The sequence below is a fragment of the Nocardia aurantia genome, from assembly GCF_009604425.1.
Lineage (GTDB): Bacteria > Actinomycetota > Actinomycetes > Mycobacteriales > Mycobacteriaceae > Nocardia > Nocardia aurantia.
Map to the genome: position 1 here is coordinate 343,117 of NZ_WEGI01000012.1, position 56,476 is coordinate 399,592.

General features: G+C 69.8%; 52 protein-coding genes and 2 tRNA genes (2 of these 54 running past the window's edge). 31 read left to right on the forward strand and 23 right to left on the reverse strand.

The window, feature by feature from the left end; translation table 11 throughout:
- Positions 1–103, reverse strand: partial view of an MFS transporter gene (locus tag NRB56_RS27855; protein WP_319943628.1) — the 5' portion only. The gene continues 1,367 nt to the left of window position 1, outside the view; 103 of the gene's 1,470 nt are visible here — the first part of the coding sequence; its start codon is at positions 101–103; its stop codon lies beyond the left edge, outside the window.
- Between the two features lie 229 nt (positions 104–332).
- Between NRB56_RS27855 and NRB56_RS27860 the strand changes: the two genes are divergently transcribed.
- On the forward strand, positions 333–986 hold the full coding sequence (locus NRB56_RS27860; protein ID WP_227838394.1) for a TetR family transcriptional regulator: 654 nt from the start codon (positions 333–335) through the stop codon (positions 984–986).
- Positions 987–1,004: 18 nt separating this feature from the next.
- On the opposite strand, the gene NRB56_RS27865 is transcribed toward NRB56_RS27860, so the two are convergent.
- Genes NRB56_RS27865 through NRB56_RS27875 form a run of 3 tightly spaced genes read right to left on the reverse strand, consistent with a single transcriptional unit; the run spans position 1,005 to position 2,922 of the window.
- A complete protein-coding gene (locus tag NRB56_RS27865) occupies positions 1,005–1,658 on the reverse strand; it encodes a Type 1 glutamine amidotransferase-like domain-containing protein (protein ID WP_153347246.1) in 654 nt (217 codons plus the stop codon).
- Positions 1,658–2,488: a maleylpyruvate isomerase family mycothiol-dependent enzyme gene (locus NRB56_RS27870; RefSeq protein ID WP_319943629.1), complete on the reverse strand. Its 831-nt coding sequence runs from the start codon at positions 2,486–2,488 to the stop codon at positions 1,658–1,660. Before NRB56_RS27870 ends, NRB56_RS27865 begins: the two co-directional genes overlap by 1 nt.
- Entirely contained in the window at positions 2,485–2,922 is a 438-nt protein-coding gene (locus NRB56_RS27875; RefSeq protein WP_319943630.1) for an HIT family protein, read from the reverse strand. The genes NRB56_RS27870 and NRB56_RS27875 overlap by 4 nt, the downstream gene beginning before the upstream one ends.
- A 244-nt stretch (positions 2,923–3,166) precedes the next feature.
- Here NRB56_RS27875 and NRB56_RS27880 point away from each other — a divergent pair, with 244 nt between their 5' ends.
- The 4 genes from NRB56_RS27880 to NRB56_RS27895 all read left to right on the forward strand — a co-directional run bounded on the left by NRB56_RS27880 (position 3,167) and on the right by NRB56_RS27895 (position 6,647).
- A complete protein-coding gene (locus NRB56_RS27880) occupies positions 3,167–4,420 on the forward strand; it encodes a Re/Si-specific NAD(P)(+) transhydrogenase subunit alpha (RefSeq protein WP_319943631.1) in 1,254 nt (417 codons plus the stop codon).
- A complete protein-coding gene (locus NRB56_RS27885; protein WP_153347248.1) occupies positions 4,420–4,752 on the forward strand; it encodes an NAD(P) transhydrogenase subunit alpha in 333 nt (110 codons plus the stop codon). The genes NRB56_RS27880 and NRB56_RS27885 overlap by 1 nt, the downstream gene beginning before the upstream one ends.
- A gap of 3 nt (positions 4,753–4,755) precedes the next feature.
- Entirely contained in the window at positions 4,756–6,168 is a 1,413-nt protein-coding gene (locus NRB56_RS27890; protein ID WP_153347250.1) for an NAD(P)(+) transhydrogenase (Re/Si-specific) subunit beta, read from the forward strand.
- Positions 6,169–6,320: 152 nt separating this feature from the next.
- Positions 6,321–6,647, forward strand: a complete 327-nt coding sequence (locus NRB56_RS27895) for a hypothetical protein (RefSeq protein ID WP_153347252.1) — start codon at positions 6,321–6,323, stop codon at positions 6,645–6,647.
- Positions 6,648–6,704: 57 nt separating this feature from the next.
- Here the strand turns inward: NRB56_RS27895 and NRB56_RS27900 are convergent, their stop codons facing one another.
- Positions 6,705–7,247, reverse strand: coding sequence for a MarR family winged helix-turn-helix transcriptional regulator (locus NRB56_RS27900; protein WP_153347254.1), 543 nt, complete (start codon positions 7,245–7,247; stop codon positions 6,705–6,707).
- A gap of 126 nt (positions 7,248–7,373) precedes the next feature.
- On the opposite strand from NRB56_RS27900, the gene NRB56_RS27905 reads away from it, so the two are divergent.
- Positions 7,374–8,834, forward strand: coding sequence for an MFS transporter (locus NRB56_RS27905; protein ID WP_153347256.1), 1,461 nt, complete (start codon positions 7,374–7,376; stop codon positions 8,832–8,834).
- Positions 8,835–8,839: 5 nt separating this feature from the next.
- On the opposite strand, the gene NRB56_RS27910 is transcribed toward NRB56_RS27905, so the two are convergent.
- Both NRB56_RS27910 and NRB56_RS27915 read right to left on the reverse strand, forming a co-directional pair.
- Entirely contained in the window at positions 8,840–9,130 is a 291-nt protein-coding gene (locus NRB56_RS27910) for a hypothetical protein (RefSeq protein ID WP_153347258.1), read from the reverse strand.
- 26 nt (positions 9,131–9,156) lie between these two features.
- Positions 9,157–10,431 carry an MFS transporter gene (locus NRB56_RS27915; RefSeq protein WP_319943632.1) on the reverse strand — a complete coding sequence of 425 codons (1,275 nt, stop codon included), beginning with the start codon at positions 10,429–10,431 and terminating at the stop codon, positions 9,157–9,159.
- Between the two features lie 145 nt (positions 10,432–10,576).
- Between NRB56_RS27915 and NRB56_RS27920 the strand changes: the two genes are divergently transcribed.
- Positions 10,577–11,404, forward strand: a complete 828-nt coding sequence (locus NRB56_RS27920) for an alpha/beta fold hydrolase (protein WP_153347262.1) — start codon at positions 10,577–10,579, stop codon at positions 11,402–11,404.
- Positions 11,405–11,446: 42 nt separating this feature from the next.
- Here NRB56_RS27920 and NRB56_RS27925 read toward each other — a convergent pair whose 3' ends face one another.
- Complete coding sequence (locus NRB56_RS27925; RefSeq protein WP_227838395.1) at positions 11,447–12,748, reverse strand: benzoate/H(+) symporter BenE family transporter; 1,302 nt, start codon at positions 12,746–12,748, stop codon at positions 11,447–11,449.
- 351 nt (positions 12,749–13,099) lie between these two features.
- Positions 13,100–13,603: an Lrp/AsnC family transcriptional regulator gene (locus tag NRB56_RS27930; protein WP_153347264.1), complete on the reverse strand. Its 504-nt coding sequence runs from the start codon at positions 13,601–13,603 to the stop codon at positions 13,100–13,102.
- A gap of 214 nt (positions 13,604–13,817) precedes the next feature.
- Between NRB56_RS27930 and pdhA the strand changes: the two genes are divergently transcribed.
- Genes pdhA through NRB56_RS27945 form a run of 3 tightly spaced genes read left to right on the forward strand, consistent with a single transcriptional unit; the run spans position 13,818 to position 17,409 of the window.
- Positions 13,818–14,897 (forward strand): pyruvate dehydrogenase (acetyl-transferring) E1 component subunit alpha, encoded by a 1,080-nt coding sequence (gene pdhA, locus NRB56_RS27935; protein WP_153347265.1) that lies wholly within the window; start codon positions 13,818–13,820, stop codon positions 14,895–14,897.
- Positions 14,894–15,868, forward strand: a complete 975-nt coding sequence (locus NRB56_RS27940) for an alpha-ketoacid dehydrogenase subunit beta (protein ID WP_153347267.1) — start codon at positions 14,894–14,896, stop codon at positions 15,866–15,868. Before pdhA ends, NRB56_RS27940 begins: the two co-directional genes overlap by 4 nt.
- Before the next feature lie 59 nt (positions 15,869–15,927).
- Entirely contained in the window at positions 15,928–17,409 is a 1,482-nt protein-coding gene (locus tag NRB56_RS27945; protein ID WP_319943633.1) for a dihydrolipoamide acetyltransferase family protein, read from the forward strand.
- Between the two features lie 305 nt (positions 17,410–17,714).
- Here NRB56_RS27945 and NRB56_RS27950 read toward each other — a convergent pair whose 3' ends face one another.
- Positions 17,715–18,137, reverse strand: a complete 423-nt coding sequence (locus NRB56_RS27950; RefSeq protein WP_319943634.1) for an acyl-CoA thioesterase — start codon at positions 18,135–18,137, stop codon at positions 17,715–17,717.
- Positions 18,138–18,263: 126 nt separating this feature from the next.
- Between NRB56_RS27950 and NRB56_RS39340 the strand changes: the two genes are divergently transcribed.
- The 3 genes from NRB56_RS39340 (at position 18,264) to NRB56_RS27970 (ending at position 23,378) form a co-directional block, all read left to right on the forward strand.
- Positions 18,264–21,749, forward strand: coding sequence for a methylmalonyl-CoA mutase family protein (locus tag NRB56_RS39340; protein WP_227838396.1), 3,486 nt, complete (start codon positions 18,264–18,266; stop codon positions 21,747–21,749).
- Between the two features lie 132 nt (positions 21,750–21,881).
- Positions 21,882–22,967 carry an amidohydrolase family protein gene (locus NRB56_RS27965; protein WP_153347271.1) on the forward strand — a complete coding sequence of 362 codons (1,086 nt, stop codon included), beginning with the start codon at positions 21,882–21,884 and terminating at the stop codon, positions 22,965–22,967.
- A gap of 72 nt (positions 22,968–23,039) precedes the next feature.
- A complete protein-coding gene (locus NRB56_RS27970) occupies positions 23,040–23,378 on the forward strand; it encodes a hypothetical protein (protein WP_153347273.1) in 339 nt (112 codons plus the stop codon).
- Between the two features lie 114 nt (positions 23,379–23,492).
- Here NRB56_RS27970 and NRB56_RS27975 read toward each other — a convergent pair whose 3' ends face one another.
- From NRB56_RS27975 to NRB56_RS27985, 3 genes are read right to left on the reverse strand one after another with little or no spacing between them, the layout of a single operon-like run.
- Positions 23,493–24,263: a helical backbone metal receptor gene (locus tag NRB56_RS27975; protein ID WP_319943635.1), complete on the reverse strand. Its 771-nt coding sequence runs from the start codon at positions 24,261–24,263 to the stop codon at positions 23,493–23,495.
- A 25-nt stretch (positions 24,264–24,288) separates the two neighbouring features.
- Positions 24,289–25,065 carry an SWIM zinc finger family protein gene (locus NRB56_RS27980; protein WP_153347275.1) on the reverse strand — a complete coding sequence of 259 codons (777 nt, stop codon included), beginning with the start codon at positions 25,063–25,065 and terminating at the stop codon, positions 24,289–24,291.
- Between the two features lie 58 nt (positions 25,066–25,123).
- Positions 25,124–27,940, reverse strand: coding sequence for a DEAD/DEAH box helicase (locus NRB56_RS27985; protein ID WP_153347277.1), 2,817 nt, complete (start codon positions 27,938–27,940; stop codon positions 25,124–25,126).
- A 324-nt stretch (positions 27,941–28,264) separates the two neighbouring features.
- On the opposite strand from NRB56_RS27985, the gene NRB56_RS27990 reads away from it, so the two are divergent.
- The 4 genes from NRB56_RS27990 (at position 28,265) to NRB56_RS28005 (ending at position 31,568) form a co-directional block, all read left to right on the forward strand.
- Entirely contained in the window at positions 28,265–28,627 is a 363-nt protein-coding gene (locus NRB56_RS27990) for a hypothetical protein (protein ID WP_153347278.1), read from the forward strand.
- A gap of 112 nt (positions 28,628–28,739) precedes the next feature.
- Complete coding sequence (locus tag NRB56_RS27995; RefSeq protein ID WP_153347388.1) at positions 28,740–29,417, forward strand: HNH endonuclease family protein; 678 nt, start codon at positions 28,740–28,742, stop codon at positions 29,415–29,417.
- 274 nt (positions 29,418–29,691) lie between these two features.
- Positions 29,692–30,795 (forward strand): enoyl-CoA hydratase/isomerase family protein, encoded by a 1,104-nt coding sequence (locus NRB56_RS28000; protein WP_153347280.1) that lies wholly within the window; start codon positions 29,692–29,694, stop codon positions 30,793–30,795.
- Positions 30,792–31,568, forward strand: coding sequence for an enoyl-CoA hydratase (locus NRB56_RS28005; protein WP_319943636.1), 777 nt, complete (start codon positions 30,792–30,794; stop codon positions 31,566–31,568). The genes NRB56_RS28000 and NRB56_RS28005 overlap by 4 nt, the downstream gene beginning before the upstream one ends.
- A gap of 61 nt (positions 31,569–31,629) precedes the next feature.
- On the opposite strand, the gene NRB56_RS28010 is transcribed toward NRB56_RS28005, so the two are convergent.
- A tRNA-Cys gene (locus NRB56_RS28010) sits at positions 31,630–31,700 on the reverse strand.
- Between the two features lie 81 nt (positions 31,701–31,781).
- Between NRB56_RS28010 and NRB56_RS28015 the strand changes: the two genes are divergently transcribed.
- Together NRB56_RS28015 and NRB56_RS28020 are read left to right on the forward strand one after the other, a co-directional pair.
- Positions 31,782–32,318 carry a MarR family winged helix-turn-helix transcriptional regulator gene (locus NRB56_RS28015; protein WP_153347282.1) on the forward strand — a complete coding sequence of 179 codons (537 nt, stop codon included), beginning with the start codon at positions 31,782–31,784 and terminating at the stop codon, positions 32,316–32,318.
- A 201-nt stretch (positions 32,319–32,519) separates the two neighbouring features.
- Positions 32,520–33,491 (forward strand): Hsp70 family protein, encoded by a 972-nt coding sequence (locus tag NRB56_RS28020; RefSeq protein WP_319943637.1) that lies wholly within the window; start codon positions 32,520–32,522, stop codon positions 33,489–33,491.
- A gap of 8 nt (positions 33,492–33,499) precedes the next feature.
- Here the strand turns inward: NRB56_RS28020 and NRB56_RS28025 are convergent, their stop codons facing one another.
- From NRB56_RS28025 to NRB56_RS28035, 3 genes are all read right to left on the reverse strand, one after another.
- Entirely contained in the window at positions 33,500–34,009 is a 510-nt protein-coding gene (locus NRB56_RS28025; protein WP_153347286.1) for a DUF3558 family protein, read from the reverse strand.
- 4 nt (positions 34,010–34,013) lie between these two features.
- Positions 34,014–34,511 (reverse strand): DUF3558 family protein, encoded by a 498-nt coding sequence (locus NRB56_RS28030; protein WP_194291009.1) that lies wholly within the window; start codon positions 34,509–34,511, stop codon positions 34,014–34,016.
- A gap of 385 nt (positions 34,512–34,896) precedes the next feature.
- Positions 34,897–36,309 carry a metallophosphoesterase family protein gene (locus tag NRB56_RS28035; RefSeq protein WP_194291010.1) on the reverse strand — a complete coding sequence of 471 codons (1,413 nt, stop codon included), beginning with the start codon at positions 36,307–36,309 and terminating at the stop codon, positions 34,897–34,899.
- A gap of 121 nt (positions 36,310–36,430) precedes the next feature.
- On the opposite strand from NRB56_RS28035, the gene NRB56_RS28040 reads away from it, so the two are divergent.
- A complete protein-coding gene (locus NRB56_RS28040; RefSeq protein WP_227838397.1) occupies positions 36,431–37,474 on the forward strand; it encodes an extracellular solute-binding protein in 1,044 nt (347 codons plus the stop codon).
- A 406-nt stretch (positions 37,475–37,880) separates the two neighbouring features.
- The gene (locus NRB56_RS28045) at positions 37,881–38,300 is read left to right on the forward strand and encodes a hypothetical protein (RefSeq protein ID WP_153347288.1); all 420 of its coding nucleotides are present in this window, start codon (positions 37,881–37,883) and stop codon (positions 38,298–38,300) included.
- 13 nt (positions 38,301–38,313) lie between these two features.
- On the opposite strand, the gene NRB56_RS28050 is transcribed toward NRB56_RS28045, so the two are convergent.
- Positions 38,314–39,312, reverse strand: a complete 999-nt coding sequence (locus NRB56_RS28050; RefSeq protein ID WP_194291011.1) for an AraC family transcriptional regulator ligand-binding domain-containing protein — start codon at positions 39,310–39,312, stop codon at positions 38,314–38,316.
- Between the two features lie 107 nt (positions 39,313–39,419).
- Between NRB56_RS28050 and NRB56_RS28055 the strand changes: the two genes are divergently transcribed.
- On the forward strand, positions 39,420–40,001 hold the full coding sequence (locus NRB56_RS28055) for a UbiX family flavin prenyltransferase (protein WP_194291012.1): 582 nt from the start codon (positions 39,420–39,422) through the stop codon (positions 39,999–40,001).
- 8 nt (positions 40,002–40,009) lie between these two features.
- A complete protein-coding gene (locus tag NRB56_RS28060; RefSeq protein ID WP_153347290.1) occupies positions 40,010–41,497 on the forward strand; it encodes a UbiD family decarboxylase in 1,488 nt (495 codons plus the stop codon).
- A 30-nt stretch (positions 41,498–41,527) separates the two neighbouring features.
- On the opposite strand, the gene NRB56_RS28065 is transcribed toward NRB56_RS28060, so the two are convergent.
- A complete protein-coding gene (locus NRB56_RS28065; protein WP_153347291.1) occupies positions 41,528–42,739 on the reverse strand; it encodes an FAD-dependent oxidoreductase in 1,212 nt (403 codons plus the stop codon).
- A gap of 69 nt (positions 42,740–42,808) precedes the next feature.
- Here NRB56_RS28065 and NRB56_RS28070 point away from each other — a divergent pair, with 69 nt between their 5' ends.
- On the forward strand, positions 42,809–43,408 hold the full coding sequence (locus NRB56_RS28070) for a TetR/AcrR family transcriptional regulator (RefSeq protein WP_153347292.1): 600 nt from the start codon (positions 42,809–42,811) through the stop codon (positions 43,406–43,408).
- A 118-nt stretch (positions 43,409–43,526) separates the two neighbouring features.
- Here the strand turns inward: NRB56_RS28070 and NRB56_RS28075 are convergent, their stop codons facing one another.
- The 4 genes from NRB56_RS28075 to NRB56_RS28090 form a co-directional block, all read right to left on the reverse strand.
- Positions 43,527–44,318 (reverse strand): thioesterase family protein, encoded by a 792-nt coding sequence (locus tag NRB56_RS28075; protein WP_153347293.1) that lies wholly within the window; start codon positions 44,316–44,318, stop codon positions 43,527–43,529.
- Positions 44,319–44,422: 104 nt separating this feature from the next.
- Positions 44,423–44,495, reverse strand: a tRNA-Arg gene (locus NRB56_RS28080).
- A gap of 102 nt (positions 44,496–44,597) precedes the next feature.
- Entirely contained in the window at positions 44,598–45,296 is a 699-nt protein-coding gene (locus NRB56_RS28085) for a DUF305 domain-containing protein (RefSeq protein ID WP_153347294.1), read from the reverse strand.
- Positions 45,297–46,253: a DUF3105 domain-containing protein gene (locus NRB56_RS28090; protein ID WP_153347295.1), complete on the reverse strand. Its 957-nt coding sequence runs from the start codon at positions 46,251–46,253 to the stop codon at positions 45,297–45,299.
- A 148-nt stretch (positions 46,254–46,401) separates the two neighbouring features.
- On the opposite strand from NRB56_RS28090, the gene argS reads away from it, so the two are divergent.
- From argS to rpmE, 7 genes are all read left to right on the forward strand, one after another.
- Positions 46,402–48,060, forward strand: a complete 1,659-nt coding sequence (argS, locus tag NRB56_RS28095; protein ID WP_319943638.1) for an arginine--tRNA ligase — start codon at positions 46,402–46,404, stop codon at positions 48,058–48,060.
- A 22-nt stretch (positions 48,061–48,082) separates the two neighbouring features.
- The gene (lysA, locus tag NRB56_RS28100; protein WP_319943639.1) at positions 48,083–49,504 is read left to right on the forward strand and encodes a diaminopimelate decarboxylase; all 1,422 of its coding nucleotides are present in this window, start codon (positions 48,083–48,085) and stop codon (positions 49,502–49,504) included.
- Entirely contained in the window at positions 49,501–50,904 is a 1,404-nt protein-coding gene (locus tag NRB56_RS28105; RefSeq protein ID WP_227838398.1) for a homoserine dehydrogenase, read from the forward strand. Before lysA ends, NRB56_RS28105 begins: the two co-directional genes overlap by 4 nt.
- Positions 50,901–52,013 (forward strand): threonine synthase, encoded by a 1,113-nt coding sequence (gene thrC, locus NRB56_RS28110; protein WP_153347296.1) that lies wholly within the window; start codon positions 50,901–50,903, stop codon positions 52,011–52,013. The genes NRB56_RS28105 and thrC overlap by 4 nt, the downstream gene beginning before the upstream one ends.
- Before the next feature lie 25 nt (positions 52,014–52,038).
- A complete protein-coding gene (thrB, locus tag NRB56_RS28115; protein ID WP_153347395.1) occupies positions 52,039–52,992 on the forward strand; it encodes a homoserine kinase in 954 nt (317 codons plus the stop codon).
- 435 nt (positions 52,993–53,427) lie between these two features.
- The gene (rho, locus tag NRB56_RS28120; RefSeq protein ID WP_194291013.1) at positions 53,428–55,419 is read left to right on the forward strand and encodes a transcription termination factor Rho; all 1,992 of its coding nucleotides are present in this window, start codon (positions 53,428–53,430) and stop codon (positions 55,417–55,419) included.
- Positions 55,420–56,273: 854 nt separating this feature from the next.
- Positions 56,274–56,476, forward strand: the 5' portion of a protein-coding gene (gene rpmE, locus NRB56_RS28130) for a 50S ribosomal protein L31 (RefSeq protein WP_153347298.1). 22 nt of this gene lie beyond the right edge of the window; 203 of the gene's 225 nt are visible here — the first part of the coding sequence; its start codon is at positions 56,274–56,276; the stop codon falls past the right edge of the window.

The window sequence follows — 56,476 nt, forward strand, 5'->3', positions numbered from 1 at the left end:
CGCTGAGTACCACGGGCAGCACCTGGTGGCGGGCGGGAAAGCCGTCGTCGGCCGGGGCTCTGACGGGAATGATTGGTACGGAACGGGTTTCGATGACTGACACGTCTTGCTCCCGAACGTGGATGCTGGGCGGGACGGCGCCACACTGCGCCGGGTGGAGACGGGTACGCGTCGACCGGGTCGACAACCATCCTGCCGCCGCGGGTCGTTGCGCTCCGGCGGGTTCCGGTCGTCGCGTTGGCCGCTCCGAGGTCTGTAACTAACCGGTTGGTTGCAACTATTCCCCAGTCGCGGAATTCGTGTCAACTGATTGGTTGTTTACGATCGATGCCATGCCGCCGAGAGACCCCGAGGCGACCAAGGCCCGCATCTTCGACGCGGCGACCCAGGAGTTCGCCGCCTACGGGATCGCCGGCGCCCGCGTCGACCGCATCGCGCGCAACGCGCAGGCCAACAAACAGCTGATCTACGCCTATTTCGGCGACAAGGAACAGCTGTTCCACCAGGTCCTGGAAAAGGCGATGGTGCACGTGGCCGACTCGGTCAGCACCGATATCGACGACCTGGACAAGTGGGTCGACCAGCACATCGACTATCACCGCGCGCATCCGGAGTTCCTGCGGCTGCTGATGTGGGAGGCGCTCGAACTCGGCCAGGAGGGCGCCTCCGCCGGCGAGACCCGGACCGCTCGCTACCAGGACAAGAAGGTCAAGGTCGACTCGGCCCAGCAGCGCGGCCTGATTCGCGCGGATCTGCCGCCCGGGCACGTGCTCATGCTGCTGATGAGCCTGATCAACTATCCCGCCGCGGTCCCGCAGGTGCGCGGCTTCCTGCTCGGTCCGGACGGCGATCCGGGGCGCGCGCGGTCCGTGATCAAGGAGGCGGTGCGCCGCCTGGCCGCCCCGGCCGAGTCCGCTGCCGAAGGCGACCTCACCACCTCGGCCGAGACGGCCGCGAAAGGCGACCCCGCCGCCGGAATCCACTGAAGGCCCGCACGTGGGCCTTCAGGACCGGTCGCCGGTGAGAACCTCCAGGCGGTCGCCGTCGACCACCACCGCGTCGTCGTCGGTGAGGGCCCAGTGCGGAATGCCCGCGGCGCGATGACGATCGGCGATGCGGTCGCAGACCCCGTCCGGATCGGTGCCGGGCGAGTCGACGTGCGGGACGATCCGGTGATCCACCAATCCCAGTCCGTCCCACCGTGCTTCGATACCACAGGCCGGCCGCACCTCGGCCGGATCGTCGGCGGCCTCGATACCGTGCAGGTCCGGGGTGAGCAGGCACGCGCCGGCGCTGTAGCCGGCGTAGGCGAGCGCATCCGCCGCGAGCAGCCGCGGCAGCACGAGATCCGCACCGCTGAGCGCGAATCGGGCTCGCAGCACGAAGGTGTTGCCGCCGCGCACCCAGATCAGCGGGAACCGGGCGAGGGTGCGCTCCAGTTCGGCTTCGCGACCGGTGAATTCGCGCAGATCCAGTACTTCCGGCCGGAAACCGCGATCCCGCAACGGCTTCAGATCACTGGTCACCGCTCCCTGCCAGGCGGCGGGCCACGCGTCGCACGCGTTCGGGATCACGGCGACCGGCCCGGGAGTCCCGACGAGCGAGGCGAATCGGTCCTCGTGTCGCCCGAACCGGTAGCTGGACAGGAACAGTCGCATCAGATGGTGAAGGCCAGGTTGCGGACGATCCGCAGCGCGAGGTCGTGATTGCCGGATACGTCGATGCGGTCGAGTTCCGGCTCGGCGTCGACCCGGCCGCCGCACAGGCGCGCGAACAGCCGGGTGTCGAGGCGGATCACCGCGTCGGCCGGGCGGTCCAGGGATTCCGCCACCACCGCTCGTCCGTCCACCCGGATGTGCACGGTCCGCGCGTCCGCGCCGGTGAGTTCGAAGGTCAGCCGGCTGCCGTCGGGGGCGCCGCCGCGCTTGACCACCGTGCGGCCCAGCCCGGCCGTGAGTTCGTCGAGGCCCAGGTCGGCGCGTAGCGCGGCTTCCGCACCGGCGGGTTCGGTGCCGAGCGCGTCGGTGATGTCGAGTTCGTGCATCCAGCAGTCGAAGACGCGCGTGCGCATGAAGCGCGCGTAGGGGACCACACCCACCGGGGACGGCAGGGTCTGCTGCCATTCGGCCTCGCCGAGGGCCGCCAGCGCGGCTCCACGGCAGGCGGTCACCGACTCGAACCGGTCGAGCAGTTGCGCGCCGGTCAGTGGCCGCAGCGTGTCCAGCCAGGCCTCGTTGAGCGCGCCGATGTCGTTGCGCACGTGCGGCAGTGACCGCACGGCGGCGCCGATCTCGGGATTCGGCTCGCCCAGCAGCATCGACTCGATGGCGGTCACATGAGCCAGAACGTCGAACACGGTCCAGCCGGGCAGCGGCGACGCGGTGCGCCACTGCCGCTCGTCCAGCCCGGTTGCCGCCCGGCTCAATGCGGCCCACTGCGCGATGAGGGCCGTCGTCATCGTCGCGGGTTCGATCGGGACGGTCGTCACGGGCGTTCGCCTTCCAGTCGCGCCAGTCCCGCGCGGATCGTCGCGGCGGTGGATTCCGGTTCGTGCGGCCGGCGCAGCAGGAAACCTTTTGCGAAGGCCAGCGTGTCGCCGCTACGGCGGGGCACCACGTGCAGGTGCACGTGCGGTACGGTCTGGAATGCCGAACGGCCGTCGTTGAGCAGCAGATTGGCGCCGTCGGCGCCGAGCTCGCTGCGGCGCAGGGCCTTTGCGAGGCGATGTCCGAGGGTGAAGATCACGGCGCCGGTCTCGTGGTCGAGTTCGTCGAGATCGGTCGCGTGCCGCTTGGGAATCACCAGCGTGTGACCGCGTGCGATGGGGCGGATGTCGAGAAACGCGTACAGCGCGTCGGTCTCGTGGACCGCGGTGGCGGGGGCGTCGCCCGACACGATCCGGCAGAAAATACAGCCCGTCACCGATCGAACCCTACGGCATCGTAGGTGTGTCCTACGTCATGCTGAATAGGGGGCAATTGGGAGAATCCTCACTTGGCTATGTGATGTTGATCTCGGCTAGGCTCACCGCCAGCCGGGTACAGTTGCGACAATCGTCACGAACTTACTGAAGAGTAAGTTCCGAAGCGCCCGATCGGCCACCGGCGGCGGCCCACCACGGAAGGTGGGGGCCAGCTTCGGCCGTTACGAGTAAGGAAGATGAGCAGTGGAGACAACGCAGAGCGTTCCCCACGGCACGCGTGTCGGTGTGGTTCGGGAGTCCAATCCCGACGAGCGCCGGGTCGCGTTGGTACCGAAGATCGTTCCGGCCCTGGTGAAGCAGGGTGTGGAGGTCGTCGTGGAGCCGGGTGCGGGCCTGGGTGCGCTGATTCCGGACGAGGCGTACACGGCCGCGGGCGCGGTGCTCGGTGATCCGTGGTCGGCGGAGGTGGTCGTGAAGGTCGCTCCGCCGAACGACTCGGAGATCGCGAAACTGTCGGCGGGGCAGACACTCATCGGATTCCTCGCGCCGCGCAACGCGGACACCAAGATCGGCGCGCTGAAGGCCGCCGGTGTGCAGGCGTTCGCGGTGGAGGCGATCCCGCGGATCTCGCGCGCGCAGGTGATGGATGCCTTGTCGTCGCAGGCGAATGTCTCCGGTTACAAGGCTGTTCTGGTCGCCGCGTCGGAGTCGACGCGGTTCTTCCCGATGTTGACCACCGCGGCCGGGACGGTGAAGCCGGCGACGGTGCTGATTCTCGGCGTGGGTGTCGCGGGGTTGCAGGCGCTGGCGACGGCGAAGCGCCTCGGCGGCCGGACCACCGGGTACGACGTGCGGCCGGAGGTCGCCGATCAGGTGCGGTCGGTGGGCGCGCAGTGGCTGGATCTGGGTATCGAAGCCGCCGGTGAGGGCGGGTACGCCCGCGAGCTCACCGAGGACGAGAAGGCGCAGCAGCAGCTGGCGTTGGAGAACGCGATCAAGGGTTTCGATGTCGTGATCACCACCGCGCTGGTGCCGGGTCGTCCCGCGCCGCGGCTGGTGACCGCGGCGGCGGTGGAGGGTATGAAGCCCGGCAGCGTGATCGTGGATCTGGCCGGGGAGACCGGGGGCAACTGCGAGCTGACCGAACCGGGTAAGACGGTGGTCAAGCACGGTGTCACGATCGCCTCGCCGCTGAACCTGCCGGCGACGATGCCCGAGCACGCGTCGGAGCTGTACTCCAAGAACATCCAGGCGCTGCTGGAGTTGATGCTGAAAGACGGTGCGCTGGCACCGGATTTCGGCGATCAGGTGCTGGCCGACTCGTGCGTCACCCGCGACCGCGAAGCTCCCGCTGCCCCGGCTGCGGCTGATCCGGCGCCCGCGCAGGTGGACGCTCCGGTCACCGATTCCGCTCCGGCGGCGGCCGATTCCGCCGCAGTGGATGCTCCGGCTGCGGACCCTTCCACGGCTTCTCCCGATTCGAAGGCGGGTAACTGATGTACACCGAGTTGCTGGCGAATATCGCGATTCTGGTGCTGTCCGGGTTCGTCGGCTTCGCCGTGATCTCGAAGGTGCCCAACACCCTGCACACGCCGTTGATGTCGGGCACCAACGCGATTCACGGGATCGTGGTGCTGGGCGCGCTGGTGGTGCTGGGCAAGATCGAGCATCCGTCGATCGCGGAGCAGATCATCCTGTTCGTGGCCGTCGTGTTCGGAACCCTGAACGTGATCGGTGGCTTCGTGGTCACCGACCGGATGCTGGGCATGTTCAAAGCGAAGAAGCCTGCGGCGCAGGACAACTCCGCCGGTGAGAAGGCGGGGAAGTAAGCCATGGACAATCTCGTCAACATTCTCTACATCATCGCGTTCGCGCTGTTCATCTACGGTCTGATGGGCCTGACCGGCCCGAAGACGGCGGTGCGCGGCAACCAGATCGCCGCGGTCGGTATGGCGCTGGCGGTGGTCGCGACGTTCATCTCGATCCGGCACACGAACAACTGGATCCTCATCGTCGCCGGCCTGGTTGTCGGTGTGGCGCTGGGTGTCCCGCCGGCCCGGTTCACCAAGATGACGGCGATGCCGCAGCTGGTGGCCGCGTTCAACGGCGTCGGCGGCGGTACGGTCGCGCTGATCGCGTGGTCGGAATTCCTGGACACCCAAGGCTTCTCGCGGATCCCGGAACAGCCGACCGTGCACATCGTGATCGCGTCGCTGTTCGCCGCGGTGATCGGGTCGATCTCGTTCTGGGGCTCGGTGATCGCGTTCGGCAAGCTGCAGGAGATCCTGCCCGGTAAGCCGATCGGGATCGGGAAACTGCAGCAGCCGTTGAACATTCTGCTGTTCGCCGGCGCGGTCGCCTCGGCGATCGTGATCGGCGTCGGCGCCACCGGCGACGGTGTGTCCGGCTGGTGGATGGTGCTGCTGCTGGTGCTGGCCGCGATCCTCGGCCTGATGGTGGTGCTGCCGATCGGCGGCGCCGACATGCCGGTGGTCATCTCCCTGCTCAACGCGCTGACCGGATTGTCCGCCGCAGCAGCCGGTCTGGCGTTGAACAACACCGCGATGATCGTGGCGGGCATGATCGTCGGCGCGTCCGGCACCATCCTCACCAACCTGATGGCCAAGGCGATGAACCGGTCCATCCCGGCCATCGTCGCCGGCGGGTTCGGTGGCGGCGGCGCGGTCGCGTCGGCCGGTGACGGCGAGCAGAAGCAGGCCAAGGCCACCTCCGCCGCCGATGCCGCGATCCAGATGGCCTACGCCAACCAGGTGATCGTGGTCCCGGGCTACGGTATGGCCGTCGCGCAGGCCCAGCACGCGGTCAAGGAGATGGCGTCGCTGCTGGAGGCCAAGGGTGTGGAGGTCAAGTACGCGATCCACCCGGTCGCCGGTCGCATGCCCGGTCACATGAACGTGCTGCTGGCCGAGGCCGAGGTCTCCTACGACGCGATGAAGGAAATGGACGACATCAACGGCGAATTCGGCCGCACCGATGTCGCCCTGGTCATCGGCGCCAACGACGTCACCAACCCGGCCGCCCGCGAGGACGCCGCCAGCCCCATCTACGGCATGCCGGTACTCAACGTCGACCAGGCCAAGAGCGTGATCGTGCTGAAGCGTTCGATGAACTCCGGCTTCGCCGGCATCGACAACCCGCTGTTCTACAGCGACCACACCTCGATGCTGTTCGGCGACGCCAAGAAGTCCGTCGGCGCCGTCACCGAGGAACTCAAAGCACTGTGAACACCTGCGCGAGGGCCCCGTTCGTCATGGAACGGGGCCCTCGCCTTGTGCCGCAACCGATCTGCGTCGGGGCCTGCCTGTCACCCCGACTGCCCAATCTGTCCTAGGATCGGCTCCGGCCGCCGTCGTGCGGCCCGAAGGAGGGGATCAGCATGACAATTCGTGACTTCTTCCGCCCGTTGAGCGTGGCACAGGATGCGCCGGTCTACGGGACGCCGGTGGAGACCGCCGACGGATCCACGATCATCACGGTCGCGTCGCCGGGCGGCTGGTTACGTCCGGGGATGCGCCCGATCGGGGTCTTCGTCGTCCACGGCGGCCAGGTGACCTGGTCCGCGGCCGAGGACAACACCCGCATCGCGCTCCTCGGCGAGACGATCGGACTGCTGAGCGCGGTGATAGCCACCCTCGCCGTCCTGCGCCGGCCGCCGTGGCCGGATCTGGCGCTGCGCCGCGACGGCAGCGTCGGCCCCCGCTGAGCAACGCGATGTCCGTCGGACGGTACGTCCGCGCACCGATGAGATGAGCGCAGCGGTTCAGCGCGCGGCCGGGGGCGGATCGTCGGCGTGCCGGAGGAAGTCGTCGACCATCCGGTGGTTGAGGCGGGCCAGCGCGGCCAGATCGTCGGAGTTCCAGTCGTCCAGGCAGTCCCGGATGACCCGGCGGCCGACCGCGCGCATCGCGTCGACCGCATCCGCGCCGGCGGTGGTCAGGCGCACCCGCTGCGCGCGGCGGTCGCAGGGGTCGGGTACCCGGGTGACGAATCCGCTGCGCTCCAGCCGCTGGACCTGCCGGGTGATGTGCGGCGCCTCGACGTCCAGGCGGGCCGCGATCTCACCGAGCCGCAACGGTTCGCCGGCCTCGGCGAGCACCCGTAGCAGCGGCACGTTCGCGCGGTCGACGTCGACGCCGGCCTCGGCGGCGGTCCGGTCGTGGCGGCGGGCCCGGGTGAGCATGTGTGCGATCCGGGTCAGCGCGCGTTCGAGTTCCGCGATGTGATCGGCGTCGGCGCTCGTCCGGGCGGGCGGCTCCTCGTCCGCATCGAGATCGTTTTCGGGGGTAGCTGGAGCCCGGCGCATGGGGTTATTCTACGAGGCGAGTTACTTAAGTTAGGTAAGTATGCCGTGATCCGCCGCACGACGCGGTGCCGCGCCGATCCGGCCATGTGGGGACCCCGTTTTCGGGACGAGGATGAGGACATACAGATGACGTCGACCGTCGAGGGCCGGCCCGGAGCCGGCGCGAACGCGACCGGCCCGGGCGCAGACGACGCCGGTACCAAGGCCCGTCTCGGCCTGACCCTGTTCGCACTCTGCGCCGCCGGCCTGGTCGTCTCGCTGCAGCAGACCGTGGTGATTCCGCTGCTGCCGCGGCTGATCGTGCAGTTGCACACCAACGTCTCCGGCGTGACATGGCTGTTCACCGCCTCGCTGCTCACCGGCGCGGTCGCGACGCCGCTGCTGTCGCGGTTCGGCGACATGTACGGCAAGAAACTCATGGTGATGGTGTGCATGGGTCTGCTGCTGGTCGGCTCGGTGATCTGCGCCCTCGCCTCCACCCTCCCGATCTACGTCGTCGGCCGGGCGTTGCAGGGTGTGTCGTCGGCGCTGATCCCGTTGGCGATCGGCATCATTCGCGACACCTTCCCGCCGCAGCGGCTGACCACCGCCATCGGCGTGATGAGCGGCACCATGGGCGTCGGCGGCACCATCGGCATGCTGGTCACCGGTGTCATCGCCAATCACACCACCAGTGCGCATCCGGTCTTCTGGATCACCGCGGCGATGGCGCTGCTGTCCACGGTGCTGGTCGGTGTGTCGGCCCACGACACCGGTATCCGGCACGGCGGCCGGCCCGATTTCATCGGTGCCGGTCTGCTCGCGGGACTGCTGACCTGCCTGCTGCTGGCGATCAGCGAGGGGCCGGACTGGGGCTGGGGTTCCGGCGCCGTGATCGGGCTGTTCGTCGCGGCGGTCGCGCTCACCGCGGTGTGGGTGTTCGCCGAGACCAAGGTGTCCCAGCCGCTGGTGCGGCTGCCACTGCTGGTCGGGCCGCGCTCGCTGTCGGCCAATCTCGCGTCGGCGCTGCTCGGTTTCGCGATGTTCGGATCGTTCTCGCTGATCTCGAATTTCGTCGAGACGCCGGCGGACAAGGTCGGGTACGGCCTGTCCGGCACGGTGCTGGACGTCGGCCTGTACGGCATCCCCAGCACGATCATGATGACCTTCTTCTCGTTCCGGACCGGCCGCATCGCGGCCCGGATCGGCGCGGCGCACACGCTGGCGCTGGGCTCGGCCATCGCCGCGCTGGCGCCGCTGTCGCTGGCCTTCTTCCACACCCACGGGTACCAGCTGATCATCTCGAATGTGTTGCAGGGCATCGGGTTCGGCATCGGTTACGCGGCGCTGGGCACGCTGGCGGTACAGCACGTGGCGATGAGCGAGAGCAGCATCGCCAGCGGGATCAACTCACTGGTCCGGACCGCGGGCGGCAGTATCGCCGGCGCCATCACCGGTTCGATCCTGTCGGCGTACACCATCGGTCACTCCACCGTGCCGCAATTGCACGCGTACGTCCTGAGTTTCGTGCTGCTCGGCATCGGCGCGCTGGGGGCGGCGGCGGTGGCCTTCGGAAACGGCGTGCGGCACAAGCACATCGCGCGCTGAATTGATCAGCGGATTCGCGGCTCCCGGGCCTCCACGGCGTCCTTGGCCTCGCGCAGCGAGGCCCGGGGGTGCAATTCGCGATACCGCTTGATCGCGTGAATCTTCTTGCCCTGGGCCAGCAGTTCGTCCACTTCGGCCATGCCGCCGGCGAATTCGACCGGTAGCGGCCGCGGCGGCCGATACTCCGCATCCACGTGTTCCGTGTCGATCTCGGCGATGCCGAGGTGCGCGAGGATCGCGTCCAGCTTGCGTTCGATGCGATCGAGTCTGCGGTCCTGCCGCTCGTTGGCGAACATGCCCCGACTGTAACCGCGCGATCGTGTCAGGGTTCCGGGGTCGCGACGATGCGCGCGAACCACGCGCACAACAGGATCGCGACCAGCGGAAAGATCAGCGCGGTGGTCAGCGAGGTGAACTTCGCCAGCCAGCCGATCACCGACGGCCCGGCGAGGAACCCGAGATAGCCGAGCGTGAACACGTGCGACATATCGGTGGTCGCCGTCTCGGTCCCGAGATTGCCCGCGGCGCTGAAGATCTGGGGTACCCCGCCGGCCAGCCCGACCCCCAGCAGCGCCCAGCCCGCCAGAGTGACCGGGACCCATGCCGATCCGACGATCAGTCCCAGTCCCGCCGCGGCGAGCAGTGCGCCCCAGCGCACCAGCGCCACCCGCCCGAACCGGCCGTTGATCCGGTCGGCGGCGAATCGCCCGATGGTCATCGTCGTCGAGAACGCGCCGAAGGCCAGGGCCGCGACGGCGTCGGAGACGTGCAATCGCTCGTGCACCTGCAGGGTGCTCCAGTCGTTCGCCACCCCCTCGGTCATCAGGAACGCGATCGCGATAGCCCCGAGCGCCAGCACCTTTCGCACATCCCGGCGAGCGCGCACGGGTGCGGCGCCGGAACCGGCATACGCCTCGGCGCCGTCGGAGCCCGAACCGGCGCCGGTCGCCGTGGATCGGACGTCCGCAGTCTCGAGTCCGGCACCCGACTCCAGCAGGGCGGCATCCTCGGCCGGATGCGGCCGGTCGCGGGGGAGAAGCCTCGGGACACAGGCGATGACGAGCACCAGGGCGACCGCCGCGACGACCGCGACGGTGACCCGGGCGTCTACGCCGGCGTGCAGCGCGGCCGCACCGACGAGCGACCCGGCCAGTCCGCCGCAGGAGAACAGCGCGTGGAACGCGGACATGATCGGCCGCCCGTACTGCCGTTCCACGTGCACCGCTTGACTGTTCATCGACACGTCCAGCGCGCCGTTGCCGATACCCAGGGCCGCGAGCCCGAGCGCCAGCGTCACCGGGCCGGTCGCGTTGATCGGGATCAGGATCACCAGGGCGACGAACACTCCGGCGGCGGCGACCATCGCCCGGCTGCCGACTCGATCGGCGACCGGCCCGGCGGCCTGCATGCCGAGAATGCCGCCGCCGGCCATCAGCAGGATCAGCATGCCCAGCGTGGCGTGCGAGACCCCGGTGCGCGTGGTGATCACCGGAATGTGCACGACCCACATCGACAGGGTGAATCCGTTCAGCCCGAACACCGTGAAAACGGCCGCGCGCGCGAACCGGGTGGTGGGGGCGAGCGTCGACGTGTCCACCGATTCGACGGTACCGGCTCGGGCCGGGTCACCGATGGGACAAGATCCGGTTGTCGGCAGAGCAAACATACAGCTACCTTTGATCGGACAGTCCGGATCGATGATCCGGGATTCGCTCGGCAACCGCGCAGAAGGAGGCTCTCCGATGCCTGTGTGTACGACGCGTGACGGAGTGGAGATCTACTACAAGGACTGGGGTTCGGGCCGCCCGGTGGTGTTCATCCACGGATGGCCGCTGTCCGCCGATGCCTGGGACGACCAGATGAAGGCGGTCGCCGACAGCGGCTTCCGTGGCATCGCCCACGATCGGCGCGGCCATGGCCGGTCGAGTCAGCCCTGGGAGGGTTACGACTTCGACACCTTCGCCGACGATCTGAACGATCTGATGACGCAGCTCGACCTGCGGGACGTCACCCTGGTCGCGCATTCGATGGGCGGCGGCGAACTGGCCCGCTACATCGGCCGGCACGGCACCGCGCGGGTCCGTTCGGCGGTCCTGCTGTCGGCGATCACGCCGCACATGCTGAAGACCGCCGACAATCCGTCGGGTGTGCCCGAGGACGCGCTCGAGCAGATCAAGAACGGAATCCTCACCGAGCGGTCGCAGTTCTGGAAGGACACGTCCGAGACCTTCTTCGGCGCGAACCGGCGCGGTTCCAAGGCCACCCAGGGCAACCGGGACGCGTTCTGGTTCATGGCCATGCACGAGTCGATCCAGGCCGGCGTGAAGTGCGTGGACGCCTTCGGCTGGGACGATTTCACCGCCGACCTGAAGACGTTCGACATTCCCACGCTGATCGTGCACGGCGACGACGATCAGATCGTGCCGATCGATGGCACCGCGCGGCAGGCGGTCGAGATCATCCGGGACGCCAGCCTCATCGTGTACGAGGGTGCCTCGCACGGCCTGGCCATGGTGCCGGGCGACAAGGAGCGTTTCATCAAGGATCTGACCACCTTCCTGGGGGTCTGATCCGTGCGGATCCGGTCCCGGCGACCGGATCTGCGGCGCCGGCTACCGCGAATTCGCGGCGGCCGGCGTTCCGGTCGCCCGCGCCGCCAGCACCCACCGCACGAGCAATCCGGCGGCCAGCGCCCAGAACGCGGCCCCGATGCCCGCGATGGTGATCGCCGACGCCGAGACCAGGAAGGTCACCGCGGCGGCGGTGCGGTGCTCGGCCGGCCCCAGCGCGGCGGTCAGCGCACCGGCCAGGGTGGCCAGGAGGGCAAGGCCCGCAACACTTTCCAGCGCACCCCTGGGTGCCGCGGCGACCAGCGTCACCAGTGCGGCGGCGGCCGGCGCGATCAGCAGATAGGTGCACCCGGTGCCGAACGCGGCGATCCACCGCCGGCGCGGATCCGGATGCGCGGCAGGCGCAGCGGTGAGCGCGGCGCTGATCGCGGCCAGGTTCACCACGTGCCCGCCGGCGGTCGCACCGACGAGGGTGCCCAGCCCGGTTGTGGTCATCGCGGCCCGCCACGGCACCCGGTAGCCGAACGACGACAGCACCGCGGTGCCGGGAATGTTCTGCGCGGCCATGGTCACGATGTACAGCGGCACCGCGACGCCGATCACCGCCTGCCAGGTCCAGTGCGGGGCGGACAGTTCCACGTGCGGCGTCATCGCGGCGAGATCGAGGCGCCGATGCGTGACCGCGATATCGATGCCCACGCCGACCGCCGCCGTCGCGAAGGCCGCCGGCACCGCCCAGCACGCCGCGAACCGTTGCAACGCCAGCCACACGACCAGCACCGGCACCACGACCGCCGGACTGACGGTCACCGAACGCACCGGCGCCAGGCACAGCGGCACCAGTACCCCGGCCAGCATCGCCTGCGCGATCTCGACCGGGATCGCGGCGATCAACCGGCCCAGCCGATCCCAGAATCCGGTGAGCACGATCAGCACCCCGGTCACGAGGAACGCGCCCACCGCCGCGGCCCAGCCCCCGGCCACCGCTCCGGTACTCGCCAGCAGCGCCGCACCGGGCGTCGACCAGGCCAGCGTGACCGGAATTCGGAAACGCCAGGCCAGCAACAACATTCCGACCGCCTGCGTGATGCAGACGACTGTCAGCCCCGAAGCCGCCTGGGCCGGTGTCGCCCCCATCTTCGTCAGCCCGGCCAGCACGACCGCGAACGAACTGGTGAACCCGACCAGCGCCGCCACCGCCCCGGCCCCGATCGCGTGCGCGGTATGTCCTCGCGCGCCGTCGCCGACCCTGGGCCACACCGGTTCGCCCGCCGTCTCCCCGTCGCGTTCGCCGGGCACCAGATCACCGGATCGTCCTGTAGGCCAACTGTTTTCGTCGGTCATTGCCGCGAATCCGTCGACGCCGGTGGCAGGTTCGCCGAATTTGCTGGTGGGCCGGTCGGTTCGGGTGATGTCGGCTGCGGATGGGTCGGACTCGTCGGATTCGACTGTCGACCAGAGTGTTTCGGTAGTTGTCGCCGCAGATGTGTCCTCGGGCTCGGCCGTGGGCTCACGGGACCGCCGCGTTGCGGCAGGCCGATCCGATATGCCACTCGCCGGACCATCCGGTTCGAGGGGCGAGGTTCCGGGGGTTTCGGCGTCGGCGGTGGTGCTCACCGTGTCATGGTCGACGACCCTGGTCGCCGCGGTCAGCGGCCAATCGCGCGAAAGTGGTCCGTTTTCGGCGGGACGGGTTCAGCGCGAACCGCCGTCGGCGGCCACCCGGGCCAGCAGGGGGGCCGTGCGGGGGCCGACGAACTGCTGCATCACCAGGGCCATATTGGTGCGCTCGACGCCGCGGATCTCCAGGATCCGGCCCGCGACCCGATACAGGTCGTCGGCGTCGCGGGCGACCACCCGGACGGTGAGGTCGGTCTGCCCGGTGAGCCCGCACACCTCGGTGACCTCCGGGATCCGGGACAATTCGGCGACGACGGCGTCGAGCGTGTGCTGATCCACCACGACCGACACGAACGCGGCGAGCGGATATCCCAGCGCGCGTGGGTCGACCCGGCGTTCGAAACTCGCCAGCACCCCGGCCGATTCCCAGCGCGCCAGCCGGGCCTGCACGGTGTTGCGGGACAAACCCAGCCGGGCGGCCAGTTCCACGCCGGTGGCGCGGGGATTGGCGACCAGCTCCAGCAACAGCCGCGCATCCGTCGCGTCGACCGCGGTACCGACCTGTTCTGCACTGGACATGTTACGCAGTATGACAGGCGCATTACCGGTCGTGGCGCGCATTCTGCCCAGTTACAAGGTTGGTACTTGCGCGTTTCGCTCAATCGTGGATGCTGTGTGGTGTAGGACACCATTGCACCGCGACGGCCGGCGACCCCGGCCGGACCCGGAGGCGGCCGCTGCGCCACCCGCGCAGGGCCCCGTGATCGCCCGGACGGGCGAGGAGGCGATGACCATGACCGACCCGAGCGCCTATCCGGTGCAGTTGGTCCAGCCCGACGGTCGCCGCGTGCTCGATCGCGAGCATGCCGCGCTGGTCGCCGACGTCGGCCCCGAGCGGCTGCGGCAGATGTACGAGGACATGGTCCTCGCCCGCCGCATCGACACCGAGGCCACCGCCCTGCAACGGCAGGGACAACTCGGACTGTGGCCGCCGCTGCTGGGCCAGGAGGCCGCGCAGGTCGGTTCCGCACACGCCCTGAACCCCGACGATTACGTGTTCTGCAGCTACCGCGAGGCCGCGGTGGCCTACTGCCGCGGCGTGGATCCGGCCGCGATCACCCGGATGTGGCGCGGGGTCGCGCACTTCTGCTGGGAACCGGACACGATCAACATGACCAATCCGGCGATCGTCGTCGGCGCGCAGGGACTGCACGCCACCGGTTACGCCTACGCCGCGCACCTCGACGGCGCCGAGATCGCGGTCGTCGCCTACTTCGGCGACGGCGCCACCAGCCAGGGCGATATCGCGGAGGCACTGGGTTTCGCGGCCTCGTGGAGTGCGCCGGTGGTGTTCTTCTGCCAGAACAACCACTGGGCGATCAGCGAACCGGTGCAGGTGCAGAGCGCGACGCCGATCGCGCGGCGCGCCTACGGGTACGGCATGCCGGGGGTGCGGGTCGACGGCAACGACGCGCTGGGCGTGCTCGCGGTGACCCGGCAGGCGGTGGCCCGGGCGCGGGCCGGCGGCGGGCCGTCGTTCATCGAGGCGATCACCTATCGGATGGGCCCGCACACCACCGCCGACGATCCGACCCGATATCGCACCGCGGCGGAACTGGAACTGTGGCGCCGCCGCGATCCGATCGACCGGATGCGCCGGTTGCTGGAGCGCGAGGGGTACTGGGACGGCGAATTCGAACAGCGGGTCGGCGACCACGCGGACGCCGTGGGCGAACTGGTCCGCGCCGCCACCATCGGCATGTCCGATCCGGAACCCGCGGCGCTGTTCGACCACGTCTACGCGACACCGCATCCGCTCGTCGACGAACAGCGCCGGCAGTACACCGCCTATCTGGAGGGAGTCCGGTCATGATCACGTTCGCCGCCGCTCTGAACACGGGCCTGCGCCGGGCCCTGGAGGACGACCCGAAGGTGGTGCTGCTCGGCGAGGACATCGGCCGGCTCGGCGGTGTCTTCCGGGTGACCGATTCGCTGCAGAAGGACTTCGGCGACAACCGGGTGATCGACACGCCGCTGGCCGAATCCGGCATCATCGGAACGGCTTTCGGCATGGCGCTGCGGGGTTACCGGCCGGTGTGCGAGATCCAGTTCGACGGTTTCGTGTATCCGGCCTTCGACCAGATCGTCGCCCAGGTCGCGAAGATCCACTACCGCACCGGCGGTGCGGTGTCGGCGCCGCTGACCGTCCGGATCCCGTTCGGCGGCGGGATCGGCGCGGTGGAGCACCACTCCGAGTCGCCGGAGGCGTACTTCGCGCACACCGCGGGCCTGCGGGTGGTGTCGCCCAGCACCCCCGCCGACGCGTATCTCATGGTGCGCCAATCGATTTCGCTGCCGGATCCGGTGATCTTCCTGGAACCCAAGCGGCGCTACTGGGACAAGGCCGAGGTCGACCTCGACGCGCTCGACGCCGATCCGTACCCGCTGGACCGCGCCCGAATACGCCGGCCGGGCACCGACGCCACGGTGGTGGCCTACGGCGGCATGGTCCGGACCGCGCTGACCGCGGCGGAGATCGCCGCGGGGGAGGGCCGTGAACTCGAGGTGATCGATCTGCGCAGCCTGTCGCCGATCGACTTCGACACGGTCGAGGAATCGGTGCGGCGCACCGGCCGGTTGATCGTCACGCACGAGGCGCCGGTGTTCGCGGGGCTGGGCGCGGAGATCGCCGCCCGGATCAGCGAGCGCTGTTTCTACTACTTGGAGGCGCCGGTCCTGCGCGTCGGTGGCTTCGACATCCCCTATCCCCCCGCTAAGCTCGAACGGCACCACCTGCCCGACCCCGATCGCATCCTCGATGCGGTCGATCGAACGTTTGCGTGACACCGTCCGACCGCCCGTTCAGACAGAGGTGCCCCTTGCCGAACGACTCGGAAAACCGTGTGGTGGAAGCCCGTCGCCAGATCCTGGAGTTCCGGCTCCCGGATCTCGGTGAGGGCTTGGCCGACGCGGAGTTGATCTCCTGGGCCGTGGCGGTGGGTGACGCCGTGCTGCTCAATCAGACCATCGCCGAGGTCGAGACGGCGAAGGCGCAGGTGGCGCTGCCGAGCCCGTTCGCCGGGGAGGTCGTGGAACTGCTCGCGGAACCCGGCGACACGGTCGCGGTGGGCGCCCCGCTGATCCGGGTGGCCGCCGACGATGCGGCACCCGGCCCGTCGTCACCGGACGCGGTCGCGTCGCGGGCCGCTCGCGCCGAGCCGACCGAGGAAACGAGCAGTGCCACAACGGATTCCGGCCAACGACGCGCTGTCCTGGTCGGGTACGGCCCGGAGGAGGAGACAACCTCCCGTCGTGGTCGCACACCCGGGGCCGGATCCGACGGGACGGGCCGGTCGGATTCGACACCGGCGGGCCGGTCGGACGCTGCACCGGCGGGCCGGTCGGACTCTGCCGAATTGCCCGCCTACCCGGAATTCGCGACCCGGCAGGCCGCCACCCCGGCGGCCCGCAAACTCGGCCGGGAACTCGGCATCGACCTCGCCGTCGTGGCGGGCTCCGGCCCGGGCGGCGCGGTCACCGTGGAGGACGTGCGGCAGGCCGTTCCGGTGTCCCAGCCGATGAATCGCGCCCGCACCGCTGACGAACCGGACGCCCGCGCGGCGGCTCCGGCGCCGCCGCCCATGCGCCCCGAGGACGGCGGTCCGTCCCGTCCGGCCCCGATCGAACGCGAGACCCGGATCCCGGTCAGCGGTGTCCGCAAACGCACCGCCGCGGCGATGGTGATCAGCTCGCACACCATCCCGCAGGCCAGCGCGTTCGTGACCACCGATTTCACCGCGTCGATGGAACTGCTCGACCATCTGCGCAACACGGCCTCGTTCAGCGGCCTCACCCTGACGCCGCTGGCCCTGATCGCCAAGGCCGCACTCGCGGCGATGGCGGAATTCCCGGACATCAACTCGTTCTGGGACGAGGAGAACCGGGAGATCGTCACCAAGCACTACGTGAACCTGGGCATCGCCGTGGCCACCGACCGCGGGCTGCTGGTACCGAACGTCAAAGAGGCACAGACGCTGAGCCTGCGCGATCTGTGCCGCGACATCGGCTGGGTGGCCGAGATGTCCCGATCCGGCTCCGCCACCCCCGCGGACCTGATGGGCGGCACCTTCACCATCAGCAACGTCGGCGTATTCGGTGTGGATGTCGGTGTGCCGCTGGTGAATCCGGGGGAGGCCGCGATCCTGTGCCTGGGTTCCATCCGCAAGCGCCCATGGGTGTACCGAGACGAACCGGCGGTCCGCTGGGTCACGACGCTGGGCCTGAGCTTCGACCACCGGATGATCGACGGCGAACTGGGGTCCCGATTCCTGTCGACGGTCGCGTCGCTGCTGGAGGACCCCCTGACCCTCCTCGGCCGCGTCTGAGCAGACCCCACCCGTACCCACCGACCTACTCCCCGTGTCACGGTCACCATCCCGCAGCCGTAACCCGCTCCCCGGGTCCGGTCACCGATACGCAGGGGTAACCCGCCTGTTCGCGGCCCGTCTCGATCCTGGACCGACGGAGGGAGGGAGCGCAGCGACTGACCGGAGGAGGGAAGGATCGAGACTTGGGGGCCGCGAACCCGCCGGAGCGAAGCGGAGGCCAAAAACACAGCCTGTCACCAATGAGCAGGCCCAACAATCCTGTTCGATACGCCGGCCCCGAGACCCGCCGAACCAAACCGAAACTACAACAACGTTTCGGCAGCCCCCCGGATAACGGATGGAATCTCGATCGGCGTACGCGTCTGCTCATCGACATACACATGCACGAACGACCCGGTAGCCGCCAATTCCAGCCGGTCGCCGTCCTCCCGGAAGATGGCCAGGTCATAGGTGATGCTGGAGCGGCCGAGGCGGGCGATGCGCAATCCGACGCGCAGCCGGTCCGGGAAGCTCAGCGAGCCGAGGAACTTGCAGGAGGTCTCGGCGACCACTCCGATCGCGGGCAGGTCGCGGATGTCGGTGCCGGTCGCGTGCATCAGCCAGGCGTTGACCGCGGTGTCGAAGTACGAGTAGTACGTCACGTTGTTCACGTGGCCGTAGTGGTCGTTGTCGGCCCACCGGGTCGGGACCGGCCAGAGCACCGGGTAGTCGTCCTGCGTCGTCACCCGGCCGACAATAGCGGCCCGCCACGCTCGCACTCGTGGCGCATTGCGTGCCGACCGGGACTGCACTAGATTTACTTTGACGTCCTACTATTGGGATGGCAATTGATGCGCGGTGTGGAGGTAACCATGACCGACCTGCATGTGCCGGTGCATCCGGTGCGTTTCGTGACCTCGGCGGCACTCTTCGACGGGCACGACGCGGCGATCAACATCATGCGGCGGATCCTGCAGGCCCAGGGCGCCGAGGTGATCCACCTCGGCCACAACCGGGCCGTGCACGAGGTGGTCGACGCGGTGCTCACCGAGGACGTGCAGGGCGTGGCAGTCAGCTCCTACCAGGGCGGGCACGTCGAATACTTCGAATACCTGGCGGCGGCGCTGCGCGAGGCCGGCGCCGGGCACGTGCGGATCTTCGGCGGGGGCGGCGGCGTCATCGTCCCGGCGGAGATCGCCCGGCTCGCCGACGCGGGAGTGCGGATCTTCTCTCCCGAGGACGGCCAGCGGCTCGGCCTCCCCGGCATGATCAACGAGCTCGTCCGCGACTGCGATGTGGATCTCGCGCAGCGACCGGCCGCGGTGGACGCGACGCTCGCGGGGGAGCGCACGGCGCTCGCCCGCACCCTCACCTGCCTGCAACAGGACACGCTGCCCGCCGGCGACCTCGCCGCGCTGACCGCCGCGGCGGCCGGCCGGACCGTGCCGGTACTCGGCATCACCGGCACCGGCGGTTCGGGCAAGTCCTCGCTCACCGACGAACTGGTGCGCCGGCTGCGCACCGATCAGCAGGACAAACTGCGGGTGGCCGTGCTGGCCGTCGATCCCACCCGCCGCCGCGGGGGCGGCGCGCTGCTCGGCGACCGTATCCGGATGAACGCGCTGGACGCCGAGCACATCTATTTCCGCTCGCTGGCCACTCGCGGCGCGCACGAACTGCCGACCAATATCGACGCGATGATCCTGGCCTGCAAGGCCGCCGGATACGACCTGGTGATCCTGGAGACGCCGGGCATCGGCCAGGGCGACGCGGCGATCGTCGACCACGTCGACGTGGGGCTGTACGTCATGACCCCGGAATTCGGCGCCGCCTCCCAGCTCGAGAAGATCGACATGCTGGACTACGCGGACGTCGTCGCGATCAACAAGTTCGAACGGCGCGGGGCCGCGGACGCGTTGCGTGACGTGTCGCGGCAGCTGATCCGCAACCGCGAGGCCTTCGGCGCCGCGCCGGAGGACATGCCGGTATTCGGCACCAGCGCGGCCACCTTCAACGACGACGGCGTCACGGCCCTGTACCAGCATCTGATCGGGCTGCTAGGCGAGCGCGGACTGCCACTGGAACAAGGTGCGCTGCCCCGAGTGGACGTGCGGGCCTCGACCCGGTTCGCCCAGCTCATCCCGCCCGCGCGGGTGCGCTACCTCGCCGAGATCGCCGACACGGTGCGCGGGTACCACGCCGAGACCGCCCGGCAGGTGGTCGTAGCGCAGCGGGTGCAGCGGTTCGACGCGGTGCTCGCGGAACTCGGCGCCACGCATGGGAGCGGGCCGACGACGGCTCGGCCGGCCGGCGGCGGGCCGGCGGCAACGCCCGGCGGGCCGGCGGCGGGCGACGGCGCGCGAGTGGCGGTCGATCCTGCGGGGCAGTCGGCGGCGGATGGTTTCGCGGTGGCGGTCGATCCGGCGGGGCAGTCGGCGGCCGATGGCTCTGCGGCGGCGGTCGAATCCGCAGCCGGACAGGGGGTGACCGGCGACGGCTCGCTCGGGGTGGCCGGGTCCGCATCGGGTGTGGATGAGGCCGCGGTCGCGGCGTCGGTGGTGGGAAAGCTACTGGCGCAGGCACGTTCGGAGCTGACCCCCGGTAACGCCGCGCTGCTCGACGGCTGGCCCGCGCTGGCCGAGTCGTACCGCGGCGAGGAGCAGGTGGTGCGGGTACGCGATCGCGAGTTGCGGACCGCGTTGCGGCGAACCACGTTGTCCGGCAGTTCGATTCCGCGGGTGTCGTTGCCGCGCTTCACCGATCACGGTGAGCTGCTGCGGTTCCTGCGCGCGGAGCATCTGCCGGGCCGATTCCCGTTCACCGCCGGGGTTTTCCCGTTCAAGCGGGACAACGAGGATCCGGCACGGATGTTCGCGGGCGAGGGCGATCCGTTCCGCACCAACCGGCGGTTCCGGGTGCTGTCCGAGCATTCCGACGCGAAACGTCTGTCCACGGCGTTCGATTCGGTGACCCTGTACGGTCACGATCCGGCCGAGCGGCCCGACATCTACGGCAAGGTCGGCACCTCCGGCGTCTCGGTGGCCTCGCTGGACGATATGAAGGCGCTCTACGACGGATTCGATCTGTCCGCGCCGACCACCTCGGTGTCGATGACCATCAACGGTCCTGCGCCGACCATGCTCGCCTTCTTCCTGAACACGGCCATCGACCAAGCGCTGCAACAGTTCTCGGAATCCGAGGGTCGCGCGCCGACCGCTGAGGAGGCGGTCGCGCTGCGCGCGCGGACCCTGGCGACCGTACGCGGCACCGTGCAGGCCGACATCCTCAAGGAGGATCAGGGCCAGAACACCTGTATCTTCTCCACCGAGTTCAGCCTGCGCATGATGGCCGACATCCAGGAATGGTTCGTGCGCAACGGCGTTCGCAACTTCTACTCGGTGTCCATCTCCGGGTACCACATCGCCGAGGCCGGCGCGAATCCGATCAGTCAGCTCGCGTTCACGCTCGCCAACGGATTCACCTATGTGGAGGCGTATCTCGCGCGCGGGATGCACATCGACGAATTCGCGCCCAACCTGTCGTTCTTCTTCTCCAACGGCATGGATCCGGAGTACTCGGTGATCGGCCGGGTGGCGCGGCGCATCTGGGCGATCGCCATGCGCGACAAGTACGGCGCCGACGAACGCTCGCAGAAGCTGAAGTACCACATCCAGACCTCCGGCCGCTCGCTGCACGCACAGGAGATGAGCTTCAACGACATTCGCACCACGTTGCAGGCGCTGATCGCGATCTACGACAACTGCAACAGCCTGCACACCAACGCCTACGACGAGGCGGTCACGACGCCGACCGAGGAGTCGGTGCGGCGCGCGCTGGCGATCCAGCTCATCATCAACAAGGAGTGGGGTCTCGCGGTCAACGAGAATCCGCTGCAGGGCAGTTTCGTCATCGAGGAGCTGACCGATCTGGTCGAGGAGGCGGTCCTTACCGAATTCGAGCGGATCTCCGAACGCGGCGGTGTGCTGGGCGCGATGGAGACCGGTTACCAGCGCGGCCGCATCCAGGACGAGTCCATGCTGTACGAGCATCGCAAGCACGACGGCACGCTGCCCATCATCGGCGTCAACACCTTCCGCAATCCGCACGGGGAGCAGCACCGCGAACTCGAACTGGCCCGCGGCACCGAGGCCGAGAAGCAGTCCCAGCTGCGGCGCACCCAGGACTTCCGGCAGCAGCATCGCGACGAGGCGCACGCGGCCCTGGCCCGGCTGGAGGCCGCGGCCCGCAGTGACGACAACGTGTTCGAGGTGCTGATGGACGCCGCCCGCGTCTGCACCCTGCAGCAGGTCACCGACGCCTTCTTCACGGTCGGAGGCCAGTACCGCCGCAACGTCTGACCGGTCCGCGCACCGCCCGGCGCTCGTACGCTGGACAGTACGGAAGCGATCGATCGGCCCGACCTGCGGCGATCGGCCCCAGGGCCGTGTGACAATCGCCGATCGGACGGGTAGCCGGACGAAAGGGGCGGTATGGACCTCGCGGGAATCAGCGTCGTGGACGCCCACATCCATCAGTGGGATCCGCTCGGGACGCCCAGGGAGTTCAGCGCCGCCGCCAAGCTGCTGCGGTATCTGCCGTTGCCGGCCGATTTCGCGGCCCGCCTGACGCCGCGGCGGGATCGGGAGTTCATCGCCGACCCCACCGCGTATCTGCACCCGTACCTGCCCGCCGACTACCGTTCGGACGCCGGCGAGGTGCCCGTGGAGGCGCTGGTGCACATCGAGGTGGAATGGGCCGGGCGGGCGCCGGCCGCCAAGGCCGACGAGACGCGCTGGGTGGCGAGCCTGCCGTTCGGGGTCGACACGCCCGCTCTCGGGGCGATGATCGGCGGCGGCGACCCGAGCCGCCTCGGCTTCGCCGATCTGGTCGACGCGCACCGATCGGCATCACCGCTGGTCCGCGGCATCCGCACCATGGTGGCCCATCATCCGGATCCCGGCGTCCGCTCCTTCGCGGAGGATCCCGGCGTACTCACCTCCTCCGCATTCCTGAACGGATTCGGGGTGCTCGCCGACCGCGAGCTGCTGTTCGAGGCCTGGGTGTACTCGCATCAGCTGCCGGAGGTGACCGCGCTGGCGCAGCGATTCCCCGAGGTGACGATCGTGCTGAACCACCTCGGGACACCGGCGGGCATCTTCGGTCCGGTCGGCCGCACCACCGGCGCCGATCCCGCCGCGCGCCACGAATTGTTCGGCCGCTGGCGTGAGGACCTCGCGGCGCTGGCGGCCCAGCCGAACGTGCTGGCCAAGGTCAGCGGCCTGGCCATGCCGATCCTCGGCCACCTGGTCCCGGTACGCGGTAACCCGACCCCGGTCGCGGCCCTGCTGGAGCGGGTCGCGCCACTGCTGCACCATGCCTTCGACGTCTTCGGCGCCCAGCGACTGATCTGGGGTTCGAACTTCCCGATCGACAAGCCGATCACCAGCATCGCCAACAGCGCGCAGGTGGTCGTCGACGTCCTGGCCGACCGCGGCGGCAGCGCCCTGGAACTCGACCAGGTGTTCCGCACCAACGCGCAACGGGCCTACGCGATCGACGCCGAACTACTGGCCTGACGGCGCTATCCTCGGGTCGGTACTGTGCGCTACCGCCGTCCGGGCGTAGTGGTTTCGTAGAACGGGTTCGACATGGGGTACGACCTGCACATCACTCGGTCCGACGTCTGGTACGAAAGTCTCCGGACCCCGATCACCGCCGCCGAGTGGGACGCCGTTGCCACTGCTTCCGGTATCGCCGTCCACACTCCCGGCGACGCCGATATCGCGCCGCTGTACGACCTCGAGGTCCCGGACGGCTCGACCGTTCCGTTGCAGTGGTACGAGGGCGGGATCATCTCCTACGGTAGTGGGCACAGCGACGCCGCGATACTCGCTCTCGCGCAGTTGGCCGCCCGCATGAACGCTCGGCTCGTCGGCGATGACGGAGAACAGTACGATCCGTCGACCGGCAAACCGGTCGCCGACTGACTCGTCCCGGGAAGCGCGGGGCTCGAGGAACCGTGGTCGCTTCGGGCATGCACAAGCCAACGCCGAGAGCATCTTTCGGAATCGACGCCGGGCCGTGCGTGTCATGAATGATTTCTAGTCGGCCGGCGTCCGGCCGAGCGCGGCACTCAGTTCGGTGCGGGCGACGACCAGCGACGGGCCGTACCAGGTGAGCAGGCGGCCGGCGACGAGTGCCACGGGTATCCCCGGAAAGGCTTCCGGGCCATCAGTTTTCGTGAACACGTACGGCTCGTCCGGAAGGACGGCCAGGTCGACGTCCACGGTCAGTTCGGCCTCGGGCACGGTCGGGTAGCGGTCGGGGCGATCGGCGTGCACCAGGTGCAGGCCGAGGCGGCGGGCCAGGTCGCCGGTGAAGGTGTCGCGGCCGACGACCATCCACGGGTTGCGCCAGATCGGAATCACCGCGCGCACAGCGGGTTCCGGTGGCGGCGCGGACCAGATGCGCTGCGCCTCGGTCAGCCAGGCCGGAAGCTCGACCGCGAGTGCGGTGCCGAACAGGTTCGTCATAGCTGTGAATGCTTCGTCCAGCGTGGTGATCCTGGTGACCCACACCGGAATTCCCGCCGCACGCAGCCGTTCCACGTCCAATCGGCGATTCTCCTCCTGATTGCAGACCACCAGATCCGGTGCGAGGGCGACGATCCGGCGCACGTTCGGATTCTTGGTGCCGCGTACCCGTTCCACCTCCAGGCCGGGCGGGTGGGTGCACCAGTCGGTGGCGGCGATCAGAACTTCCGGGCAGGTCGCCGCGATGGCGTCGGTCAGCGACGGGACCAGCGACACCACCCGTCGCACCGGGCGGCGGACGGGCACTGGGGCGCCGAGGTCGTCGTGCGGATCGGTCACGGCTGTGCCGCCGGCGCGCGGCAGGTCACGGCCGGTCCTCCAGCGCACGGTAGATCGCGCGCAGATCGCGCAGGCCCGCCTCCGCGGTCCGCTCGTCCTCGGCGGTCGCGCGCAGCGCCTGGCGCAGCGGGATCGGGTCGAGATCGTCTATGGCGGTGCGGAATTCGGGGGTGGGCAGGGCGGGCAGGGTGATGTTCTCGCCGTAGAGGTCGTCGGAGACGGTGGGGCCGCTGTCGCGTTCGACGCCGCCGATGAGGGTGTCCAGGTCGAGGCCGCGCAGCGTCAGCATCACCGCGGGCTCCTCGTCGAGGCGTTCGCCGATGATGTAGCAGACCGCGGCGACATGTTTGCAGGGCCAGCCGGAATCCGGGCAGGTGCAGGAGAAGTCGAGTTCGGCGGCCGTGCCGGGCAGCAGCATCGGGCCCAGTTCGGGCGGCAGGGTGCCGGAGGCGAGCTGGGCGAGCATGCCCGGCGTGGCGCGGACCAGGTCGATCACCTCGTCGAGGCGCTCGTCGCGCAGTTGCCGCAGCGTCAGCACCGCGGTGAACGGCCGGGGCTGGCTGCCCTGCACCTCCGCGGCCACGGTGCCCGGCTCGAGGTGATAGCTCACCACCTGGCCGGCGCGGGCGTAGGCGCGGCCACGGGTCAGCCGGCCCGCATCGGCGACCTGCTCGATCGCGTCCAGAAACGCGCGCCCCCACCAACTGCGCGCGAAGGACGCGCCGCGGCGGCTGCGGGACCGCACGCCACCGCGGACCGGAATGCGCTTGCCGTACTTGCTGTAATCCTCGACCGGGCTCATGCGGCGATGCCTCCATGCCGCCCGGGAGCCCACGCCTTCGCCACCTGCTGCCGATCGCTCATTCCCCCACCGCCTCCGAGCCCAGTGCGAACAGGGTGCGGATCTCGTCGTTGTTCAACTCGCCGATCCAGTTCTCGCCGGTGCCCACCGTCAAGTTCGCCAATTCCTGTTTCCCGCCGAGCATGTCGTGGATCCGTTCCTCGACGGTGTCGACGCACACCAGTTTGCGCACCTGGACGTCCCGGCGCTGGCCGATGCGGAAGGCGCGGTCGGTGGCCTGGTTCTCGACCGCCGGATTCCACCACCGGTCCAGATGGACGACGTGGTTGGCGGCGGTCAGGTTCAGTCCGGTGCCGCCGGCCTTGAGCGACAACAACATCAACGGCGGACCGTCCTCCTCCTGGAACCGCTCGACCATGGTGTCGCGGCCCTTCTTCGACACCCCGCCGTGCAGGAACGGGATGCGGGTGCCGAAGCGCTCGGTGAGATACGGCGTGATCAGCTCGCCGAACTCCCGGAACTGGGTGAACAGCAATGCCTTCTCGCCGTCGGCCAGCACCGACTCCAGCACGTCCTCCACCAGGGCGAGCTTGCCGGAGCGATGTTGCCCGCGGCGCAGCACCGACGAGCCGTCGCCGAGGTAATGGGCCGGGTGGTTGCACACCTGCTTCAGCCGGGTCAGCGCGCCGAGCACCGTGCCCTTGCGCGAAATACTCTCGCTCTTGGTGCTTTTCAGCTTCGCCACCATGTCGTCGACCACCGCCTGATAGAGCGCGGCCTGTTCGACGGTGAGGTTGGCGCGGACCGCGATCTCGATCTTGTCGGGCAGATCCGCGATGACCGCCGGATCCGTCTTCACCCGGCGCAGCACGAACGGGCCGGTCACCGTGCGCAACCGGGTGATGGCGTTCTCGTCGCGTTCGCGTTCGATCGGAATCGCGAAGCGGGCGTGGAACTGTGAGGGCTTGCCCAGCAGCGACGGGGCCGCGAAGTCCATGATGGACCGCAGCTCCTCCAACCGGTTCTCCACCGGAGTTCCGGTGAGCGCCAGGCGATGTCGTGCCGGGATGTCCCGTGCGGCCCGGGCCTGCCGGGTGGCGGCGTTCTTGATGTGCTGTGCCTCGTCGAGTACGACCCGGCCCCAGTCCTGCCGCTTCAGCTCCTCGACATCGCGGGCCAGCAGCGCGTAGGTGGTGATCACCAGATCGGAATCGGCAACGGCGGCATCGAATTCCGCGCCGGAGCGGCGGGCGGCGCCGTGATGCACCGCGACCCGCAGTTCGGGGGCGAACCGCTGCGCCTCACGCTGCCAGTTGCCGACCACCGACATCGGGCACACCAGCAGCGTCGGACCGGGTGCGGCCTCGGGCTTCTCGCGCTCGTGCACCAGCAGTGCCAGTACCTGCACCGTCTTGCCGAGGCCCATGTCGTCGGCCAGGATGCCGCCGCAACCCATCCGGCTCATCGTGGCCAGCCAGGTCAGACCGCGTAACTGATACGGGCGCAACTGGGTCCGCAGGCCGGCCGGGGCCGGAATCGGTTCCACGGCGCGGTCGGCGTCGAGCAGCGCCGACACCCAGCCGGTGGCGGTGACCTCCTCCAGCGGTACCCGTTTCACCTCGGATCCGGCCACCTCGGCCAGCAGCTGCGCCATGGTGCCGGTCCGGTCGTCGGTGCGGCCGCCGAGGTAGGCGGCCGCGGCGGCGAGCACCTCGTGGTCGGCCTGCACCCATTCACCGCGCAACTGCACCAGATCCGATTTCGCCTGTACCAGCCGCGCCATCTCGGCGGGGGTCAGCACGGTGTCGCCGAGCGCCAATTCCCAACGGTAGGAGACCAATCCACCCAGACCTACGAGGCTGTCGGTGGCGGCGGGGCTCTGCACCCGCAACCGCATGCTCGGCGCCACGATCCGCCACGCCCGCGGCAGCATGAGTTGTACTCCGGCGCCGCGTAATTCATGTGCGCCGTGCGCGACCAGATCCTGCACGCCGGTGGTGGTGAGCAGGAAGTCGATACCGCCGGGCGCGCGCGGCAGATCACGCAGCCGGGGGTACGCCGCGACGGCCGCCGTCACCTTGTCACCGGCCAGTCGCAGCATCGCCGGTTCGCCGGTCAGCGGAACAGGTTGCGGTGCTTCACCTTCCGCGCGCAGACAGACCTCCAGCCGCCACAGCGTGTCGGCGTCGACGATGCCGTCGGGATCCTCCTCCGGTTCCAGCAGCCGCAGTACGAGTTCCGGCTCGCCGAGGGTGAGACTGGTCCGCCACTGGTCGAGCGCGGTCGCGACCCGGTGCGATCCGGATTCGACCGGTGCGTCGGCGAGCAGCGCCGCGATCAGCTCGTGCGCGGACCGCCGGGGCGGCGCGGACTCCGCCAGCGCGCGCCGCACGATCGGGTCGGTCAGCTCCGCGACCAGATCCTCCAGTACCGCGGCGGGCCGACCGGCCACCCGCAGCGCGGGCGGGGTCGCCGCGACCAGTTCGGCCAGCCAGGCCCGCTGCCGCTGCCCGCCGATCAGCCGCCAGCGCGCCCACCACTGCCCATCGGCCCTGGTCAGTTCGGGTACCACCCGGCCGCCGCGCGCCCAGCGCTGCACCCCCTGCGCGGCGTGTGCGAGAAAGCGCAGGTCGGCGGCCACCGCGGCGGGCGGCAACCGCTGCAACAGCACCTCGGTGGCCCGCTCGGGCGCCAGCGCGTGCGCCGGCACCTCCGTCTCGATCGGCCCCTCGGCCGCCGGGCGCAGCACCCGTGCGCGATGCCGGAACCGCGCCGAGGACAGCAGCTCACCGAGCGGGCCCGATATCGCGGCGCCGGAATCGCCCTCGCGCCACAGGAGCAGGCCCGACCCCGGCGTCCACAACCCGTGCAGCATCCGCCCATCAAATCAGCCGGTACCGACATCCCTGGCACCGGCCGCCGCCCGCGCAACGGCCGGGCCGCCGTCGTCAGGCCGAATTACCTTGCCGTAATTCGATGCCGGCCATGAGCCACGAATTCGTCGCCCCCCTTTATTTCCGGCTGCGCGCGGAACATACTGAAATATCCGCTGGTCAAGCGCGAGCGGCACATTCGCTTGCGTAATGCGACTGTACTGAAGATTGTTCCGGGCATTGAACGGTCCTGCGACCGGGTGTTCCCGGCGAGCCCGAATTCGCGGCGCAGCCGGCGTCGCGCCGAGCAGGGAGGGCAGTGAATCATGACAATTCTGCTCCAGGTACTCGAGCAGGGTTTCACGCCGACGACTCCGTGGGAGCGTCGCAAATTCACCTTCGTCGACGCAGCGAAGATCGTCGGTATGCGGCTGGACGGCCAGTCCGGGGTGTGGCTGGACCTGTCCCGGCCGGGGGAATCGCAACGGCTGGCGCGGACCGGCGATCCGCGGCAGGCGATCACCTTTCTGCTGACCACGTTCGCGAAGATCGCCGAATGCGAGGAACGGGGTGGTTCCTGGCTGATCGGCCACGACGGCGTCCACGCCGAATCCGTGGAGGCCATGCGGTACCCGCCGCAGGATGCGGAACTTCCCGCCGACGACCTGCTGGCTCGCGCCTGGTTGTAACGACCCGCCGTACGGACACACCGGGGCGGCCGGAGTTGTCGGCCGTCCCGGGTAGAAGTGGTCCGTGCGATCGAGCAGGGGTGGATCGAGGACCGCGCGGGCATGCCGCCCGCTGCCGCCGGCATGCCGCTGGGTGCTCGCGGTCCTGGTCGCCGCGCTCCTGGCCGGCTGCGCCCAGCTCACCCCGGTGGCCCCCGCCCCCGGCAGCCCCACCCGCGCCGACCTGGAGGGCCTGCTCGCCCAGGTGCGAGTGGTGCCGCGCCGCCCGCGCCCCGGCGGTTACGACCGTGGCTGCCAGGCCGCGCAACTCTGTGTCTTCGGCCCCGCCTGGGCCGACGGCGTCCACGACTGCGACGCGCGCAATCGCGTCCTCGGCGCCCAGCTCACGGCCGTCCGCTTCCGGCCCGGCAGCCACGACTGCGTCGTGCTCACCGGCACCCTGGCCGACCCCTACACCGGCCACCGCATCGGCTTCGACCGCGCCCGCCCCCGCGCCGTGCAGATCGACCACATCTACCCGCTGGCCGCCGCCTGGGATCTGGGTGCCGCGAATTGGCCACTGCCGCAACGTATCCGGTTCGCGAACGACGTCGAGGTGAATCTGCTCGCCGTCGACGGCGGCAGCAACGAGGACAAGGGCGACCGCACCCCCGCCGACTGGCTGCCACCCGCCCGCGCCTACCACTGCTTCTACGCGGGCCGCTACCTCACGACCGCCACCCGCTACGACCTCCCCGTCACCACCGCCGACCACGCCACCCTGCACACCATCGCCACCCACTGCCCCTGAGCTGCCGGGAAGGGGTGCGAACCCGAGAATCCGCTACCGGCCACACCAGCGTGATTGCTAGGCTCGGCGAAGTTTCATCGCGTACCGGGGACCACGTCCATGGATGGAGTTGCCGGACTCACTACCGAGGTGTTCTCTGCGCTGCTCTGACCATGCTGGGTGGCTATGGACTATCTCACAGGGCTCTGTGATGCGTGGACATCCGACTATAGATTTGTTCATTCAGTGAGAATGTGGCCGGTTCACGCCTGCCCGCGGTAGGAAGAGGGTGGCGATGACCGGCGATGTGCTCATCGAGAAACGGGACGGGCTGGGGATTGTCACCCTCGACCGGCCGCGGGCGATCAACGCGCTGAACCATGCGATGGTGCGGGCGATGCTCGCGACGTTGCGGGAGTGGGCCGGTGACGACGAGGTGCGGGCGGTCGTGCTGACCGGGGCGGGGGAGCGCGGGCTGTGTGCCGGCGGCGACCTCGTCGGCATGTACGCGGACGCGAAAGACCGTGTGGGCGGGGCGGATTCGCCGAGTGGGCAGTTCTGGCGGGACGAGTACACGCTGAACGCGCTGATCGCCGCCTATCCGAAGCCGTACGTCGCGATCATGGACGGGGTGGTGCTCGGTGGCGGGGTCGGTGTGTCGGCGCACGGTAGCCATCGCGTGGTCACCGAGCGGTCCTCGGTCGGGATGCCGGAGACCGGGATCGGGTTCGTGCCGGATGTGGGCGGGACATATCTGCTGTCGCGGGCGCCGGGCGAGGTCGGCACGCATCTGGGGCTGACGGCGGGGCGGATGAGCGCGGGAGACGCGATCGCGGCGGGGTTCGCCGATCACTACGTGCCGTCGGATCGGTTGCCGGCACTGCTGGCCGCGCTCGGTAGTGCGGAGGTGGAGGTCGCGATCGCCAAGTTCGCCGAGGCCGCGCCGCCGTCCGAACTGCTCGCGCAGCGGGATTGGATCGATGCCTGCTACACCGCCGGGGGAGCCGAGGAGATCGTGGAGCGGTTGCGAGCGCATCCGGCGCCCGAGGCCCGGCAGGCCGCCGCCGACATTCTGGCCAAGTCGCCGGCCGCGGTGAAGGTGACGCTGCGGGCGCTGCGTGCGGCCCGCGGTGACGCGACGCTGGCCGACACGCTCAATCGCGAGTTCCGGGTCTCGGTGGCGGCGCTGCGCAGCCACGATCTCGGTGAGGGGATCCGCGCCCAGGTCATCGACAAGGATCGCAGCCCGCAGTGGTTGCCGCCCGCGCTCGGCGACGTCAGCGCGGAATTGGTCGACTCGTATTTCCTCGCGCTCGGCGACGGTGAACTGGGTCTGGTGGATTCGGACACCTCGGCTATCGTCACGACTGTCCGCACCCGATCGGAGGAGCAGCCGTGACCGATTTCGAGACCATCCTGCTGGAGCGCAAGGGCCGCGTCGCGCTCATCACGCTGAACCGGCCGAAGGCCCTGAACGCGCTGAACTCGCAGGTGCTCACCGATATCAGTGCCGCGCTGGACGAATTGGAGCCCGACGACGGGATCGGCGCGGTCGTCCTGACCGGGTCGGAGAAGGCGTTCGCCGCCGGCGCCGACATCAAGGAGATGTCGTCCAAGTCCTATATGGACATGTTCCTGGTCGATCAGTTCGCGGGCTGGGAGCGGTTCACCGCGTTCCGGAAGCCGATCATCGCGGCGGTGGCCGGATTCGCGCTCGGCGGCGGTTGTGAGCTGGCGATGATGTGCGACATCCTGCTGGCCGCGGACACCGCGAAATTCGGTCAGCCGGAGATCAAGCTCGGCATCATCCCCGGCATGGGCGGTTCGCAGCGGCTGACCCGGGCCGTCGGCAAGGCGAAGGCGATGGATCTGGTGCTGACCGGTCGCACCATGGACGCCGAGGAGGCCGAGCGCGCCGGGCTGGTGGCGCGGATCGTGCCGGCGGCCGAACTGCTGCCGACCGCGCTCGAGGTGGCGGAGACCATCGCGTCCATGTCGCTGCCGTCGGTGCTGATCGCCAAGGAGTCGGTCAACCGCTCCTACGAGACCACCCTGTCCGAGGGGCTGCGGTTCGAGCGCCGCGTGTTCCACTCGCTGTTCGCGACCGAGGATCAGAAGGAAGGCATGGCGGCCTTCGTGGAGAAGCGCGCCGCGAAGTTCACCAACCGCTGAACCGGCGAAACCGGTGCCGGGCGGCATGATTCATCCGCTCGGCACCGGTGCGCCGATCGAGAGCGAGCGGCGGGATTCGAACCCACGTGAACGGATTTGCAATCCGGTACCTCACCACTCGGCCACGCCCGCATCGTCTCCATGATCATGCCCGCCGAGGTCCTCGATACCGAGGATTGCGGTCACGGTGATCGCAATCAATAGACTCACGGTATGGCGACACCACGTCCACTCCCGCTCGATCCGATCGAGGAGGCCCACCGGCAGTGGGCCGCACACGGCTGGGGCGACGTGGCCGACGGGATGGCGGCGGTCACCTCGCTGGTGCGCGCCCAGCAGATCATGATGGCCCGGGTGGACGAGGCGCTGCGCCCGTCGGGACTGACCTTCTCCCGATACGAGTTGCTCATGCTGCTGAGTTTCAGCCGCACCGGCGCGCTGCCGATGGCGGTCGCCAGCGCGCGCTTGCAGGTGCATCCGACAAGTGTGACGAACACCGTGGATCGCCTCGAGGCCGCGAATCTGGTGAAGCGCGTGCCACATCCGAGCGATCGGCGGGCAACGTTGATCGAGATCACCAGGGCGGGAAGAGATCTGGTCGAGCAGGCGACCGCCGAGCTGAACGGGAAGGTTTTCGCACGTCCCGGCCTACCGCCGGACCGGCTGCGGCTGCTGCTCACCCTCCTCGCGGAATTCCGCCGTGCCGCTGGGGACTTCGACAACGGCGACACACCGACGCGTTGGGCATGACACGCCGACTCGTATACCCGTCCGATAACTATTGAGCTTCCACCCAGCGACTTTCCCGCGCACGTGCTTGGCATTGGGGCACAAAAGGTTCACCATTGAGCCATGGTGCTGGTCCTCGGGGTATCAGCAGGTGCCGGGGGTGCGCGTGCAATGCTCACGCACTCCGATCAGCCACACCTCCCCCCCATCGATCACTGCACGGTGCCGCGCCCGTCCGGCGCCGGTGTCGACGAAGCGGTCTTCGAAGCCGTCGAGCTGATGCGCGAGGCCGCGACCAGCCGCGACGAGTTCGTGACGGGTATCGCGGTGACCACTCGCTGTGCCACGCACGAGGAGGCCGTTCGCGCCGCCGCCGGCCGCAGCAGGCTCACGATCGTCGACGAGCCGTTGGCGCAGTTGCGCTATCTGAGGTTCACCGAACAACTTCCGGCCGAGGGCACGGTACTGATCTACGACCTCGGCGCCTCCGGGCTCACCGTCACCCAGGCCGACTGCCGCACCGACGCCATCCTGGCCGGGCGGCACAGCACGGTGGTGGGCGGCGACGGCCACGACGCACTGCTGCGCTGGCGCCTGGCGCACGACGGGGTCGTCATCGACCGGCCGACCAGTTGCGGGTACAAGGAGGCGCTCACCGCCTCGCCGGTGGTCACCGCCACCGATCCGCGCACGCATACGCGAGTCGTGCTGACGCGCAGCGATTTCCACGAGCTGGTCACCGCCGGGATCCATCATTCGGTCTCCTATGTGCGGCAGTTGATCGAGGAGACCGGGGTGACGCCCCAGGCCGTGGCGCTGCTGGGCGGCTGTACCCGTAACCCGGGCATCCGCGCCGAAGTGGAGGCCCTGCTGGACCTTCCGGCGATCTACGACCCGGAGCCCGAATTCGTCTCCGCGCGTGGCGCGGTGCTGATGGCGACCCAGCTGCCCTCGGCCCGGCGCGTGCGGGGTGTGCGCTTCGCCGGGAAGCCGGTGACGGTCCGCTCCGGCGGGACCGGGGTCTCCAAACGCAAACTCGTTGCGGCCGCGGCGGTTACCGCCACCCTCGGCGCCACGGTGGCCGGGCTGCTGGTCCTGGACCACACCTCGGCGCCCGGCAACACCCACGGCGGGACCGGTCCGAGCCCGATGGAGGTCGCGGGTACGCCGCCGAAGCCGGTGGACGCCAAGTAGTTCCGGCGTCAGATCCCGTCGACGGAGAGGGTGGCGCGCATCAGGCTCATCGCGGCGGCACACGGATCCGGTTCTGCCGCACGGCTTCTGTTCTGTACCCACCAGGTGATCGTGCCGGAGTCGGCGGTCGTGACCGCGCAGCTGCCCGGATCGCGCGGGTCGCGCCAGTACATGCCGCCGAACTTCATCAGCACCAATTTCTCTGTGCGATAACCGAATCGGTTCGCCACCTGGAGGTCGCGCGCCAGGGTGTCGTCGCGTAACCAGGCATAGGTGAGGTCGACGGTGTCTTCGGAGGGCAGATCGGCGGTCCAGGTGCATACGGTCGGCCGGGTCTGCGGCCGTACCTGAGGCACATGCACCTGATCCGCGATGACCCGGTCGGTCAGTGGCCCGCAGCCCGCCAGCAGGTCGGGAGTGCCGGCGGCTCGTACCGGGCTGTCCTGGTGACCGCTCGTACAGCCCGCGAGCGCGGCGACGATCGCCGCCGCCAGTCCGAGTCGTACCGCTGTGCGCATGCCGTCAGCCCGCCTTCGCGAGGGTCGCGGCGGCCACCTGCTGCAATGCGGCGCACTGCCGGGCGGCGTCAGCCCCGGCCAGCGTCCAGTCCACGAAGTCCCGTCCGCCGGAGTCCACGGCGACCTCACAGGAGCCCGGCGCCGACCAGGCGAATCCGGGCCGGCCCGACACCGATACCGTGCTGACCTGCCCGGCCACCTGATCGCGCCGGTCCGACAGCGAACTGCCACGGAACCATTCGAACACCACCTGATACGTGGCCGGATCCCCGGCTCCGGTCCAGGCGCATCGCAGCGGATCGGCCGAAATCTGTTCCAGCCTGGTCACTCCCAGCGCCAGGTCGAGGTCGTCGGCGTCCTCGGACCCGCACAGCCCGATATCCGCCGGCGCCGGCGCCGCCGGGGCAGTGCCAGTGGATCCGGTCGGTGACGTGCCTCCGGAACTCGCGCACCCGGCGAGTCCGACCGCGATCGCGGCAACTGCCACCACCCGCTTCCACACCCGGTCCAGGCTACGTGGCCATCGATCCCGCGGTTCCGAGAACCGTCACCCGGGTGCGATCCGGCCGATATCTCCCACCGCGGGACGTCTCCGGCCGATCGGTATCGGTGACCGGTTGTCGTCCTCCACACCCGGTTCGGGCCGATGCCGCTGCTCCTTGGGGATCCGCACCCGGCAGGCCCATCCGTAGCCCCACATCGGCACCGGACGCGGTTGCAGTCCGCGCGTTCAGGAAAGGACGCCGATGGTGTCCGGAGTGGAGGCGACGCAGTGCCGGATACCTGCCACCGGTGAACTCGGCGCCGGCCGTCTCGGCCGACGTTTGCCGTCCGACGGGGGCGGTATCCGGATCAGCGGGACGACACACCCGGCCGCGCGGCGCGCCTCACGCGGCCGCGAGGCCCGAGAGATCGCGCGTCACCACGTAATTGCGGTCGGTGGTGGTACCCAGGGTGTATTCCGGTTCCAGGCCGAGGTATTCGGCGCGGCTGCGGGTGCTCCAGCGTTTCGCGTTCTCGGTGCGGGTCTTGTGGAAGTTCAGCATGTAGCCGCCCTCGTACAGGCGCACCATGGCGTACCCGCCCGGATATTCCTTCACCGCACCGACTTCCACGAAGTCGACCGGGATCGGCAGATCGGGACGGGTGCGGCGGTTGCGGTGGCTGTGACCGGAATGGTGCAGGAAGACGCCGGGCGCTGCGCGGTACAACGACTGCAGGGCGGCGGCGTCGCCGCGGTCCAGGATGAAATCCATCCCGCTCATGTTGGTGGCGCCGGATTCGCTGGTGACCGGGTGATGGCCGAATACGACGGTGGGACGGTCGGGTTCGTCGGCGAGCAGCGTGCGCAGGTGGTCGAGTTGCTCGGGCTCGATACTGCCGCCGGCGATGTCCAGTTCGGTGGTGTCGAGGCCGAGCAGCCGCAACCCGCCCACCCGGTGCTCGGTCAGCGATCCCCGTGGCGCGAACCGGTCGCCCCAGCAATCGTGATGGGCGGCATCGGTATTCGGGGAACAGGCGCGATAGTCGTCGCCGGTGTGCGGGCGGTCGTGGTTGCCCCGCACGGCGAACCAGTCCCGTCCGGCGGCGCCCCAGCCGTCCAGTCGCGACCGGACCGTGGCGACCTGGTCCGGGGTGGCCTCGGCGGTGAGGTCGCCCGCTACCAGGAGATGGTGCACGCCCCGGTCGGGGCGGCGCAGATCGTCGAGCAGGGCGTCGAGCATGACCTCCGGATACGGCGGCAGGCCCGGCTCCTGGCTGACGCCCGGCGGCAGGTTCTGCCGGATCAGCCCGGCGACCGTTTCCCCGATGTGCGTGTCGTTGGACAGCGCGAGGGTGCGCAGGTGCCTACCGGGCGGCGGCACCAGAGTGGTGACCACACCGAGGGTTTCGGGGGTGCCGGGCCGCGCGGTCACCAGATTCGCGGCGGGCGCGGCGCGTACGCCGCCGGAACGGGCCTCGAATCGGTAGGCGCGCCCCGGTTCCAGGCCACGAATCTCGGCGTAGTGGTACGGCGTCGGCTCCGGATCGGAATATCCGAGGCTCGGTGTGGCGGGCGAATCGGCCGGCGCCACAGCGACTTCGGTGTCGGCCGCCACCGGCGTCCCGTCGACGGTACGGGTGCTCCAGGTGAGGATCACCGTGGTGTCGGTGACGGTGACGACCTCGAGATCGGTCGCGATCACCGTGCCCCGGGCGCGCGCCGGGCCGGGGCCGGTGAGCGTCAGCACCGGCAGCGCCGCGGCGGTGGTCGCGAGTGCGCCGAGCAGCCGGCGCCGGGTCGGTCCACAGCAGCTCATGTCACAGATCCGTTCTCGCTGGTGCGACAAGGCTAACCGCGATCCGCGCCCGGCGGGCTACCCAGTACGTTGGTCAGCCGAACCCGAAGATGCGGAAGCGGCTCGAAAGGACGGCGCGGTGATGTCGGTGCGACGGAAGATGACGGCCGTGGTGCCGGCGGTTCTGGCGATGCTCGCGGTGACCACGGCGTGTACCGGCTCCGGTGGCGACGACCGGATCCTGGTCTACAGCGGCGAGCACGAGACGCTGGCGCAGGCGTGGGCGAGCGCCTTCACGGCCGCCACCGGAATCGCGGTCACGCTGCGGTCCGGGGACGACAACGATCTCGGGAACCAGATCGTCTCGGAGGGGCCGGACTCGCCGGCCGATGTGTTCCTGGCCGCCGCCGCCCCGGCCGTCGCCCGGGTGGACCGGGCCGGCCGGTTCGCCGGCCTCGATCGGGACACCCTCGCCCAGGTGCCCGAGCGGTATCGCGCGGCCGACGGCGACTGGATCGGAATCGCCGCTCGCACCGCGGCTTTCGTCTACGACCCGGCGAAACTGCCGGCCGACCGGTTGCCCGCTTCGCTGCTGGAGCTGGCGCAGCCGCAGTGGCGCGGCCGCTGGGCCGCCGACACCGCCGGCGCGGATTTCCGGGCGATGGTCGCGGCGGTGCTGGCGCAGCAGGGTGAAGACGTCACCCGGGAGTGGCTGCGCGGGGTGCGGGCCGATGTGGTCGCGGCACAGAGCCCGGGGGCGGCGATGGCCGGTGTCGACACCGGCCGATACGACGGCGCGCTGGTCTTCGCCGACCATTGGTTCCGCGATCGGGCGGGCACCGATGCCGTCGGCACCGACCGATCGGCCGCCGCGGAGCACAGCGGCCGCACCGCGCTGTACCGGTTCGTGTCGCCGGATCCCGGTGCGTTCGTGTCGGTTTCCGGTGCCGGAGTCCTGAGGTCGAGCCGGAACCGTTCCGCCGCACAGCGATTCGTGCGATTCGTGACCGGCCAGGCGGGGCAGCAACTGTCGCGGGACGCGGCCGGACTGGAATATCCGGTCGCCGAGGACATCCCGCCCGATCCGGCGCTGCCGCCGCTGGATCCCGGAGCGCCGCTGCTGGATCCGGGCAACGTGGACGACGCGCGGGTCGACCGGCTCGTGACCGAGGCGGGGTTGGCCTGACGGCGGTTCGGATGCGGGAACAGCGTGAGTTGGCGCATGGCCGGCCACCGCGGCCAGGCGCCACCGTGCCACCGCGGCCAGGCGCCACCGTGCCACCGCGGCCAGGCGCCACCGTGCCACCGCGGCCCGGCGCCACCGTGCCCCGGTGCCACCGCGCCCGGTGCCACCGCGCTCCGGCGCCACCGCGCCCCGGCGGTGCCGCGCCGGACCCAGCGTCGCCATCAGGTGTGGTCGACGGCCGACAGCCCGACGGCGAACACCGCGGGCATCGAGCCGCCGACGTCGTACGGCTCTCGCTGAACGAAAGGCACGCGCGTGTCGCGCTGCCTTGCGTCGTCGCCGCGAACGCCTAGGGTGGTTGCCGTGCGAGGGCCGGGAGCGCCCACGCCCGACGGAGAGGAGCCCGGTGCGCCGCCCGCTGTTCATCCTGTCCCTGCTGGCCTGTGCCGCAATGGCAACGCCGCTGACCGCGTGTTCGCACGCGTCCGACGATTCGGGGTCCGCGCACGCGGCGTCACCCCAGGAAGGCGCCGGCCCGCCGGTCGGCGAGGGGACGCTGAAGGTGCGGGCCACCACCGGAGCCGAGCAGTTCCCGGCCTCCGGTCTCGGTGTGGGGGTGTCGAAATGCGATTCCAGCGCCTCGCTGACGACCCTCACCACGGCGGGCCACGAGGGCGCCGCCGCCCACAATCTGCCCGGCGGCTGCTATCAGGTGGCGGCCACGGGTGTGCCGTCCGGTTGCATGCTGGGCAGTCCGTCGCCGGTGAAAGTCGATGTCACACCGGGGAATACGAGCATCGCAAGCTTCCAGCTGAAGTGCGCGTGAGCGGGGGGCCGGTTCATCCGGGCCGGTGATCGCCCGGCGGCTCCGATGTCCAGCGGTGCGCCGCCCGGCGCAGGGCACGGGTGTCCGAGTAGCCCAGTCGCCGGGCCAGGGCCGTCGACGAGGTCGGTCCTGCGGTGCGTCGCGCCGTGTCGCGAGCCCGGTCCAGTTCGCGTCGCCAGCCGGTGTCGGCGTCGGCGAGCCGGCGCTGCAGCGTGCGCGGGCTGACGGCGAGCCGGTGCGCCACGGTCGCGAGGGTGGCGTTGCCCGCCGGGAGCAGTTCGGTCAGGATCTGCTGTACCCGATCGGGCCAGGTCCGGTTCTGCAACGGCGGCGTGGGCACCGAGGCCGCGTAGCGGCGCAGGATATCGGCGAGCCGATGGTCGGCGGTGCGCAGCGGTAACGCCAGGTCCCGGGTGCGCAGGGTCATACTGTCCACCGGTGCGCCGAACTCGATGCGCGTGGTGCCGAACGCCTCGACGAATGCGCCGGTGGTACGAGGAGGGCTCTGCCGCAAGGTGATTCGGTGCGAGTTGACCTCCGCTCCGGTGACGTGCCGGATGCGCGCCAGAGTACTGGCGTAGGCGGCCTGCACCGTGAGATCGGCGCCGCGGCCGTCGCCGTCGATCAACTCCAGCACGGTGGTGTGCTCGCCGTCGGCGGACGGGCCGGGCCGGTACCGATGATTGGTCGCCATCGCGCCGTTGGCCCGGACGGCGGCGAGACCGTCGCCCACCGTCGCCGCGGTGCTGAACAAATAGTCGAAGATCTCGAATCGACCGTGCCGGTAGGTGTTCGCGATCCGCAGCCCGACATCCGGTGCTTCCTGGTGAAATTCAGCGTGCTCCCACAGCCGCAGATAGGCCCGGCTCGGTAACAGACCGTGCTCGCTGGTGAGCACGGAAACGGGAACGTCGGCCTCGCGCAGCAGCTTCCGCGGATCCAGCCCCGCGCCCGCAGTGGTCAGGACGCAGCGGGCCAGGACCGCGTTGTAGGCGGGGGCCGGCTCGGACACGACACCATCGTATGCTCCCGGTCCGGCGCCGCTGCTTGTCGTGTTCGGTCCGGTGGCGGGCGCGAACCGTCCTCCCGCGGGCGCGTTCGGTCTGTGACGCTGGGTGGATGTCCGAAGCAACACTGGAGCAATCGCGCCGATTGATCGTGGGGATCAGCGGCGCCACCGGAATCGTCTACGGCATCCGGGCATTGGAGCTGGCCCGGAAGGCCGGGGTGCGTACCCATCTCGTGGTCACCGCGGCCGGACAGCAGACCCGGGCCTACGAAACAGAGCTCAGCGCAAGAGATCTCGCGGCAATGGCGGATGTGACGTACCGGCCCGCCGAGATCGGCGCGGCGATCGCCTCCGGATCGTTCCGGACCGGCGGAATGCTGGTGGCGCCGTGCTCGATCCGCACACTCTCCGCGATCGCGTACGGCAACGGCGACAATCTGCTGACCCGGGCGGCGGATGTGACGTTGAAGGAGCGCCGCCGGCTGGTGCTGATGGTGCGCGAGACCCCGCTGACCCTCGGTCATCTGCGCGCGATGATCGCTGTCACCGAGATGGGCGGCATCGTCATGCCGCCGGTGCCCGCGTTCTATCTACGGCCCGGTGGTATCGGCGAACTCGTGGATCACACCGTCGGGCGGGCCCTGGATCTGCTGGACATCGATGTACCGGAGATGCCCCGCTGGGGCGAGTGAGGAATCCGTTGAAGCACTTGAAGAGTCTGCGTGAGTTCGTCGCCGAACTGGCGGCGGTGGGCGAACTGCAACGCGTCGACCGCGAGGTCGACTGGAATCTGGAGATCGGCGCGATCATCCGCCGCTCCTACGACCTGCGGGCGCCCGCGCCGTTGTTCGAAACCGTGACAGGCTATCGGGATTCGGGCTTCCGGGTGCTCGGCGCACCCGGCGGGCTGTCCGCAGCGCATCATCCGCTGGCGCGAATCGCGTTGGCGCTCGGGCTGTCCCACGATGCGACCGGTCGTGACATCATGGCCGCGATCGTCGCCGCCCGAGACCGCGCCGGGATCCCACCGCGGGTGGTGGACGCGTCGTCCGCACCCTGTAAACAGCACATCCACCGCGGCGATGACGTGGACCTGTTCGCCTTTCCCACCCCGCTGATCCACGGCAACGACGGCGGGCGCTACATCCAGACTTTCGGCATGAACATCGCCCGCACCCCCGACGGGTCGTGGACCAACTGGTCGATCAATCGGATGATGATCGCGGGCCGCGACACCCTCGCCTGCCTGATCCCGGGGCCACAACACCTGGGGATTATCCGCGACATGTGGACTCGGCGCGGCGAACCGATGCCGATCGCGCTGGCTCTGGGGGTCGAACCCGGCCTCCCGTACGCGGGTGCGATGCCGCTGCCCGAGGGCGTGGACGAATCCCATTTCCTCGGAGCGCTGTTCGGTGAGGGTATCGAGGTCGTCCCGGCCGAGACCGTGGATCTGCTCGTCCCGGCCACCGCGGAGATCGTGATCGAGGGTCATATCGCCGTCGACGAGACCGTGCCCGAGGGCCCGATGAACGAATACCCGGGCTACAACGCGCTGGAGCGGTCGCCGAAACCGGTCTTCCACGTCTCGGCCATCACCCATCGCGACAATGCGATCCTCCCGGTGGTGGCCGCCGGGCCGCCGGTCGAGGAGGACCATACGGGTACCGGCACCATGCACGCGGCGGAGCTCCTGTATCAGCTGCGCAAGGCCGGTCTGCCGATCGCGGCCACCTGGTTCTCCTACGAGTCGGCGCTGCACTGGCTACTGGTCGCGGCGCGCTCGGATTGGCACGAGACGCTACCGATTTCGTCCGCGGAACTGGCGAAACGGGTGGGGGAGGTGGTGTTCTCGGGCAAGGCGGGATTCGGCGTGCCGAAGGTTCTGTTGGTGGAGGACGACATCGACCTCACGGATGTGAACGAGGTGGTGTGGGCGTTCGCGACTCGCGCCCACCCCGAGCACGGTGAGGTGCATTTCGCCGCCGAACCCACCGCAGCCCTGTCGGTCTACCTGTCCGAGGCGGAGCAGCACAGCTACCGAGCGGGCAAGGTGATCTACAACTGCCTGCTCGCCGACCTGTTCGAGGCCTCCCGGCGACCGGTCAAGGGCAATTTCGACAGCGGTTGGCCGCCGGAGATCCGAGACCGCGTACTCGGCAACTGGCACGCCTACGGCTACCGCTGACCGGGTGGCGGGATCCGGCGGCCGAACGGGTCAGCGCGCGCCGAGTTCGGCCAGGCGGTAGGCCTGGGCCCGGCGCAGGGCGGGGATGCGGGCCGCGGTGCGGATCGCGGTGTTGCGCAACGCGCGTCCCGTCGTCGACCGGATCGTGGCGAGCCGGGTCATCCGGTCGGTGAAGGCGACCACGCCGAGGGCGATCGGGCGCCGGGTGCGCTCGTACTCGTCGAGCAGGGTCGCGGGTTCGCCGCGCAGTACCCGCGCGAGCAGCCCGCCGAGGGCGGCGCCGTCCTGGATCCCGGTGTTCATGCCCTGCCCGCCGGCCGGGCTGTGCACGTGGGCGGCGTCGCCGGCGAGGAAGATTCGGCCCGCCCGGTAGTGGTCGGCGAGGCGGTGATGGACGTGGAACCGCGAGCTCCATGTCACCTCGGTGACCGTCGTGCCCGAACCAGGACGGCAGGCGTCGACGATGCCCTGGACGAAGTCGCGATCCGGATGCTCGGGCGGCGTGGTGTCCACAGTCGCCACGACGCGGTAGCGGTCGCCGGTCTCGTCGGGTAGCGGGGCGACCACGGCCAGGCCCTGCGGCGCGAGGGTCAATGTGGCCTCGGTGCGGGGATCGGGCCAGTTCATCCGGACGTCGGCGAGGACGAACGACTCGGCGTAGCTGTCCCCGGTGAACCCGATGCCGGCGGCCTCCCGGGTGGGGCTGTGCATGCCGTCCGCGCCGATCACATAGTCGGCGCGGATCGTGCCGGGCGCGCCGTCGCCGTCGCGGTACTCGACCGTGACGGCCGCGTCGTCCCGGGTGATCCCGGTGACCTCGCAGGGCCGGTGCACCCGGCCGCCGGCCCGCTCCAGCCGCCGCAGCAGCACGGACTCGGTGTCGTTCTGGCCGAGCATCACGGTGAACGGGAACGGCGTCGGCAGCTGATCGAACGAGAGGTGTGCCAGCACCCGGTTGCCGTCGCGGAAGCTGAAATTCGGGACGATGAGGCCCCGTTCGCACAGCTCGGCGGCGACGTCGAACTCGCTGAGCACCTCGAGCGTGCGCGCATGGATCACGCATGCCCGGGAAGTGTTGGCGCCCTCGGCGAGCCGGTCCAGCAGGACGACGTCGGCGCCGGCGTCGGCGAGGGCGATCGCGGCGGTGAGGCCGGTCGGCCCGGCCCCCACGACGACGACGGATGCGGTGGCGGGAATGGTGCTCACGACGACTCCTCGGGTTTGCCAACATCTGTTGGCCAACGTTTGTTGACTTCACGGTAGGCCAGCCTCGGGTGCGATGTCAACGGTTGTTGGCCTACAGTTGTTGGCATGAGTCCCGAGACGATCTCCGCGGCCGCGGAGTCCCCCGCGCGGCGTTCCGACGCCACCCGCGCCGCCATCCTCGAGGCGGCGCGCCGGCGATTCGCCGAGGACGGATATCGCAAGGCCACCATCCGGGCCATCGCCGCGGACGCGGGTATCGATCCGTCGATGGTGATGCGCTACTACGGCAACAAGGAGGGGCTGTTCGCGGCCGCCGCCGATGTCGATCTGGCCATCCCGGATCTGGCGACGGTTCCGCCGGAAACGCTGGGCGAGTTGGTGATCCGGCACTTCCTCACGCTGTGGGAGACGCCGCCGGGTGACGAGGTACTGCAGACGCTGCTGCGGTCCGCGGTCACCGACGACGTCGTCGGCGACCGGATCCGGCAGGTGTTCGCGGGGCAGGTGATGCCGGCGGTGCTGCGGGTCGGCGACCCGGCCGACGCCCCCCGCCGGGCCGGGCTGATGGTGACGCAGCTGCTCGGAATCGCGTTGTGCCGGTACGTGTTACGGATACCGCCGGTGGTCGCGCTGAGCACCGGGCAACTGGTGGCCGAGGTCGCGCCGACCCTGCAGCGCTACCTGACCTCTACGCCCGTTGCCTGATCTCTCACCGGAACATGTTGCGCGGGAACGGATCCGGGCGTCGCGCGATGAGGGCTCCGCGATCTGCCCGGTCGCTGCCGGTCGGGAGCCGCCGGCGCGATGCGGTGGTCATGATCGCTCAGCGTGGTGCGAGGTACAGGGTCTGGGTGCCGCGGCCGATCGGGCCCTTCTCGTCGAACAACCGCGATTCGGCGAGCCCGATGCCGGTGCGTTCCGGATAGGTCGCCGCGTCCAGGCAGACCCATTCCCCGGCCGGTTCCCGGTGCAGGGTGACGGTCAGATCGGTGTTGATGAACAGATAACGGTCCCAGTCCAATACGGAGCTGATCCCGTTGCCCGAATCCGCCGCGGCCAGGGTGCGCTCCAGCGGGCTGGGCACCGTGCCTCCGACGATCGGATACCGCAACCGGATCCAGCACACGGCCGGGCCGGCCTCCCGGAAGGAGCCGGCGACGAAGCGGTAATCGATACCGGTGTGAAAGCCGATCGGCTGATCGGACGGGAACGGCGTTCGCTCGGTGACGGTTTCGGGACCGGGCCGGGCACCGGCCGGCAGCACGTCGGCCGGCAGATCGAGTTCCGGATCCGCCGCGCGCAGCCGCCAGGCGTGTGCGGTGAGCACCGGGCCGCGGTCGGAACTCAGTGTGGCGGTGAGCAGTTCGACGTTGCGGCCGGGCCGCAGCACGCGGGCCTCGGCGGTCAGCGGCGCGATCGGGACCGGGCCCAGGATCTCCACCGCCAGCCGCCCGATCCGGAAGCCCTCCCGCGGTTCGCAGCGTTCCAGCACGTGGGCCAGCAGCGCGGACGGCGGCCCGGCGTGCTGTGCGTCCGGCGACCACGGCCCGCGGGTGAGCTCCGTCGACTCGAACCGGTTCGGATCGGCCGGGTCCGGGAGGTAGAAAGCGTCCATAGTGCCTCGAACCTACGCGCCCGCTCCGGAGCGCGATCGCCCGCGGCCCGCGACGAAAGAAGCGGCCCGGACCGGCTCTCGCCGGCCCGGGCCGCTGTCACCTGTGCCCTCGGCAGGATTCGAACCTGCGGCCTCTTGCTCCGGAGGCAAGCGCTCTATCCCCTGAGCTACGAGGGCTGGGTGGACCCGCTCGTCACATCGTTCGCACGTCGTCCGATCGGGCTTCGAAAGCCTATCGTACTCGGCGGCGTGTACCAAAAAACGGGTCCGACCTGGGGATCAGCTCATCGGCAGGGGAGTGGCGCCGCGCGCGGTGAGCATGCCGGAGATGAGTTGCATCTCACTGGTCTGGCCGGCGCTCATGCTGCCGGCCAGGGTGCGCACGGCGTCGGTGACGGCGTGGTTCATCCCATAGTCGATCATCGGCACGCCGCCCTGGTGATGCCGCAGCATCAGCTGGAGGAACAGGGTGTCCTCGGCGGCGCCGGTCGACGTGCGCAGCTTCTCCATCTCCTGATCACTCGCCATCCCGGGCATGGTCGCGACGGGACCGGACATGGTGTGCGAGGCGCCGTGGTCGTGCTCGCTCATCGGCTCGGACATCCAGCTCATGTACTGACCGTTGCCGAGCAGCGGCTTACTCCACAGTTGCAGCCAGCCCTGCATCCGGCCCACCTGGTTCTGCTGGGTGGTCACGATGTCGTAGGCGAGCCGCTTCACGTCCGGATCGGAACCGCCGGACAGCTCGAACGCGGCCATCTGCACCGCCTGGGTGTGGTGCACCGACATGTCCTGGCAGAAGCCGACGTCCACCGCGCTGGGCGCGGCGTCGTCACCCTTGTCCTGCAACGGGATCCGCGCGATGAGGCCGATCGCGAAACCGGCCAGCAGCAGCCCGGTCGCGGCGAGGATCAGCAGCGCGGTCCGCTGCCGCCCGGCCGGGTGGCCGGGGGCAGCGGTCGTGACGTCGTCCGTCATCTACTGGTTCGATCCGGGCTGTGCGGGCGCGGGCTGGGCGGGCGCGGGCTGGGCGGGCGCGGGCGCCGCCGGCTGGCCGGGGACGCCGCCGGGCACACCCGGCATGCCCGGCAGACCGGGGATGCCACCGGGCAGGCCCGGAATGCCGCCGCCGGCGCCGCCGCTGAGCTCGGTCTGGTCCTGGCTGAGGCCCTTACCGTCCATCGGGATCGCGGTCGGGCCCGGCGGGGTGGGATCGAACGGCGGCGGACTGTCCACGTTGAAGGTCGGATTCGCGCAGTCCGCGCCCACCTCGGGGTAGACGCCGTACTGGTTCAGCCGCAGCGCGCTGATGAACTCGCCGACCCGCTTGTCGTCGGGGTCGCTCAGCTTGAGCTGGTGCCCCCACGACTGCAGCGAGACCGCCGAATCGAGCCCCGGATACGGCGACATCAGCATGTAGGGCTTGCCCTGCACCTGCTGCTTCAGCTCGTCGAGCGCGCCGCCTGCGACCTTGTCCGGGTTGTAGGCGATCCAGACCGCGCCGTGTTCCAGCGCGTGTACCGCGTTCTCGGTACGGATGGCCTTGCCGTAGACCTTGCCGGTGCAGTCCGCCCAGGAGGCGTCGTGCGGACCGCCGAACGGCGGGCTCTGGTCGTAGGCGACCCGCTGGGTCGCGCTGACGTGCAGCGCGCCCTTGTACTCCTTGGTGACCACGCCCGGGATCTGCAGCGACGGATCCTTCTTCTGCGCGGTCGGGGTGAACTTCTCCGCGTCGGCCTTCTTCTGGTACATCGGCACCAGGTACACGGCCAGCGCGGCGATCAGCGCGATGATCACCACGGCGGCGCCGATCGTCGGCCAGGGAATCTGACGCTTGTTGGGTAACTTGGCCCCGCCGCCGCCGGCCTTGCGCGCAGGTGACGACTTCGCGGCGGCGCGAATCGCCTTGGCCGATTTGGCGCTGGTGTTCGGCATCGCTTCTGTGCTGCCTCTCGAATGTGCTCTCTGGAATGCTCGGACAATCCGCGGTGCGGCAACCCGGTGCTGCCGGCCGTGCCCGGGCCGTTGCCCGGGAGGTGGCCGCTGCGGGCGCCCACCTGCTCAGACCATAGGATAGAGACTCGTGACTCCAGCTGACCTTGCAGATCTCCTTCGCGCGACCGCCGCGAAGGTGCTTGTCGAACGCGGATCGGACCCCACGGTCCTGCCCGACGAGGTCAAAGTGGAGCGCCCGCGCAACCCCGAGCACGGCGACTACGCCACCAACCTGGCCATGCAGGTGGCCAAGAAAGCGGGCCTGAACCCGCGTGAACTGGCCACCGCGCTGGCCGAGGCGCTCGCCACCGCCGACGGTATCGATACCGCCGAGGTCGCCGGGCCGGGCTTCCTGAACATCCGGCTGGCCGCGGCCGCGCAGGGCGCGATCGTGGCGCGGATCCGGGAGGCCGGCGCGGCGTACGGCAACGGCGGTGCGCTCGCCGGCACGAAGATCAACCTCGAGTTCGTCTCCGCGAACCCGACCGGGCCGATCCACCTCGGCGGTACCCGCTGGGCCTCGGTCGGCGACGCGCTGGGCCGGATCCTGGCCGCGCAGGGCGCGGACGTCACCCGGGAGTACTACTTCAACGACAACGGCGCGCAGATCGACCGGTTCGCCAACTCGCTGGTCGCCGCCGCGACCGGGCAGCCGACGCCGGAGGACGGCTACGCGGGCGCGTACATCGAGGAGATCGCGGGCACGATCGTCGCGGCGCATCCGCGGGCGCCGGAACTGCCGGCCGGTGAGCGGCACGAGCTGTTCCGCCGCGAGGGTGTCGAGCTGATGTTCGCGCACATCAAGGCGACCCTGCACGAGTTCGGCACCGACTTCGACGTCTACTTCAACGAGAGCTCGCTGTTCGCCTCCGGCGCGGTGGAACAGGCTGTGGCGCAACTGAAGACATCGGGCAAGCTGTACGAGAAGGACGGCGCCTGGTGGCTGGCCTCCACCGAGTACGGCGACGACAAGGACCGCGTGGTCATCAAGAGCGACGGCACCTCCGCCTACATCGCCGGTGACATCGCCTACTTCCAGAACAAGCGCTCGCGCGGCTTCGACCTGTGCATCTACATGCTCGGCGCCGACCACCACGGGTACATCGGCCGGCTGAAGGCCGCCGCGGCCGCCTTCGGCGACGATCCGGACACCGTCGAGGTGCTGATCGGCCAGATGGTGAACCTGGTCCGCGACGGCCGCGCGGTCAAGATGAGCAAGCGGGCCGGCACCGTCGTCACCCTGGACGATCTGGTCGAGATCATCGGCGTCGACGCCGCGCGGTACGCGCTGGTGCGCAGCTCGGTCAACTCCGGCATCGACATCGATCTGGACCTGTGGACCAAGCAGAGCAACGAGAACCCGGTGTACTACGTGCAATACGCGCATGCCCGCACCTGCGCCGTGGCCCGGAACGCCACGGAGTTCGAATTTGCCGGTGTCGCAGCCGATTACAGCTTGCTGACCGCCGACGAGGAGGGCGAGCTGATCCGCACCCTGGGCGAGTACCCGGCGATCGTCGCCGGCGCCGCCGCGCTGCGCGAGCCGCACCGCGTCGCCCGCTATCTGGAGGAGCTGGCCGGCGCGTACCACCGTTTCCAGACCAACAAGACGCTGCGCATCCTGCCGAAGGACGACGACCCGGTGACCCCGGTGAACGCCGCCCGGCTGGAGCTGGTGGGCGCCGCGCGGCAGGTCCTGGCCAACGGCCTCGGCCTGCTCGGTGTCGGTGCCCCGGAACGCATGTGAGCCTGAAGAGAAAGGACCGACCGTGAGTGCGCACCCGGCGGGACCCCGGCATGCCGAGATCCCGCACGCCCCGAATCTGCCCGAGCGGCCCGGCGAACCGGCGCAGATGATCGATCTTCCGTCGAATGTCTGGCCGCGCAACGCTTCTCGAGATGCCGCGGGTACGGTCCAGCTGGCCGGTGTGCCGGTCACGGAGCTGGCCGAGGAGTTCGGCACGCCGCTGTTCGTGGTCGACGAGAACGACTTCCGGTCGCGCTGCCGCGATATGCTCCGCGCGTTCGGTGACAACGCGCGAGTTCATTACGCCTCCAAGGCTTTCCTGTGCGGCGAGGTGGCCCGCTGGGTGCGCGACGAGGGCCTGTACCTGGACGTGTGCTCCGGCGGCGAGCTGGCCGTGGCACTGCACGCGGGTTTCCCGGCCGCGCGAATCGCGTTGCACGGCAACAACAAATCCGTCGCCGAACTGGAGCAGGCGGTCACCGCCGGCCTCGGTCACGTGGTGGTCGACTCGCTGATCGAGATCGAGCGGCTGGAGGCGGTCGCCGGGCGGCACGGTGTGGTGCAGGACGTCCTGGTCCGGGTCACCGTCGGCGTGGAAGCCCATACGCACGAATACATCTCGACCGCGCACGAGGATCAGAAGTTCGGCTTCTCGATCGCCGGTGGCGACGCCCTGGAGGCGCTGGCCATGGTGTTCGAGGCGAAGAACCTGCGCCTGGTCGGCCTGCACAGCCACATCGGCTCGCAGATCTTCGATATCGACGGTTTCGAGATCTCGGCGCGGCGGATGCTGGGCCTGCTGCGCGACGCCATCGACAAGTTCGGCGTCGAGCGCACCGCGCAGATCCACACCCTGGATCTCGGTGGCGGGCTCGGTATCTCGTATCTGCCGAACGACGATCCGCCGCCGCTGGCCGATTTCGCGGCGAATCTGCGCCGCGTCGTCGCCGAGGAGGCGGCCCGCGCCGGGCTGCCGACGCCGGTGATCGCGGTCGAGCCGGGCCGGGCCATCGCCGGGCCGGGCACGGTCACCCTCTACGAGGTCGGCACGACCAAGGACGTCTCGCTCGACGCCGGCGCGCGCCGGCGTTACGTCAGCGTCGACGGCGGGATGAGCGACAACATCCGGCCCGCGCTGTACCAGGCCGAGTACGACTGCCGGCTGGTGTCGCGGTCCAGCGAGGCCGATCCGGTCGTCGCCCGAGTGGTCGGAAAGCATTGCGAGAGTGGCGACATCGTCATCCGTGATACCTGGATGCCGGCCGATGTCGGCCCGGGCGACCTGATCGCGGTCGCCGCGACCGGCGCCTACTGCTACTCGATGTCCAGCCGATACAACCTGCTGACCCGCCCGGCCGTCGTGGCCGTGCGCGACGGCAGTGCGCGTCCGATCCTCCGCCGCGAGACGGTGGCGGACCTGCTGAGCTTGGAGGTACAGGCATGACCGGTCAGGGCCCGGAGGCGGTAGCGGAGCGTCACCACGAAGGGGCCCCGGTCGTGCCACAACATCTGAGCACCAGCGCTTTCGGGACCGATCATCCGATCGGCGTGGCGGTGCTCGGGATGGGCAACGTCGGCACCGAGGTGGTGAAGATCCTCCGCGAGCACGCCGAGGAGATGCGGCAGCGCGTCGGCGCGCCGCTGGTGCTGCGCGGCGTCGCGGTCCGGCGTACGGGGGTGGACCGCGGTATCCCGGCGGAACTGCTCACCACCGACGCCGAGGCCCTGGTGGGTCGCGAAGACGTCGACCTGGTCGTCGAGGTGATGGGCGGTATCGACCCCGCCCGCGCGCTGATCGGCGCCGCCCTGCGGGCCGGTAAATCCGTGGTGACGGCGAACAAGGCGCTGCTGGCCGACTACACCGGCGAACTCGCCGCCGCCGCCGAGCGCAGCCGCGCGGACCTGTACTTCGAGGCCGCGGTCGCCGGCGCGATCCCGGTGGTGCGGCCGCTGATCCAGTCGCTGTCCGGTGATCGGGTCGACCGGGTCGTCGGCATCGTCAACGGCACCACCAACTTCATCCTCTCGGCGATGGCCGAGACCGGCGCGGATTACCACGCCACGCTGGCCGAGGCCACCCGCCTCGGCTACGCGGAGGCCGACCCGACCGCCGATGTCGAGGGCTACGACGCCGCGGCCAAGGCCGCGATCCTCGCCTCGCTGGCGTTCCACACCCGGGTCACCGCCGCCGACGTGTACCGCGAGGGCATCGCCCGGATCTCCGCCGAGGATCTGGAGACCGCGGCGGCGGTCGGCTGCACGGTGAAACTACTGGCCATCTGCGAGCGCATCCCCGGTGAGTTGTCCGTGGCCGAGGGGGGCAAGGACCGGGTCTCGGTCCGGGTGTATCCCGCGCTGATCCCGCTGAAGCACCCGTTGTCGTCGGTCGACGGCGCGTTCAACGCGGTGGTCGTGGAGGCGGAGAACGCCGGTCGGCTGATGTTCTACGGCCAGGGCGCCGGCGGTGCGCCGACCGCGTCCGCGGTGATGGGCGATCTGGTGATGGCGGCCCGGAACAAGTTCTACGGCGGTCGCGCACCCGGCGAATCGGTCTATGCTGAGCTGCCGATCGCTCCGTTCGGCGACACCCCCACCCGTTATCACGTGAATCTGCAGGTCGCCGACCGTACCGGCGTGCTGCAGGCGGTGGCCGGCGAATTCGCCGATCACGGCGTCAGCATCTCCACCGTGCGCCAGGAGGGCCACGGCGCCGGTGCGCGCTTGGTGGTGGTCACCCACCACGCACAGGAGTCGGCGCTGGCCGATACCGTGGCAGCGCTCGCCGAGTTGGAGTCCGTCACATCCGTGACCAGCGTCCTGAGATTGGAAGGCACCGAGGAATGAGTAACACCGGACCGGCTGTCGCCGTAACGGATTCGCGGTCCGCCGCGGTCCACAAGCCTTGGCCGGGCTTGATCGCCGCCTACCGGGATCGGCTCGCGGTCGGCGCCGATTGGGAGCCGGTCACCTTGTTCGAGGGCGGCACCCCGCTGGTTCCGGCCCCGCACCTGTCGAAGCTCACCGGGTGTGAGGTCTATCTCAAAGTCGAGGGCGCCAACCCGACCGGCTCCTTCAAGGACCGCGGCATGACGATGGCGATGACCGATGCCAAGGCCCGCGGCCAGCAGGCCGTGCTCTGCGCCTCCACCGGCAACACCTCCGCGTCGGCCGCCGCCTACGCCACCCGCGCCGGAATGCACTGCGCGGTGCTGATCCCGCAGGGCAAGATCGCGATGGGCAAGCTGGCCCAGGCGGTCATGCTGGGCGCGAAGATCATCCAGGTACAGGGCAACTTCGACGACTGCCTCGAGCTGGCCCGCAAGGTGACCTCCGAATTCCCGCAGGTCGGCCTGGTGAACTCGGTCAACCCGGCGCGCATCGAGGGCCAGAAGACGGCGGCGTTCGAGATCGTGGACGCGCTCGGCAGGGCTCCGGACGTGCACGCGCTGCCGGTCGGCAACGCCGGCAACATCACCGCGTACTGGAAGGGCTACAGCGAGTACCACGCCGACGGTATCGCCGCGGCCCGCCCGCGGATGCTGGGTGTGCAGGCCGCCGGCGCCGCGCCGCTGGTCAACGGTGCGCCGGTGAGCAATCCGGAGACCATCGCCACCGCCATCCGGATCGGCGCCCCGGCGTCGTGGAACAGCGCGGTCGCCGCCAAGGAGGAGTCCGGCGGCGCCTTCCGGGCCGCCACCGACGACGAGATCCTGGCCGCGTACCGCCTGGTGGCGGGCAGCGAGGGCGTCTTCGTCGAACCCGCCTCCGCGGCGAGTGTGGCGGGCCTGCTGGCCGCCCGCGCGGAGGGCTGGCTGGACTCCGGGCTCACCGTGGTCTGCACGGTGACCGGCAACGGGCTCAAGGATCCGGACACCGCGCTCGCGGGCATGCCGGACGTGCAGGCGATCGGCGTGGATCCGGTCGCCGTGGCCCGTGAGCTCGAGCTGGCCTGAGTTGACGCACGAAGGCCAGCAGTTGATGACGCGGACCCTGCCGCCGGGTCTGACCGTGACGGCACGGGTTCCCGCGTCGAGCGCCAATCTCGGGCCTGGCTTCGACTCACTGGGTCTGGCGCTGGGTATCCACGACGAGATCGTCGTGCGCACGACCGATTCGGGGCTTACGATCCGGGTGGAGGGTGAGGGCGCCGACGACGTGCCCTGGGGGCCCTCACATCTGGTGGTACGTGCGATCGAAAGGGGCCTGGAGTCGGCCGGTGTCTGGTCCGACGGCCTGGATGTGGTGTGCCGCAATGTGATTCCGCACTCACGCGGGCTGGGTTCCTCGGCCTCGGCGGTGGTGGGCGGATTGGCCGCCGGGCGCGGCCTGGCCGCCAAGTTCGATGCCGAACTGGCTTGTAGCGCCGACGAATTGGTGCAACTGGCTGCGGAGTTCGAGGGGCATCCCGACAACGCCTCCGCCAGCGTGCTGGGTGGTGTCGTGGTGTCGTGGACCGAGACCGAGGGCGAGACCGCCGGTGACGTGGCGGTGGGGCACCACATGCGCGGCTACCGCGCGGTCCGGCTCGATCCGCATCCGGCGCTGCGCGCGACGGTGCTCGTGCCGGAGGAGCGCTCCTCGACGGCGCACACCCGTGGCCTGCTGCCCGAGACGGTGCCGCACGGCGACGCCGCGTTCAACCTGAGCCGGTCCGCGCTCGCGGTGGTCGCGCTGACCCAGCGCCCCGACCTGCTGTTGCCCGCCACGGCGGACCGGCTGCACCAGGGGTACCGGTCGTCGGCGCTGCCGCTGACGACGGCGTGGATCGGCCGGCTGCGGTCGGCGGGTATCGCCGCGACGGTCTCCGGCGCGGGACCGACCGTCCTGGCCCTCAGCACCGAGGAATTCCCCGCTGACCTGCGAGAATTGGCCGCTGCCGACGGCCTGCGGGTATTGCATCCGGAGATCTCCGGCGGCGTCCGGGTGGATTGACGGCGTGCCTGCCTTGCAGGTGGGACCGGTGGGAGTTATCCTGGGCGAGTCCGTACATCGTGCGCGTCAGACGCCGGTGCTTCATTTGGGCAATCGCTCCAGCAGGCTCCTCGCTCAGGCTCGAGGCAGGCAGACAGGGCAGGTCGATTCGGCCGACTGTTGTCTGCGTTGTGTCTCGAATCTCGAGGCAGCACTGGAATGATCTCTCCCACCTTCGTGAACCGGTGGCGAAGCCGCCGGTCCGGCGGGGCAGCGATACGGCATCCGAGCTCGGCGCAGTGACCGGGCTTCGGGACGGAACCCTCGAGTTAGCACACGGCAAGTCGAGGGAAGGAAAGGATCTCCGTGACAGATACGGACCTGCTCGCGACACCCGTGGTGGAAACCGATGAAAATCCCTCGGGTCGCGAAAGTGACTCCGGACAGATTGCGAAAATGAGCGAACATACCGACGTCGCACGATCGGGGCTGACTGGAATGTTGTTGCCGCAGTTGCGCGCGCTTGCCGGAGAGCTCGGTATCCGAGGCACTTCCGGAATGCGCAAGGGTGATCTGATCGCCGCCATCAAGGAAAACCAGGCCACTACGCCGAGCAAGCCGGTTCGCGGTGGTCGTGGTGAGGCGAAGGCCGGAGGTAAGGCCGAGGCGCCGGTGGCGAAGACCGAGACGGCAGTGAAGGCGCCGCCGGCCGCGAAGTCCGACGCGGCGGTGAAGACCGAGCCCGCGGCGAAGTCGGAACCGGCCGTGAAGGCCGAGCCCGCCGCCAAGCCCGTGCGGGAGCGCCGGGCCCGGGCCGAGCAGCCCACCCTGGACAGCGTCATCGAACCGCCGGTCGCGAACCACGCGCCCGCCGGTGAGGCGGAAACCGCTGCCCGCCCGGCTGATTCGGGCGACGACAACGGCCGTGACGGCAACCAGCGTGGCCGGGGCCGGCAGCGCCGCAGCGGCCGCGAGCAGCGTGCCGCCGCCGCGACCGGAACCGAGTCGGGCACCGAGAATGCCGCCGAGCCGAAGTCCGACGGTGAGGGCGAGCGCCGGCGCAATCAGAACGGTCAGGCCAACGGCGGTCAGCAGTCCGGTGGTCAGCAGAACTCATCGCAGGGTCAGTCCGGCCAGAACGGCACCGGCGGTCGCGATCGCGATCGCGACCGCAATCGGGACGGCGACGACGAGGACGGCCGCGGCCGCCGGGGTCGTCGCTTCCGCGAGCGCCGGCGGGGCCGGGATCGCGAGGGCGGCACCGAGAATCGTGGCGGCGGTGAGGTCGAGATCCGCGAGGACGACGTCCTGCAGCCGGTCGCCGGCATTCTCGACGTGCTCGACAACTACGCGTTCGTCCGCACCTCCGGCTACCTGGCCGGTCAGAACGACGTGTACGTGTCGATGAACCTGGTTCGCAAGAACGGCCTGCGCCGCGGTGACGCCATCACCGGCGCGGTCCGCGCTCCCCGCGACGGCGAACAGGCCAACCAGCGGCAGAAGTTCGATCCGCTGGTGCGCCTGGACACCGTGAACGGCAGCGATGTCGACGCGGCCCGGCGGCGGCCGGAGTTCAACAAGCTGACCCCGCTGTACCCGAACCAGCGGTTGCGGCTGGAGACCCAGCCCAACAAGCTGACCACCCGGGTCATCGACCTGATCATGCCGATCGGCAAGGGGCAGCGCGCCCTGATCGTGTCGCCGCCGAAGGCGGGCAAGACCACGGTCATGCAGGACATCGCGAACGCGATCGCGACCAACAACCCCGAGTGCTACCTGATGGTGGTACTGGTCGACGAACGTCCGGAAGAGGTCACCGACATGCAGCGCTCCGTGCGCGGCGAGGTGATCGCGTCCACGTTCGACCGGCCGCCGAGCGACCACACCTCGGTCGCCGAGCTCGCCATCGAGCGGGCGAAGCGCCTGGTGGAAATGGGTCAGGACGTCGTGGTGCTGCTGGACTCGATCACCCGGCTGGGTCGCGCGTACAACAACTCGTCGCCCGCCTCGGGCCGCATCCTCTCCGGTGGTGTCGACTCGACCGCGCTGTATCCGCCCAAGCGGTTCCTCGGCGCGGCCCGCAACATCGAGAACGGCGGCTCGCTGACGATCATCGCCACCGCGCTGGTGGAGACCGGTTCGACCGGTGACACGGTGATCTTCGAGGAGTTCAAGGGCACCGGCAACGCCGAGCTCAAGCTCGATCGCAAGATCGCCGAGCGGCGCGTCTTCCCGGCGGTGGACGTCAACCTGTCCAGTACCCGTCGCGACGACCTGCTGATGGCGCCCGACGAGGCCGCGGTGATCCACAAGCTGCGGCGCGTGCTGTCCGGGCTGGACTCGCATCAGGCCATCGATCTGCTGATCGACCGCCTGAAGAAGTCCAAGAGCAATGTCGAGTTCCTGATGCAGATCGCGAAGACGGCTCCGGGCGCGCTGGACGAGTAGTCCCCGGTTGCCATCGACTCACGGCTCCGCCGTGGTCTCGTCCCAGCGGCTCCGCCTCGGCGGGGCCGCTGCGGCGTTTCCGGGGTCCGTGGGCGGTGGTACGAGGCCGATCCCGGGCGGTAGAAGATCAGGCCGATCGCGGCCGCCGCGACGATCAGCACGAACACGATCACCGCGGTCGCGCCGGCCAGCCCGCCCATCGGCGTCGCGGTGGCGGTGAACTGGAACTGCGGCTCGGCGGGGCCGGTGGCCACGGTCGCGGGCGGGCTGCCGCCGGAGGCGGTGCAGGCGCCGGCCGCCACGGTCAGCGTTAGCACGGCGAACACCGCGCTGGCGAGCAGTTCGGTCGCGCGCCACGTTCTCGGCGGCACGCGCATCGACCGACGGCGGTCACCGTGGCCGGGGAGGTGACGACGGTCACGGAGGTACGGAATGCGGGCGACGCGGGGTTCGGGTGCGGGGACCTCCCCTGTGGCATGGCGATACACGGCTGTCCTTCCTCCGGGGATCGCACGGTTCTCGATGAGACGAGACTCTATGAACGCTGCTGTTCACATTCTTGAGTAGCCGACTACTCGACTTCAGCGTGGCTCGAGATCTGGGAAGATCGCGTGCCCGTACTTCCTGGGGGAACGGCCGTCCCGACCGGGAACAACCGGAGCGGGGGAGGTGTTTCAGAAGCGTGGGCGCCACTCTGGCATACTGGTCCGCTGGTGCGTCCGTGATATCCGGGATATCGCGAAGCATCTGCGTGCGGTGGCCGAGTTCCCGCGCACCACACCATCCCGCCTAGTCGGCTCCGGTTCACGTCCTCGATCGAGGGCGACCCGGCGGCCATTTTCGAAAGGACACCCATGAAGGCAGGAATTCACCCGACCTATGTGGCGACAACCGTCGTCTGTGGTTGTGGCAACACCTTCGAGACCCGCAGCACCAAGGAGTCGGGCCACATCACCGTCGAGGTCTGCTCGCAGTGCCACCCGTTCTACACGGGCAAGCAGAAGATCCTCGACACCGGCGGCCGCGTCGCCCGCTTCGAGGCTCGCTACGGCAAGCG

What these genes read in the sequence shown, in the direction of transcription:
- NRB56_RS27860 (WP_227838394.1), top strand. Translation starts at nt 333, where the DNA reads ATGCCGCCGAGAGACCCCGAGGCGACCAAGGCCCGCATCTTCGACGCG.
- NRB56_RS27865 (WP_153347246.1), bottom strand. Translation starts at nt 1,658, where the DNA reads ATGCGACTGTTCCTGTCCAGCTACCGGTTCGGGCGACACGAGGACCGA.
- NRB56_RS27885 (WP_153347248.1), top strand. Translation starts at nt 4,420, where the DNA reads ATGTACACCGAGTTGCTGGCGAATATCGCGATTCTGGTGCTGTCCGGG.
- NRB56_RS27890 (WP_153347250.1), top strand. Translation starts at nt 4,756, where the DNA reads ATGGACAATCTCGTCAACATTCTCTACATCATCGCGTTCGCGCTGTTC.
- NRB56_RS27895 (WP_153347252.1), top strand. Translation starts at nt 6,321, where the DNA reads ATGACAATTCGTGACTTCTTCCGCCCGTTGAGCGTGGCACAGGATGCG.
- NRB56_RS27900 (WP_153347254.1), bottom strand. Translation starts at nt 7,247, where the DNA reads ATGCGCCGGGCTCCAGCTACCCCCGAAAACGATCTCGATGCGGACGAG.
- NRB56_RS27905 (WP_153347256.1), top strand. Translation starts at nt 7,374, where the DNA reads ATGACGTCGACCGTCGAGGGCCGGCCCGGAGCCGGCGCGAACGCGACC.
- NRB56_RS27910 (WP_153347258.1), bottom strand. Translation starts at nt 9,130, where the DNA reads ATGTTCGCCAACGAGCGGCAGGACCGCAGACTCGATCGCATCGAACGC.
- NRB56_RS27920 (WP_153347262.1), top strand. Translation starts at nt 10,577, where the DNA reads ATGCCTGTGTGTACGACGCGTGACGGAGTGGAGATCTACTACAAGGAC.
- NRB56_RS27925 (WP_227838395.1), bottom strand. Translation starts at nt 12,748, where the DNA reads ATGACCGACGAAAACAGTTGGCCTACAGGACGATCCGGTGATCTGGTG.
- NRB56_RS27930 (WP_153347264.1), bottom strand. Translation starts at nt 13,603, where the DNA reads ATGTCCAGTGCAGAACAGGTCGGTACCGCGGTCGACGCGACGGATGCG.
- pdhA (WP_153347265.1), top strand. Translation starts at nt 13,818, where the DNA reads ATGACCGACCCGAGCGCCTATCCGGTGCAGTTGGTCCAGCCCGACGGT.
- NRB56_RS27940 (WP_153347267.1), top strand. Translation starts at nt 14,894, where the DNA reads ATGATCACGTTCGCCGCCGCTCTGAACACGGGCCTGCGCCGGGCCCTG.
- NRB56_RS39340 (WP_227838396.1), top strand. Translation starts at nt 18,264, where the DNA reads ATGACCGACCTGCATGTGCCGGTGCATCCGGTGCGTTTCGTGACCTCG.
- NRB56_RS27965 (WP_153347271.1), top strand. Translation starts at nt 21,882, where the DNA reads ATGGACCTCGCGGGAATCAGCGTCGTGGACGCCCACATCCATCAGTGG.
- NRB56_RS27970 (WP_153347273.1), top strand. Translation starts at nt 23,040, where the DNA reads ATGGGGTACGACCTGCACATCACTCGGTCCGACGTCTGGTACGAAAGT.
- NRB56_RS27980 (WP_153347275.1), bottom strand. Translation starts at nt 25,065, where the DNA reads ATGAGCCCGGTCGAGGATTACAGCAAGTACGGCAAGCGCATTCCGGTC.
- NRB56_RS27985 (WP_153347277.1), bottom strand. Translation starts at nt 27,940, where the DNA reads ATGCTGCACGGGTTGTGGACGCCGGGGTCGGGCCTGCTCCTGTGGCGC.
- NRB56_RS27990 (WP_153347278.1), top strand. Translation starts at nt 28,265, where the DNA reads ATGACAATTCTGCTCCAGGTACTCGAGCAGGGTTTCACGCCGACGACT.
- NRB56_RS28000 (WP_153347280.1), top strand. Translation starts at nt 29,692, where the DNA reads ATGACCGGCGATGTGCTCATCGAGAAACGGGACGGGCTGGGGATTGTC.
- NRB56_RS28015 (WP_153347282.1), top strand. Translation starts at nt 31,782, where the DNA reads ATGGCGACACCACGTCCACTCCCGCTCGATCCGATCGAGGAGGCCCAC.
- NRB56_RS28025 (WP_153347286.1), bottom strand. Translation starts at nt 34,009, where the DNA reads ATGCGCACAGCGGTACGACTCGGACTGGCGGCGGCGATCGTCGCCGCG.
- NRB56_RS28035 (WP_194291010.1), bottom strand. Translation starts at nt 36,309, where the DNA reads ATGAGCTGCTGTGGACCGACCCGGCGCCGGCTGCTCGGCGCACTCGCG.
- NRB56_RS28040 (WP_227838397.1), top strand. Translation starts at nt 36,431, where the DNA reads ATGTCGGTGCGACGGAAGATGACGGCCGTGGTGCCGGCGGTTCTGGCG.
- NRB56_RS28055 (WP_194291012.1), top strand. Translation starts at nt 39,420, where the DNA reads ATGTCCGAAGCAACACTGGAGCAATCGCGCCGATTGATCGTGGGGATC.
- NRB56_RS28070 (WP_153347292.1), top strand. Translation starts at nt 42,809, where the DNA reads ATGAGTCCCGAGACGATCTCCGCGGCCGCGGAGTCCCCCGCGCGGCGT.
- NRB56_RS28075 (WP_153347293.1), bottom strand. Translation starts at nt 44,318, where the DNA reads ATGGACGCTTTCTACCTCCCGGACCCGGCCGATCCGAACCGGTTCGAG.
- NRB56_RS28085 (WP_153347294.1), bottom strand. Translation starts at nt 45,296, where the DNA reads ATGACGGACGACGTCACGACCGCTGCCCCCGGCCACCCGGCCGGGCGG.
- NRB56_RS28090 (WP_153347295.1), bottom strand. Translation starts at nt 46,253, where the DNA reads ATGCCGAACACCAGCGCCAAATCGGCCAAGGCGATTCGCGCCGCCGCG.
- NRB56_RS28105 (WP_227838398.1), top strand. Translation starts at nt 49,501, where the DNA reads ATGACCGGTCAGGGCCCGGAGGCGGTAGCGGAGCGTCACCACGAAGGG.
- thrC (WP_153347296.1), top strand. Translation starts at nt 50,901, where the DNA reads ATGAGTAACACCGGACCGGCTGTCGCCGTAACGGATTCGCGGTCCGCC.
- thrB (WP_153347395.1), top strand. Translation starts at nt 52,039, where the DNA reads ATGACGCGGACCCTGCCGCCGGGTCTGACCGTGACGGCACGGGTTCCC.
- rho (WP_194291013.1), top strand. Translation starts at nt 53,428, where the DNA reads ATGAGCGAACATACCGACGTCGCACGATCGGGGCTGACTGGAATGTTG.